Below are 57516 nucleotides of genomic sequence, written 5' to 3'. Positions count from 1 at the left end.
GAACTCGACCTGTGGCTGCCCGACCGACCAGGCAACGTGGCCTGTTCCGCTGGTGCTGTTCGTCCACGGCGGTGCCTGGCGCCGGGGACGGCGCGACGACATGGGCCTGCGCACGCGCCACTGGGCTCCCGGGCCCTTCGCACGCATCGCGGCCGCGGACTTCGCCGTCGCCTGCGCCGCCTACCGGCTCAGCGTGCCGAGCGCCACCAGCGCCAGCGACAGAGCCACGCACACCATCCGTGCACCGGCGCGTGCGCTGTCGTGAGCAGGAACTGGCAGGTCAGCTGAGTGGTGCCGCGAACGGGTAGCGGATCCCACGCGGGGTCGCGGTGCATGAGGTTTGCCGGTCAAGGGGTGCGTAGAGGGACACGGGCCACTCGGACGAGGCAGGCCCGCACACGTGGTGCAGGGAGCACCAGGGATCTCGGATCGAGGCGTGACTGTCATGGTGACGTAACTGGTCGCCGAGCGCGTCTTGGCATGTCACCGGCATTGACTAGCCTCAACAGTCGACCTTGGTGCGCAGGGCGTAGATCGTGGAGGGGGCTGCGTGAGTAGTTCGACGGGGTACGGCGTACGTGCGGGAGAAGTCGGGGACTCCGTAGGCAAGTTGGGTAGAGCGGCCGACGAGCTTGACACGGTCAAATCGATCATGCCGCAGGAGCAGTGCAGCACTCCCATGGCGTTGGGCGGTGAGGAAGCCGCTCCCGCCTTCGACGACTTCACCGAAGCGTGGCAGCGGGAGGCGACGGTCCTGCGGGCCGCGCTGCGGGAGATCTCGCGCAACCTGAACACGACGACGAGCAACTACACGGCGGCGGAGCGCGCCACCGAAGGCGAGCTGCGCCGGGCCGCACCTGCCCAGGCGGGCCTTGCCGACTTCAACTAACAGTAAATTCAAGATGTTTGGGGATCCTGGATGCCCATGGACGCGGGGGATACGGCGTGACCGAAGCGCACAGGGTGAAGTCGGATGACGAACTGGCCCGGCTCGACGTCGCGACGCTGGTGCGATTCGGGCTCAGTGAGGGGAGCCGGATGCGTACGGCCCTCTTTGGCGAGGGCGCCGTGGGCGCGGCCGTGATACTGAGCCACGCGGGGGTGTACCCACGGGCAGTGGCCTTCCTTGCGAAGATCCTGCGAAGCGGCGGCGCCGCTTACGCGGCCGGCCTGGAGGAGCCCGTTCCGGGCGAGTCGGCGGGCAGTACTGTGCGCGAGTGGCTGGAGGCCGGGGCGAGTGTGCGGCGCACGGTCGAGGACGACGAGACGTTGGCGCGCTGGCTGTCGGCGGTCGCGGAGATCATGGTCGTACGCAGGTTCGCGAGCGGTGGAACCGGCGCGCAAGGGGGGCAGGGCTGATGGCGGGCGAGGACACGACCACCCGGCGGGCTGATCTCGTCGACGCGGTACGCGCGATCGAGAACGCGGGCTCGAAGAACGACCTGATCGCGGCGATCGATAAGGCCCTGGGCGTCGCCGCACCCATGGGCGACCCCGACACCATTGAGTCAGCGGCCAAGGCGTACGGCAAGGCCGCGGACCACTGTCGGCACGAGGTCGAGGAGCAGGTCGAACAGGTCGCGAAGAAGGCGCTCCCGCAAGCATGGGACGGTATGGCGAGCGGCTCGGCGCAGCGTGTGGTCGCGGCGGCCGCGCGGACCGCCGAGCAGATCCGCGAGGCGTTCGAGCAAGGGAAGAAGGCCCTTGGCAGCCTGGCTGACGGTGTGCGGGACGCCCAGCGGCAGGACGGGCCGGGCCGCGAAGCGCTGAGCCGGGCGCGGACCATGCTCGGCAGCGAGGACGGCTTCTGGGACGACCTGGTGGAGAAGGACGCCGAAGAGGCGGAGAAGGAGCGGGCCCGCGAGATAGCCCGCACGGGCGCCGAAACCCGGCACGCGGCGGCGGTCCGCGCCGACAACGCGGCGCGCGAGGCGGCCCGCGACCTGAATAAGCTGGCAGCCGAGGCCCGTTCGGGCAAGATCACCGGTAAGGGCCTGAGCGCCGTCGACAAGGTGATGCTGGCCGACACGGCGGTGGTCAAGGAGGACTCCGCCGCCCGCGAGTACAACGAGATCCTCTCCGCCAACGACCTGGAGCGCTCCAGCGACCGGCTCAACAACATGAGCCCGGCCGATCGGGCTGAGTTCCAGCGGATCCTGGACAGGGCAGGCACGCCGGAACGGCAGGCGTACCTCATGAAGGCGCTCGCCGCCGGGCACGACGTGGAGAGCGTCCGCGAATTCAGCGAGAAGATCGAGGGCAAGAACCAGGCGTGGCTGCGTCGGCATTTGGCCCCGGTGGTGACCGACGCGCCGGGTGGGTCCCCTGACTACAGCGAGAAGGACAACAAGTTCCACCGTCAGGAATGGGCCCAGGGCGGCGATGGAAGCGAGGGCACCTGTGTGGCCTCGTCCACCGTCCACGCCCGAGCCATGGTCGATCCGATCTATGCCTTGGAGCTGACCGGTGGGCCCAGCGGCCAGGAGGAGTCGGGCGAGGCGTTCCGAGAGCGGTTGGTGGATGAGCAGCACCGTGTCCATGACGAAGGAGACGGCGGCTACGACGGCTGGTTCGGTACCGGACCGCCCAGTGGGATGGACAACGAGGGTTGGTCCGAAGTGGCCGACAAGGAGCTCAACTCGACCACCGGCGCAAATTATGAGCGCCAGGAGCTGAGCACGGCGAACGACCGCAGGGGCGTACTGCCGGAGATCGAGGAGGCCGTCGCGGAGGGTAGGCCCGTGCCCATCAGGGTGGACGGTGCCGACTCGGCGCATGCCCTCGTGATCGTCGGACAGGAAGGGAACATGTTGCAGGTCCACAACCCATGGGGGCACACGGTCTGGGTCAGCGAGAACGACTTCGTCAACGGCAACATGGGCGTCGCGTCCCACGGGCACCTCCCCGACGCCACGGGCGTCCACCTCCCGAAGTGAGACGCAGCAGATGCCGAAGCTGATGCCGAAGTTGCCCCGTACCAAGAAGGCCCGGTGGGGCGTGAGCGTTGCCGCCGTACTGATCGTCGGCGGCGGGGCCGTCGTGGCCTACGAGGAGTTCGTGAACGACGACAAGGCCTGCTGCGCGCTTCCCCCGCCCCTGTACGACGTTCCCCGCGGGCCCGACGGGGAGATCGACATCGCCTCCCAGTCGGTACGGACTCAGGTGCTCGTCGACCACGACTTCTCCCTCCACGTACGGCCGGGCGGCGACGCCGACGACTGGCGGCTCGTCGACGCCGGGGAGTCGGGGGGTGTGCTGCGCGCCAAGGGGGAGAAGACCGTGAAGGGCACGCACTACTTCACGTTCCGCACGCTGAAGACGGGGAGGGCCCGCGTCGTCCTGAAGGAGGTCGACGGTAACCGCACGATGACGTACCCGGTCGAGGTGAAGGACGGCGATCAGTTGGGTGGCGTTGCGGAGGATCCTGATCCCTACACCGGAGGCCCGGACGAGACCGGGCATGCCCGCAAGACTGACGGAGACTTCGAGGGCACTGTCACCCTGCGCCAGGGCGAGAACATCCATATCGCCAACCGCTACAACAACCAGCCGGGCTACACCTGGGAGCTCGTCAAGGAGCCCGACGCAGCGGTGCTGTGGTGGGACGACAGCTTTGAGTACATCACCGGCGATCCGGCCGCCGTACGCCAGGACTGGTACAGCTTCACGGCCCGAGGCAAAGGCACCACCACGGTCAGGCTGTTCGGCTGCTACCGCTGCGAGGACGGCGTCAGACCCGAGTCTGCCGAGAGCAAGAAATTCTCCGTGACAAAGACGCTCACCGTGCGGGTCCACTGATAGCCGCTAGGCCGGGCGTCCGGTACTCCACGCTCCTCACGGTGTTCACATCCTGGGCTGCACTGCTCTCGCCGTCCGACGAGAGGATGTGTTGCCCGCGTGGCAGGAGCAGGAGCAGGAGCAGGAGCAGGAGCAGGAGCATGGAGCTGAGTTGGGCGGCCGTCGGGTGCACTACTTCGTGTCCGTGTCCGTGTCCGTGTCCGTGCCCGGTGAGCCGAGGGGCGCGGGAGTGCGCTGAGCTCTTGTGGCGTTCGTCTGCCCAAGACGCCGGCGAGTCCGGAGTACAGCTGCTCGCCGGTACGCTCCGGCGCTGCGCCGACGCCTTCGCACCCGACGACTTCGCCACGCGGGCGCTGCTGCACATACAGGAGCCCCAGGCGATGCCACTGCCGCTGTTCGCCACCGTGCAACCCGCATACGGAGAGCGCGAAGAGGCGCTGCGCGCACTGGTCCGAGCGGAGGACCCGGACGCCGTGGAACCCCCGGTCGTTGAAGCGCACCGAGCGGAGTTCGTAGGGCAGGGCCTTCGGGCCTTCCGCTCTGTGCGTCAGGATGACGATCCCGAACTCCTGGCGGGCTTGCGCTATGCCTGGCGCGATGACGAATTCGCCATGGACATCGTGTTGTGGACAGCGACGACCGACATCGGCCAGATCATGCAAGCCACGGACCGTATCGAGCAGCTGACCCAGAAAGTCGCGGTCCGGGTCCGGGGACCCGAGCCAGAGGGACCTGCGGCGCAGTGAGCCACGTCGGGGAGCGGCACACGAGGGCGCTACCCGTGATCCACAACCACGCGCCGCGTAGCGGTTGGCAGTTCCGCGTCTCGTAGCCCGGGACTGCCCCTGCGGTGGCAGTCGTGTCACAGATGTTGGCGGCGGGTCTCTGTCGGGGTGTCAGCACCACCACCTGGGGAGTCCCTGGTGCACCGTCGAGCCTGCGCCGTCTTGAAGTTACTGGTCAGGGTCGTGGTGTGAGAAGGACGTCACAATCCCCTCAACCCGTGCTGCCGTCGTCATGTCGCGGGCCCGATCGTCGTAGTGAGCCGGGGCTGCCATAGGCTCCCGTTCATGCGTGCGCACCTGCATCAGATCGTCGTGGACTGCCGTGAGCCGAAGACCCTGGTCCGTTTCTGGGCACAGCTCCTCGGCGGCGATCCGGTCGACCGTGCCCGCGACTGGTCACACATTGAACTGCCCGGGTTCGTCCGGCTCGCCTTCCAGCCGGTCCCCGAGAGCAAGGCCACGAAGAATCGACTTCACCTCGACATCGCGGTCGACGATATCGAGACCTCTGCCACCGCCGCAGTACGCCTGGGTGCAGTCAAGGTCGGTGAGACAGTCACCGACGACCAGGGGTCCTTCCAAGCCATGCTCGATCCGGAGGGCAACGAGTTCTGCTTCATCAGCTCCTGACTGCGACGGCTCCCTATCGCGTACCGAGTCGCTACTCCGCAGCACTCCGCAGCGTTCCCATGGCCGCACAATGCCCGTGCCTGCTGCCGGTGCATTGAAGGTGGCTGAGCTGCCATTCGTGTGCGGCCAGAATCCTGAGTCGTCCGGATCGCAGCCGCGGCCAGCTCGGGCTCACGGGGAAGGACTGCGCGGAGATCCGGCCCCGCAAGAAGAATGGGCAGTGGCAGATCGACTACATCAACAACGTCGACGCCTCGCGACGCTGCACCATCGGCCACGTGAGCCTGAGCCCCAACCAGTCAGTCGGCGGCAGCATATGGTCCTTCTACAAGCACCAACGCGTCCTCAACGGGGAGAAGTTCTGGCTCAGCGTCCGCTGACCACGACTACGGGGGAGCCGCGCGGCAGCCGCTGGCATGGCCGGTCTTGCTCGACCAGCGGGCACGACCCCAGCCGGACCCACCGGGACCGACACCCCCTGCCAGCCTGCATCCAAGTCCCCGCCCACCTCCGTGGGCTCCGGCCCCCGGTAGAGGGCCGGTGCCTTGCCGACAAGCCCGGTTGGGATGTCTGATTCCGGCACGCCGACACCAGAGACCTCATGCAGCAGGGCCAAGCAAGCAGCCGGGCTGGCTCAGTGTTATCCGCGAAGAGACCCCAGTCCTCGTAGTGCTCACTGCCCCAGTCAAGCTCGTCCACCTCCCGGGCATCGGCGACCTCGAGCACGTCGTCCTCGCTGCAGCCCAGGCGCCGCAGCAGCTCACGCATGGACAGCCCTTCAGCAAGGGTCAGGCAGTGTGTCTCAAATGTGTCGGCAATCCAGGCAGGGACATGACGATCCTGCACGTTCACTCCTCCACATCAGTAACGGCCTCCGCGAACCTAGCCGCGGATCCTCCCCGCAATCACCCCGGACCATCACTGACCAGGACTCGTCCGTTCATCGCCCCGTTCCCTGAGCGATGCGCCGCGGCTCGGCTCGCGGGCAGACCGCCGCGGGGTGACACCCGTGTCGGCTCCGCCACGCGAGCACGTGCCCAAGGTTGCAACTCGCAGGTGCCACCTCACGCGTTCTCCATCGGTCCGGGCTCACAGCCCTGCGCGGCGCAACGAGATGGACTGCGTAAGGTCAACTGACCTTCTTGGGTATTCACCATCTGGCGGCCGTGAGGCGGGCAGGGCGATGCCGGCTTTGACCGCTGTTGTCCGTCCGGGCGGTGCTGCCGGGAGTACCGGGCGCACCATCACCCCGCGCCCCACCACATCAATCGGCCCTGAGGACGCGGAAGCACCCTCGGGGCCGTCCGTGATCAGACCGTCATTGGGCAATTCACCCAGGAGAAAGGGGTGTTGAGAAAGCGCATCGCACACGCGGCATCGTGACGGGGCGGCGTGTGTGACTCTTGGCACGGTCCTGTGACATTGCTGTCGTTGCCGCTGTAAGGCCTCGTTGATAAAAAGGGGGCGGATTGTTAGCGGGGTTTCGAGATCAAGATCGTGGGGGTGCGTTGATGAAGTTCGACATGGGGACGTCGACGCTGTCGGAGTTGGGTCGGCGGACGACGGGGTCGAGTGACGACCTGGGTGCGCTGATCCAGCAGCTGATCGCTGCGGCGGCGCCGCTGGAGGGCAAGTTCAACGGCTCAGGCCGGGCGGTGTTCGACGCGTTCAAGGAGAACGCGGACGACATCACCACGGCGTTGAACGGGTCGCTGAAGGCGATCCTGGGCGGCCAGTCCGGGATGGACACGGCGTTCACGTCGGGTATGCACGAGCAGGTCGACAACGCTCGGCAGAATCTGGGTGCGGCGAATTTCGAGGGCGCTCGCTTCGGCGCGCGCTGACGACAACGGGGGATAGGGATCATGGCGAACACAGACCGCAATTCCTACGACATCAGCGCCTCCACGGAGGTGCAGGGCAACCTTCACGCGATCATCGGCCGCCTTGAGCGGGTCCTGGCGGACCGCGATGCGGCGGTGAAGGCGGCGATGGCCGAGTTCACCGCGGACGGGGTGTCGGAGGAGTATCACGGCAAGGAAGTGCGCTGGGACAAGGCGGCCCACGAGGTCCGCGAGATCATCCGCCTGGTGCGCTCGACGATGGAGCAGAACGACGCCACCGCCCAGTCGACGCTGTCGCGGGCGAAGGCCGCGGTCGACAACATCGGCTGACGGCACGGTCGTTACGGGGTTCTGGGTGTAGTTGGGGGCTTTGGGGGTTCTCGTGTCGCGTTGGGACATTCAGGCCGCCGGTGTGCAGGGCACGCTGTCGGTGACGGGGGATGCGGCCGGGCGGCTGCAAAAGGCCGTGCAGTCCATGGTCGAGGACCTGGCCAGTGCCGGGGCCTCGGCCGGGACGGTGGTGCAGGGCAGCGCCTATACACCGATGACCGGGCCGGTCGCCCCAGGCACGGCGCGGCCGAACATGGCACAGCAGCCCATGGTCGGCCCGGTCGCCCCGGGCCAACAGCGCCCGACCGTGCTGACGGCGCAGCCCGCCCCGACCGGCCCGGTCGCGGCGGCGTTGGCGGCGTACCTGAACGAGCGGAAGAAGAAGCTGGAGTCGATGGCCGCGCGGACGGCGAACGCGATCAACGGGGCAGCCCAGGCGACCAATGCCTACCAGCAGGGCAATCTGCAGATGGCCCAGGACGCCCAGGCCAAGGTCCTCAGGGCCCCGGAGAAGATCGACCTCCCCGGCGGTAACGGTCAGGGCCGGCAGGTGGGTGGCAAGTGAGCGACGACAAGACCCCCCTGGACCCGGAGGAGATCCCCGAGTTCACCGGTGATCTGGGCCAGTTGGAACGCGACGTGTCGGCCGTCTCCGGTGACGGCTCCTTGATCTGGGAGGCCGGCAGCAAGGTCGACAGCTCGTTCCGTGGCCTGTCGGCGTATTACGACGCGCCGGAGGCGGAGCAGCTGTTCGCCACCACGGCCCCGGTCGCGTCGGGCGCGAACGACTTCAACGACGAGCTGGGCACCATCTCCAAGGCCCTGGGCGCGTATGCGAGCGAGATCCGCCCGATCGTGGCGAAGCTCCAGCGGCTCAAGCAGGAGGCCGCCGAGTTCCGCACCAAGATCGCCGGGGATGAGGACTGGCACTACGACGGCGACCTGATCGAGGAGAACAACAACCGCCGCGGCGAGGTGAACGCGGCCTTCGCGGCGTTCCAGGACGCCGAACGCACCTGCGCGAACAAGATTCACGCCCTGTTCGGGGACTTCCGCTACGTCCGTGACAACGGGGACGACAAGCAGGCCAAGAACGAGTACGGCTACAGCGCGGACATGCTGAACAATGCCGGTGGGCTGCCGTGGGGCGACAAGCTGGAGGAGTCGGTCCACTGGTACGAGATCCACCGGCACGTCAAGCAGTTCGTGTGGGACGGCCTGATCGTCGACGGCTTGTGGGGCACCATCAAGGGCCTGGGCGCCCTCGTTGGCCTGAGCGACGAGATCTCCGCCGGAGAGGCGTGGAAGAACCTCGGCAAGGTCGTCACCGGCCTGGCCATCATCGCTACCCCCGGCGCCGCCCTGGCCACCTCGCAGATGGGCCGCGACAACGCCGTGGGCCGGTGGGTGGACGACTCGAAGAAGGCCGTCGTCGAGGCCGGCAAGGCGATGATCTCCTACGACCAGTGGGAGCAGGGCCACGGAGCCCGCGCCGCCGGCGGCGCCGTGTTCAACATCGGCACCGCGGTCCTGTCCGGCGGTGTCGGCGCCGCGGCCAAGGGCGGCGCGATCGCCCGCGGCATCTCCGCGGCCTCCAAGGTCGCCACCGCCATCGACCCGATGGCGTATATCGCCCGCGGCGCCCGTTTCGGCACCATCAAGATCAGCGACGCCCTCACCAACCTCCGCGGCATCGACGCCACCCCGCACGTCAACGTCAACGTCCCCGACGCCGGCACCTACCACCTCGCCGACCAACCCCTCACCCAGGCCGACCTGCCCGCCAACTCCGGCCTGCGCCCCGACAACACCCTCGCCTACACCCACCCCGACGGCCACACCGTCTACCTCAACACCGAGACCAACGTCGTCCACCGCGCCGACGGCACGCCCCTGGAAAGCCCCCAGGACATCAAGGCCGAGGGCACGGCGCAGCAGCGCGGCGCCGAGCACGTCCCGGCGACGCAGCAGGAACCGGCCCTCTCCGGCGTCGGCGGCCGCTCCACCGACGCCACCGCACGCCTCGGTGACGACGCCATTCAACCGCGAGGCAGCCACGAGGCCCCCGACTCCGGCGGCCACACTGCCGGGCCCGGCTGGGGCGATCACGGCCCGGGCGGCAACCTGGACCAGCACGCCACTTCCGGCGGTGAGCACGCCACCACCAGTCACGGAGGCGAAGGCGCGGCGGCGGGAGGCGATACGGGTGGCGTCCCGCCCACCGGCGGCGACGGCCTGCCCGGCTCGGGTGGTCTGCCCGAGGAGCCCCCGAAGGGCAACCTGCCCGACGGCTCCTGGGCGGGTGAGAACGGTCTGCGACTGGACGTCGACGCCAACGCCTCCGCGGATGAGTTCATGCGGAAATCCGCGGAGGCCGAGCCGCGTATCACCGGGGCGATGCAGGAGATCGCCCACAGCGTGGACAACGGCAAGTTGAATGGTCTTGAGTTCCGGCTCAAGGGCGAGGACTCGCTCAAGCGCAAGCTGGCCACCGACATGCTCGAGGACATCAATGTCACGCCCACGGGAGCGCTGGGCGACATCAAGGACTCGATCCGCTACACCGTCGAGGTTCCGGCCCGCGATTACACCCATGGCGTGCAGCAAGCGGTCAACGACCTCCAAGCGCGCGGGTTCGAGAATGTCACGTTCAAGAACACCTGGGATTCGGCGGGCTACAAGGGAATCAACTCGACGTGGCGCGACCCGGTTTCGGGCCAGGTCTTCGAGGTGCAGTTCCATACGCCCGAGAGCTTCACGGCCAAGATGGACGGCCATGCCCTCTACGAGAAGGAGCGCCTCCCGGGGGTCTCCCCCGAAGAGCTGGCCGCCATCAAGGCCCAGCAGAAGGACCTGTTCGGCCAGGTACCCGTGCCCCACGACGCGGGTGCCATCCACCTTGCCGGTCACGGCGCGGACGACGTCGCATCCGCGCTCGGGAAGGACGCTGATTCGGTGTCCGACGGCCTCGGCGCGATGGGCGACGACGTCGGGGACACCGGCGGCGAAGCGGTGCGGGCGGGCGACGACCCAACGGACGGTGTGACGCCCGGCGAACCCGGCTCACGGGCTGCCGGTGCGGGCTGGGTCACGGAGCCGTCGGAACGTGCAGGCAGGATTTACGAAGAGATCCGGGCCACTCCGAACAAGGCCGACCTCCCCGAAATCTCGCGGAACACTGGTGTCGACGAAGCAGTGCTCCGGCAGGTGAAGAGCCACCTGTTCCGCTCGCAGCACGATGTTCCTCTCGGCCCGGGTGAGGTAAAGCGAGGGCTCTTCGAGCCGCGAGATGACATCGCCGACCTTTGGCAGGGGGCACACAAGGGGTCTCTGTCCCCGGACGAGGTGCGGCAGTTCAAGCACCTCCTGGCCCATGAGTACATTGAGAGCCGTCTGATGAAGGCGGGCCTCCCGTACGCCTACGACCATCCTCACCTCTATTCACCCGTGCATGACAACGGCGTTTTCAAGGGCTACCAGCGCGACTTCCCCCAGGACGTGCGGGATGCCGGCGCGCACGAACTGTCACCGAACGACACGGCAGGCGGCTTCAAGCACTGGGAGCGACGGCTTGGCCTGAAGCCACCTGCCCTGGAGCTGGCAAACGATTTGTCCAACCTCGACGACATGGTGAAGGCTGTCGTTCAGGAGCTGCGATCGAAAGGGCTGGATCTCAAGTGACCGACGAGCCGTCGCGCGCGGTACTGGAGCGACTGCGCTCCGTCCACTGGGATGACTGGGATGAGGCGTTCGACCACCCGCATTCACGCGCCTTGCTGATGCGCGAGTACATGCGTCGCGCCGCGCTCTGGGCCCAGGCATACGGCGCCGAGGATGTCTGGCCGTTCTTCGACATCGCGGAGTACGTCGACCCCACGGTTCAGCTGGATGCTGATGTCGCCGCCGAGTTGGAGCAATTCCTCAGCAGCGGCATCGGTCGGAATTCCGTGAAACGGACGTGTCAGGGTGCCGTGCGCTGGGCAGCGCTGCGCTCTACGGCAAAGGTTGACCTCCCCGACCTCCCCGATCCTTATGAGCCGCTGCTGCTGATGTACGAGCGTGGTGGCGGATTCTCCATCGGGGAGTTCATCGACCTCAATGGCGTCTCGCTGCCGTTCTGGAGCCTGGAAGCCAGCGTCACGGCCACTCCGTTCCTCACCCTCGCCCGGACGACGCTCGACGCGCTGGACGGGGAAGGGGCGATCACGTACTACGCGAAGATCAGCGAGGGGTATCCGCGCGGCAACCCGCGGGGCGTCGTCCGTCGCCGCCTCGTCGGCAGGGACGAGGAGGTCTTCGACGAGGCATTCACCCGCAATCTTCGCTGGGAGCCGACGGAGTACCTCAGGCTCTATGAGCTCGGACACAACGAGATCGATCACGTGGAAATCTCCGCAACGGAGGCGGCCGCGTTCATCGAGGCGGCAACGGAGAGACTCAGCGCTGGCCAGTGATCGAATTGTCCGGTATCCGGAACGTTGGCAGGAAGGTGCGGGGCATGCCCTCCGACCCGGAGGCTGCTGACGCTCTGCGCGCCTGGTCTGCCTCACCGGACGACACCACAACCCTGGACGCGTCAGGGCTCAACCTGTCCGGGGCGGACCTCAGCCGTACCGATCTGGCCACCGCGCTACTCATCGAGACAGACCTGCGCCATGCCAAGCTCGTGGGGGCCGACCTCTATCGGGCCAACCTGGCAGCCGCGGCGTGCGATGACGCGGACCTGTCGAGCGCCTGGCTGTCGAAAGCCGACCTGCGCGAGACGTCCTTGCGCCGCGCCGCTCTGACCGGTGCCAATCTGGGGAGCGCCGAGCTGTGGCAGGTCGATGCGCGGGCGGCATCGTTCCGGGGCGCGACACTCCACGGCGCGGGCCTCTTCCACGTCCAGGTCCAGGGCGCCGACCTGACCGACGCGACCGTGAACGAGACATCGTTCGAGGTAGTGCTCGACGGCAAAACGGCCGTGCGCGGTCTGACCGGCACCGTGTTCGGCCCCGCCCACCTCGACGAGGGCGGAGCGCTGCGTGAACTCGCGGGTCTTGAGCTGGAGCTGTGGCTGAACGGCTGCGGCGCCTCGGTGGACGTACTCAACTCGCCGCCCGGGACGGTCACTTACTACGCCCGCATTGACGACGAATTTCCCCGTGAACGGCCTGCCGGCATCCTGCGTCGCCGCCGAGCAGGGCAGTCCTTCCGCGACGAGGCGTTCACACGGAATCTGCGCTGGGAGCCGACGGAGTATCTGCGGCTGTACGAGCTGGGGCACAACGAAGACGACCACGTCGAAATCACGGAGGCTGAGGCCAACCAGTTCATTTCCCGCATCATCGACAAGCTGCGCAACACACTCTCAGCCTGATCCGGGCGCCCCACTATCTGGAAATCGCGGATGCCCGTGATGTTGCGATCGGGTATGTATGGGCCAATGACGAAGATGACGCCGCGGGTTGGCTTGTTCGGGCCAATGGCGGTGACGACGCGTTCAACGAAGGCTTGGTCCGGGCTACCAAGCTCCACGATGCCGAGGCTTGTGGCGTCAGCCCGACGGCCCCTCGCTGAGCTGATGCGGGACTCGGACGTGTCCCGATAGCTTCCGCAGCTTCCGCAGCCCGACGAGCGGATCGCGGCCGGGCTTGCGCGGGACATTCCCGGTGGCGCACCATCGCCACGAGCACTGGTGCACTCGGTGACTCTGCTGTACCGGGCGGCAGCGCCCGAGGTGGGACAGCGGCGTCAGGCGTCCGTGCGTCAGGCGTCCGTGCGTCGGGCGTCCATGTGTCGGGCGTCATGCCTCAGATACAGGACAGGAAAGGATCCGGGAAACGGTGGGGGCTCAGGAGTACGACAGCCAGCTGCTGGAGTCGGTGTCGGTACGGCGTCGGCGGATGCGGGATGCCTTTCTGTTCGGGGCGGAGCGCGGGCGGCGGTCCGTGGACGAGCGGCTGGGGAAGGTCGTGGCCGGGATCGTGATCGCGGCCATTCTCTGTGCCGGATGTGTGGGGTGGTCATTCATTTCCAAGCGCCTCATCGGGCAGGATCCCTACGGCTCCCGCCCGAGTTCCCCGTCCAGTGCCCCGGCGTCTTCCGCGGGATCTTCCGCTGTCACACCCCGGTGATAGGTTCGAGCGCGTGTTGAGTATGGGGGCCGTAAATCGTTCTGGCCGGGCGGGATTGAGCCGGGTCACGCTCGTTGGCGAGCGACGGCGTATTGATCTTGTTCTGCCGTCGGACGAGCCCATCGGGCGGCTGCTTCCGGAAATTCTCCGGCTTCTCGACGACCAGGCGGCCGCCCGGCCGATGCTGCGGCACCTGGTGAGGGCGGACGGCTCCGTGCTCCCGCAGGACGGCACCCTGGAGTCGGCCCAGGTGGCCGACGGCGCCGTGCTGCGCCTCGTGCGCGCCCAGGATGCCCCGTCGGCCCCGGTCGTGCACGACGTCACCGACGAGGTGGCCGAAGACCTCGGGCTGCGCGCCTGGCGCTGGCGGCCCGCCGCACGTCGGGTGACCGCGGGGACCGCCGCCGTGGCCTGGTCTCTGGCCGCCGGAGTGCTCGCCCGGGGCGAGTTCGGCGCCCTCGCCGGGGTCGCCTCGGCGCTGCTCGTCGTCGCCGGGCTCGCGGGCGCCGTCGGCGCGCTCCTCGGACGCCTCGGGCGGCTCGGCGTGGCCGCGACCCTGACCGCCTGCTGCGGCGGACTCGGCCTGCTCGGCGCCTGGACGCTCGCCGACGCCCTCGACTGGTCCGGGCTCGCCCGGTGGGCCGGAGCCGGCGTCGTGGCCGTGGTCGCGCTCGTCCTCGCCGGCTGGTTCACGCCGCTGGGGCGCGGCGGGCTCATCGGCGCCGGGGCCGTGGCCTCGGCCGGGATCGGTTGGAGTGTCGTCGCGGCGCTGCAGAGCGGGGCGGCGGAAGCCGCACAGCAGGCGCGCGTGGGCGCGGTGATCGCCGTCGCCTCCGTCGTCGTGCTCGGCCTGCTGCCGCGCCTGGCGCTCATGTCCTCAGGGCTCACCGGGCTCGACGACCGGCGGCTCGGCGGGAGTGCCGTGGGGCGCCAGGAGGTCGCCTCCGCGCTGACCGCGACGCACCGAGGGCTCGTCCTTGCCACCGTGGTGGCCGCGGCCTCGGCGGCCGTGGCGGCGCTGTTCGCACTGCGGGAGCCGAGCGCGTGGACCATTCCGCTTGCCGTCCTCACGGCGACGGTGCTGTGGCTGCGGGCGCGCGCGTTCCCACTCGTGGCCGAGGTCGTGGTGCTGCTCGTCGCCGGGGCCGTCGTGGCCGTACGGCTCGTGGTCCTGTGGCTGCAGCGGCCCGAGGCGGGATTCGGGGCCTTCGCGGTGCTCGCGGGCCTGGCCGTGGTGGCGCTCGCCGTCCTTGTCGTCCAGCCCGCCGAGCATGTGCGGGTACGGTTGCGGCGCCTCGGGGACGTACTGGAATCGGTGGGTGTGATCGCGCTGTTGCCGGTGGCGATCGGTGTGTTCGGGGTGTACGGGCGCCTGCTCGACACCTTCTGACGCGCGGCGCGGAGACGGTTGTGCCGCGCGGTGTACGGGGTCGGGGTCGAGGTCGGAAAGGGGCGTAGTACCAATGGCTGGAGCGGACTGGCAGCGCGATGTGCTGCGCGAACTGAAGCAGGCCGAGGCTGAGGCCGAGGCCAATAACGCCGAACCCGGGCCCGGGGCCACGGACAGCCCGGCGGACGGGGGCAACGACCGTACGATGACGCTGCAGCTGTCCCGGGCCGAGGCCGAGCGCGCCTGGCGGGAGCAGGCACAAGAGCAGCAGGCCCAGGAGCAGGAGCGGGAGCGGGCCGCGCAGGCGGCGCAGGCCGCGGCGGCTCAGCAAGCCCAGCACATCGGGCACGCAGGCCAGTCAGGGCAGGCCGGGGGCGCCGGGTATGCAGCCCAAGCAGGCCATGCAGGCCATGCAGCTCATACAGGCCAAGCAGGGCAATTCGGGCAACATGTCCCGAATCAGCCCGCTTCCGCCCACGCCCCACAGTCACAGCAGCCCCAACACCCGCACCAACCCCCACAGAACCAGCAGCCCCAGCCCCAGCCCACCGCCCAGCCCCCGCACGCCCAACCCACCATGCACCTCACCCAGCAGCCCCTGCCCCCCGCCGAGCCCACCGGGCTCGCCCCTGCGGCATCAGCGTCCCCGGCGGCACCCGGCCCCCGCACGCCCGCCGTCACCCCGGAGTCCGAGCCGACCCTGGACCCGCGGCTCTCCGGGGCCGTCGGGCGCCCGGTGCGCGGGGACTCCGCGGTGCGGCGCACCGGGCGGTCGCTGCGGAAGCTGACCTCGTCCGCTGCCAAGGAGGTCGAGGAGCTCACCCGACTCGGGCGGGAGGTACAGCAGCCGGTGACCACGGGCCGGGTCATCGCCGTGAGTTCCATCCGCGGTGGTGTCGGTAAGACCACGGTGTCGGCGCTCCTTGCCCGTACGTTCAACCACTACCGGCAGGATCCGGTGCTGGCCCTGGAGATGGACCCCGCGCTCGGCACGCTGCCGGTGCGGCTCGGGGCCGAGACGGTGCGCTGGTCGGTGGCGGACCTGGCGCAGCTCCTGAATCCGTCGATGCTCCTGACCGATGTCACGGGTTACCTGGTGCCGGTGACGGACGGAGGCTGGCTGCTGCCGGCCAGCCAGGGCCGGATCGGCGCCATGGTGGACGTCGAGATGTACCGCACCGTGACGCTGGCGCTGCGCCGGTACTTCGGGGTGTCCGTGGTGGACTGCGAGTGTCTGCCCGGCGAGGTGGCGCGCACCGCGATGGCCACGGCGCACGCGCGCGTGGTCGTGGCGCCCGTCACCGCCGAGGGCGTCAACGGCACCCGCCGTGTCCTGGACTGGCTGGCCGGGCTGCCGCGCGGGGTGCTCGCCACGACCGTGGTCGCGCTGACCGCGAGCTCGCCCGACACTTCGCTGGACGTGAAGAAGGCGACCGCCCATCTGCGCGAGGCGGGAGTGGCGGTCGTGCCCTTCCCCTACGACCGGCACCTGGGCGCGGGCGGCACGATTCAGAACGCGCTGCTCGGCGAGGACACGCGTCGGGCCGCCGCCCGGCTCGCCGCCGAGGCCCTGCAGTTCGCGGTGAGGAAGCAGCCATGACGCCGTACCGGAAGCGGGAATCGGCGCCGCACGGGCAACAGGACCTGGCGCCGTACGCGCAACAGGAATCGATGCCGTACCCGAAACAGGAATTCACGCCGTGCCGAAGGCACTTGACGTCGGCCGCCGTCGGGAGGGTGGCATGAGCCAGCAGATCGTGCACCGCCCGGCGCGTGCCACGCGCCCGCTGCCCGAGCCCGCGCCGCGCACCGTCGAGGCGCCGCCGAACCTCCCGGAGGGGAAGATCGGCAACGCGGCGACGTCGCTGCTGCCGCTGGCCGGTGTCATGGGTTCGGTCGTGATGATGACCGTGATCCGCAGCAGCCGGTTCGCGGCCATCGGCGCGATCGTCCTCGTCTTCGCGCTGCTCGCCGCCGTGGCCCTGTTCGTGTCGCAGCGCGGCAAGGCGCAGCGCACCCGGCGGGCGCAGCGCGAGCGGTATCTGGAGTATCTGGAGCAGCTGCGTGAGGAGTTCGGGACCGCCGAGCGGGAGCGACGGGAGCGGGCCCGCATCCTGGATCCGGCGCCTGAGGCGGCGTACGACCTCGTCCGCGACCCGGCCCGGCTGTGGGAGCGGCGCCGCCTGGACGCCGACTTTCTGCGGGTACGGGTCGGCACCGGGGACGTGCCGGTGCAGGCCCTGACGATCGGGCACGGCGAGGGTGGCGTCCTCACCCCGCCGGACCCGTTCATGCTGAACGAGGCGCGGGCCCTGCTCGCGCGCTACGCGAGCGCCGGGGACTGTCCGCTCACGGTGCCCCTGGACCGGGCCGGGAACGTCAGCATCGTCGGCGACCGCGAGGGCGTGCTGCGGGTCGCCCGGGCCCTGCTGATCCAAGCCGCCGTGCTGCATGCGCCGGCCGACGCCGCTCTCGCGCTCGGTGTGCCGGGCGACCGGCTCGCGGCGGACTGGGAGTGGGCCAAGTGGCTGCCGCACGTGCTCGACCCGGACCAGCACGACGGGCCGGTGCCGGTGCGCCGGATCGCCCCGAGCCTGGACCAGCTGGCCGACCTGCTGCGCACCGATCTGCGCCGCCGGGCCTCGTACGCGGCCGAGGTGCGCCGCGGCCTGGCCGACCGGCACGCGCTGCAGATGTCGGACCGGCTCCTGGTCGTCAGCGACGAGTACGGCGGGAACGCGGCCGAACTGCCCCGCCCCGACGCGGCCGTCGGGCTCGCCGGGATGGGCGTGACCGTGCTGCACCTGCTGCAGGAGCAGGTGCACGAGCCGGACGAGGTGTCCGTGCGGATCACCGTGGCCGACGACGCGGTCACGGTCGAGGACCTGCGCACGCCGCAGCGGCCCCCGGCCACCGGCATCGTGGACGACGTGACCGTGGCGGGTGCCGAGGGCCTCGCGCGGATGCTGGCGCCGCTGCGGCTCTCGGCCGAGTCGGTGGCGGAAGGCACCCCGGTCTCCGGGGCCGTGGACTTCCCCGACCTGCTGCACATCGACGACCCGGCCGCCCTGGACCTGGGCCGGCTGTGGGCGGCGCGCGGGGAGCGGGACTTCTTGCGGGTGCCGATCGGCGTCGACGACCACCACAAGCCGGTCCTGCTCGACCTGAAGGAGTCGTCCGAGCTGGGCATGGGCCCGCACGGGCTGTGCGTCGGGGCGACCGGCTCCGGCAAGAGCGAGCTGCTGCGCACCCTCGTGCTCGCGCTGACCGCGACGCACCCGCCGGAGGATCTGGCCCTGGTCCTGGTGGACTACAAGGGCGGTGCGACGTTCGCGCCGTTCGCCCAACTGCCGCACGTGGCGGGGGTGATCACGAACCTGGAGAACCAGGCGGGCCTGGTGGAGCGGGTGCACACCAGCCTCGCGGGCGAGGTCAAGCGCCGCCAGCAGGTACTCAAAGACGCGGGCAACGTCGCCGACATCGGGCACTACGCGGCGCTGCGCGCCGAGCGGCCCGAGCTGGGTCTGGAGCCGCTGCCGCACCTGTTCGTCGTGATCGACGAGTTCGGTGAACTCCTCACCGCGAAGCCGGACTTCATCGACCTGTTCCTGTCGATCGGCCGGATCGGCCGGTCCATCGGCGTGCACCTGCTGCTCTCCAGCCAGCGCATCGAGGCGGGCAAGCTGAAGGGCCTGGAGACGTATCTGTCCTACCGCCTTGGCCTGCGCACCTTCTCGGCCGACGAGTCGCGTACGGTCCTGGAGACCACGGACGCCTTCAACCTGCCGCCGCTGCCGGGCTTCGGCTACCTCAAGGTCGACACGTCGACGTACGACCGCTTCAAGGCCGGCTACGTCTCCGGGCGTTACACCGGCCCTGCCCTGCGCGAGACCGCCGAGGACGAGCCGCTGGCCTGGCCGTATCCGGCGTTCAATACGCTGGGCGACGCTCAGGCCCCGGCCGCGGGCGAGGACGAGGCGGTGCCGGGCAAGCGGGACACCGGGCCGACCGTCATGTCCGTCATGGTCGACCAGCTGGTCGAGGCCGCGGCCCCGGTGCGCCGCATCTGGCTGCCGCCGCTGCCGGACGCTGTAGCCCTGGACACGGTCGCGGGCCCCCTTGAGGCGTCCGCGCGCGGCCTGCACCTGGCCCGCCGCCCCGAGGGCACGCTGCGCGCCCCGATCGGCGTCCTGGACGACCCGGCCCGCCAGTGGCAGGGCGTGTGGCACCTCGACCTGACGGTCTCCGGCGGGCACACAGCGGTCATCGGCGGCCCGCAGACCGGCAAGACCACGCTCCTGCGCACCCTGGCCCTGTCCCTCGCCCTGACCCACACCCCGCGTGAAGTCGCCCTCTACGGCCTGGACCTGGCGGGCGGCGGCCTGAGCGCCCTGGCGAAGCTGCCGCACGTCGGCGGCATCGCCGGGCGCGCCGACCACGAGCGGGCCGTGCGCACGGTGGCCGAGGTGCGCATGATGCTGAACGAGCGCGAGGAGCTGTTCCGTGCGCACGGCATCGACTCCATCGAGCAGCTGCGCCACCTGCGCGCCCAGGGCCGACTGCCGGAGCTGGCCTCCACCGACATCGTGCTCCTGATCGACGGCTTCGGCGCGCTGCGGGACGAGTTCACCGATCTTGAGGACGACATCACCGACCTCCTCAAGCGCGGCGGCGGCTACGGCATTCACGTGGTCGCCGGGATGCTGCGCTGGAACGATGTACGGATCGCCACCCAGTCGATGTTCGGCACCCGCCTGGAGCTGCGCCTGAACGACCCGGCCGACTCCAGCATCGAACGCAAGCTGTCGCAGACCCTCGGCGCGGACGAACCGGGCCGGGTACTGACCGACGGCAAGCTGTTCGCCCAGGTCGCGCTCCCCCGTATCGACAGCACACCGTCGACGGCGGATCTGGCCGCGGCGCTTGAGCAGGCCGCCGCGTCCGTGCGGGCGTCCTGGCACGGCGACCTCGCGGCGCCGGTGCGCGTCCTGCCCACCCAGCTGCCCGCGGCCAAGCTGCCGTCGCCCGCGGCCGAGCCGCGCCGCGTGCCGATAGGCGTCGACCAGGACGGCCTGGCCCCGGTCACCCTCGACCTGTTCGGCTCGGACCAGCACCTGCTGATCCTCGGCGACGACGAGTGCGGCAAGACCAACCTGCTGAAGCTGGTCGTCGACCAGCTCACCGCCCGCTACACCGACGAGGAGCTCGTCTTCGGCGTGTTCGACCCGCGGCGCGGTCTGCGCGGCCTGGTCCCCGAGCCGTACCGCGGCGGCTACGCGTACAACATCAAACTCGCCAACGCCCTGGCCACCGGCATCGCCACCGAGCTCGACAAACGCATGCCTGATGAGAGCGTCAACCACGACACCCTCACCAGCCTCACGACCTTTTCCGGCCCGCGCATCGTCATCCTCATCGACGACTACGACATCCTCACCACCGCAGGCCAGCAGCCCCTGGAACCCTTCCTGCCCTACATCTCCTCGGCCCAGGACATCGGCCTGCACTTCGTCCTCGCCCGCCGCGTCGCCGGAGCCTCCCGCGCCCTGTACGAGCCGTTGCTCACCACGCTGCGCGAGTCCGGCTCCACGGCTCTGGTGATGACCGGGGACCGCAGCGAGGGCCCGCTTCTGCCCGGGCTGTACGCCGCCCAACAGCCGCCCGGACGCGGCATGCTGGCCCGCCGCGGACGCCGCCACCAACTCGTACAGACCGCCCTCGCGGCGCCGTCCTCGCACGCCGCGGCAGCCCAGGAAGCGCCCCCCGCATGACCAAGGACGTCATCGCCCTCACCCAGAAGATGCCCGACCCCAAGGCCCTCCTGATGAGCCTGTACGCGGGCGGTCCCGACTTGCAGGCCGAGGCCCTGCACGCCGGTGCGGTCATCCAGCTGGGCACCCCGGCGGGGCGGCCGCTCCTGACGGTGGAGTCCCCGCTGCTTGTGCACGTGCCCGGAGAGGCGGCCCGCCTCCTCGGCGAAGGCGCGGACCTGCCCGAGGCCCCGCTGTGGTGGACGGAGGCCCGCGCCACCACCAACGTCCCCGAGGCTGAACGCCTCGCCGCCTCCTTCGCCGGCCGCCTCAACGCCCTGCTCGGCGGAGCCACTTGGCCCCCGAACACTGCCTCCGTGAAAGCCGTCGAGCTCACCCCGGAGACCGCCGCGCTCACCGCGTCGGACACCCCTCAGCCGGCCGTGGACGTCCTGACGGACAAGGCCGCAGTGGTCCTCATGGACCGCCCCGTCGTGCCGATGACGACGTGGCTGGCGGATGTGCTGCGCACCGCCGCCGCCGAGGACCGCGCCCTGCAGATCGTCACGCCGCCGCACGCCCGCCTGACCCTGCCCACCCGGGTCGCGCTCGGCGGGCACCCCAACCGCTGGGTCGTCCAGGACGAGGAGTGCGGCTACTACGACGGCCTCTCCGGCGCCGTACTGCGCTGGCAGCACGGCCAGTTCGCCCCGGCCCGCACACCGGACGGCAAGGCCCACGCCGCAGAGTCCTTCACCCGCCGGCAGAGCCTCCCCGCCGACCGCCAACTCCTCCTCTCCCTCCGTACGCGCCACACCCCGGACACCGACCTCACCCTGGGCGGGGCCCTGGAGACCTGCTGGCAGCACCTCACGGGCGCGCCTCCGGCCGGCTGGGGCACCGCCGAGCCCGTCAACCTGCCCTGGAACCCGCGTCAGTTGACGGAGCTCGTCCGCGACCGCGCCCCGGAGCCCAGCTGGCTCACCGCCGTCGGCCACCCCGACCGCCCCGCCCTGGCCACCCTCCGCATCACCCGTACCACCGCCGGAGTCGAGGAGGAGATCACCGCCGCGTTCGGCTACGGGCCCGACGAGACCCCGCCCGTGGACGCCCTTGAGTCCCTGGCCGCGGCCCTCGCCGCCGAGCACGGCCTGACCAGCCTCCTCACCCACCTGCGCCGCGCCGACCGCGACCTGACGGTCCCGCCCCGCCTCGAGGCCCCGCCCATCCCGGTCAGCTTCACGCTCGGCGCCGACGACATCGAGCAGATCGGCACCGACCACGCCTCCCGCCCACCCCTGACCCTCACCCCAGTCTCCCTGGGCCCGGCCCAACGCCCTGCCATGCACTACCCGTTGGGCGACGGGAGCAGCGGTGCTACGTGGAACGATCTGCAGACGCTCCTGAGTCACTTGAGGCCGGCGTAGGTCGCGCTTTACGAGCCTGGGCGCGCTCCACGAGCCACGGTGAAACCCCGTGCCGTGACCGCCCCCGTGGGAGCAGGATTGCCCCCCTATGCCTCGGCGGACGACCGCCGTACGGCTACCGCATCGTGGACCTCGGCCCTCACCCCAACCCCGCCAAGGCGGCGGACGGCAGGCGGCTTCACTGCCTCGACGTCGACCTCGTGGCGGCTCCCATCGTCCAGCGCATCTTCGCCGAGTACCTGGCCGGACGCGGTCTTTACGCCATCGCCGAAGGGCTCACCGCCGACGGCATCCCCTGCCCCTCCGCACACGACCCCGACCGCAATCGGCACCGCGATGGCATCGCCTGGTCGAAGGGCGCGGTCCAGGCGATCATCAACAACCTCCGCTACACCGGGCACCAAGTGTGGAACAGACAGCGCAAGGAGGACGTGCTCCTCGACGTCGAGGACGTGGCCCTCGGCTACGAGACCCGGATGCGCTGGAACAACGTCGACACCTGGGTCTGGTCCAAGGACATCGTCCACCCGCCGCTCATCAGCCTCGCCGACTTCCGACGCGCTCAGCAGTGCAGAGCCGAACGCAACCGCCGCCCCTGGCCGCACGAACGCGTCAGCCGCCATCACCAGTACGCCCTGCGCGGCCTCGTCAACTGCGGCCTGTGCCGACGCCGCATGGGAACCCAGTGGTCCCACGACAGCGCCTACGCCCGGTGCCGCTTCGCGCACGAGTACGCCGTAGCGAACAAGGTTCAGCACCCGAAGAACGTGCTCATCTGGGAGAGCGCGGTCGTGCCGCGTCTCGACCAGTGGATCGGTCTGCAGTTCGCGCCGGGACGCATAGCCGAAATGATCAAGAAACTGCACGAAGCCCAAGCCCAGAGCTCGCCGGACACCGACACCAGCGAAGCCGCCGCGGTCGTCCGGGACTGCGATGCCAAGCTCGCCCGCTACCGAGCTCTGATCGACTCCGAAGCGGCCAGTTCCGCCACTGTGGCGCAGTGGATCGCCGAAACCGAAGCCCTCCGGGCCACGGCTGTAGCCGGGATGCAGACCCGGAAACCGGCGACCCTCTCCCGCGAGCGCGTCGCCGAGCTTGTCCAAGCGGCCGGTGACATCGCCGACCTCCTGCGCACGGCCGACACCGCCCAGAAGAACCGGCTCTACCGGGCTCTGGGGCTGCGCATGACGTACCACCCCGCACAACACAAAATGCTGGTCGAGATCGCTCCCGACCAGCATTCCGTTGGTGAATGGCTGGTGTCCGAGGGGGGACTTGAACCCCCACGCCCGATAAAGGGCACTAGCACCTCAAGCTAGCGCGTCTGCCATTCCGCCACCCGGACTAGGTGTCTGTCGGCCCGCGGGGCGTTGCCCGCGGCGACATGGACAACAATACCAAGGATTCGGAGTGCCTTTCACCTGCGTATCTGTTGGGTCTGGGGGGTGGCGGGCGGTGGATGTGGTGCGTGGTCGGGGCGTCACTCTCCGTCTCTGGTGGAGTGGGACTCTCTCGTCTCTGGTGAGGTGGTCAGCGGCTCCGTGTGCGGGTCACCAGGTCTGCCGCCGCCTGGGGCCAGGTGGGGTACTGGAACGTGAAGCCCGCGTCGAGGAGGCGGCCGGGGGTGACGCGGCGGCTCTTGAGGAGCAGCTCCGTGTCCGAGCGCATCGCGAAGGCGCCGAGCTCTGTCATCCAGCGCGTCGCCGGTAGGCCGAGCGGCATGCGCCAGGCGGTCCGTAGGGTGCGCATGAACTCTCGGTGCGGTAGGGGAGTGGGGGCGGCCAGGTTCACCGGGCCGCTGAGGGGCCGGGGCCCGTGATCTTCCTGCTCGGTTGCGTCGTTACGGTCGTCCCTCTCGATCGGGTATTCCGCACGCTCGCCCCTCTCGATCAGGAACTCCACCGCGCGTACGAAATCGTCCTCGTGGATCCAGGACACGTACTGCCGTCCGCCCGCTACCGGGCCGCCGAGGCCGAGGCGGGTCAGGCGGGACAGGGCGTCGAAGACGCCGCCGCGGTCCGGGCTCATCACCATGGCCGTGCGTAGCGCGACCTTGCGGGTCTTCGGGGTCGGGGCCTCTTGCTGTGCTCGCTCCCAGTTCTCGGCGATGCGCACGCTGTACGCCCAGTAGTCGGGGACATCGGGCTCGGTGCCGCCGATGATGCCGTTGGCCTCGTCGTTCGCGGCGTCGAAGCGGTGGGCGTAGATCGTGGCCGTGCTCATTTGCAGCCAGACCTGGGGTGGGCTCGTGGACGCGGCGATGGCCTGGCCCACGACTCGGGTCGAGTCGATGCGGGAGTCCATCATCTGCTGCAGGTTCGCGGGGGTGTAGCGGCAGCTGACGCTGCGGCCGGCGAGGTTGATCACCGCGTCGCTGCCGTCGATCGCCTCCGCCCAGCGGTCGAGGGTGCGGCCGTCCCAGGGGAGTTGGCGGGGGCCGCGGGGGGTTCGGGTGAGGGTGACGACCTCGTGGCCCTGTGCGGTGAGTGCCCGGTCGAGGAGGGTGCCGACCTGGCCGGTGCCTCCTGGGATCACGATCTTCATGGGTTCCCCTGTTTCCTCGGCCGTTCCCACGGCGGTTCCCTTGGCCGTTCCCTCGGCTGTTCTCTTGGCCGTGCTCGGCTGTCCCACGGCCGTGCTCGGTAGGCCCGCGGCCGTTGCTCGGTTGTCCCCGTGACCTTAGTCGATTACTTGAACGTGTTCAAAAGGGCGTTCGTGCGTGGCCTTGGGGCGGGAACGGGGGCTCGTTATGCTCCGCTTCTATGTGGCCGTCTCAGTCTTCCTCGTCTTCTTCGTCCTCGGGGGCGTCGTCCGGTGTCGGTGGGCCGGGGCCGGATGCCGTTGTCATCCGGACCGGGGCCCGTGCTCGGCGCGGGATCGTTGCCGGGGGTTTTCTGGTCGTGATGGGGCTGCTCGCGGGGGTCGCCGTCGTCGCCGGGATCGTGGCGGATGGCGGGGTCGCCGTGGGGCAGGTCGCCGGTGGGCTCGTCTGGATGGTGATCTTCGGTGGGCTCGGCGCGCTCGGGATCTACGGTGGCGTGAAGTCGCGTAAGGCGCGGGTGAGCGTCGACAGCACCGGCCTGTGGTTCTTCAACGGCAAGGCGCAGAACGTCATCCCCTGGCAGGGGCTTGCCGGTGTCGGGCTGTACTGGAGCCCCATGGGGCGGGGGACGGCGTACTCGCTCGAGCTCTGCCCGAACGGGCCGATCGACCGCGACGACCCGGTGCTCTGGCCCCTGGTCCGCGACGAGGACCCGCCGCACCCCACCCTGCCCCGGCTGCGCTACCGGCTCCCGCTCACCTTCGGTGCCCACGAGCCTGTGGTCCGGGCCGTACGGGACCGCGTTCCGCACCTCTGGCTCGGCGAGTCGGAGCGCCGCCCCGGGCACGTCGGCAGGTCCGATGCCAAGGGGCACCGGGAGCGCACCAGGACCAGGGGCGGCGTTCGCTGAACCGTACGGCTGCGGATACGACCTAGGACGAAACCCGCAGTCGGCCGCTACGGAGTTACCGCGCTGCGGAGTCACCTCGCCACGGAGTTACCGCGCTACCGCCGCTACCGCGGTCCCGCCCGCTACCGCACCTACCGCCCTACACCACCCCCGCGATGTGCAGCAGGTCCGCGATCTCGAAGCGGTCCGGGCGGTCCCCCAGCGTCGGCTGCCAGCGCGGGAAGACGGAGCGGTAGGAGTTCGGGTCGGCGTCGATCAGGCCGGTGAGGACCTCCGCGACGATGCGGGTGCCGACCGGGCCCAGGTGGCGGCCGCGGCCCAGGACCTCGGCCTCCTTGAGGACGTAGTACCAGAGGTGGGCCGGGCCCGCCGTGCCCAACTCGTCGTCCGTCATGGGGATTTCACCGGCCGCGCGGGCCACGTCCTGCCCGGACGGCAGCCCCAGGGTCTCGCCGCGCAGCAGATTTCGTACCGCCAACGAGGCCACCGGGCGGGCGAGCGCGCCCTCGCGGGCGCCCGGGACCGCGCTCACCGGCAGATCCAGGAGCTGGGTGTTGAGGGTGGCGTCGATGCGCTTCGCGGCCTGCGGTTCGACGCCTCGGGCGACGTCGAAGAAGAGCCGCCAGTCGACCGCGTGCTCCGGGAGCACCGGACCGCCGCGCAGATCGGTGCGGGGCGTCGGGTCGGCGTTCGGGTCGTCCGGGAAGATCTTGCCGGTGAAGTTCTCGTTGACGAAATAGCTGGAGCGTACGGTCGGGTGGCCGAAGCGGTACGCCGCCGCCGCGAACTCCACCGGGATGAACGGGCGGTCGCCGGGGCGGAAGTGGCGCGGCCCGTTCTCCTCGATGTCCTGAAGGACCCGCGGATCGCCGACCATCGGCAGGAAGTCGTGCAGCACGATCCACTGGTAGTGCCAGGTGACCAGGCGGCGGGCGGAGGCGAAGAGCAACTCGTAGTAGTTCTCCGCGTCCAGGAGCTGGTCCAGGGGGACGCCGGGCTGCTGGGTCGGCGGCTCGTCCTCGGGGCGGGGCGGCAACGGGCGGCCCAGGGCGTCCGGGATCTTGCCTGCGGCGAGCAGTTCGGTGACCCGGTTGTGGAACTTGATGAGCGCTACGTGCAGTTGATTGATAATCAGGTTCTCGTCGTTGCGCGGGTCGCCGATGAGCGCCTTGCCCGCCGGGCTCCGGGCGAAGTCCACACCGGTCGGGTCGAGCGCGAGGCGGCCCTCGCGCGAGCCGTCGTACAGGTGCTCGCTGACCACCGGCCCCGCCCCGTACAGGTTGTCCATGTCGAGACGCGGCGTACGGAAGTCGGTGAGGCTCGACGGGGCGTTCCGCTCGTCGAGGCGCGAGATGACGTCGAGCGTCAGATCGTGATCGATGAACTGCCCGAAGTACGTGAAGCCCGCCGGGAAGTCGGGCGCGAGCTGCGCGCCGGTCGTCTGACCGCCGTCCATCAGACCGCCCGGCGCGCCGAGCGCGAGCGCCGCGTCCAGGCCGGTGGCCCGGCGCGGCGGCAGGTTCGGGAACATCCGGCCGAAGGCGCCGCTGGTCGGGTTCGCCCCGCCGGACAGGTCGCGTGACGGCATGCCATGCGATACGGACATGCTGAGAATCCCCCTCTGGTGAAACCCCCGTGAGCGGTCGCCGGGCTTCGCTGGCTCGGTGGCCAGTCCGGTGACGGCTCCTGATCTCCTCAACATAGGCATACGTGTCGTTACGCGCTTAGTTGATGCGTTCGTGGCGTTTGAAGCTTCACTCAAGAGTCGCTTACGGAAGGGGGGAGTCCGACCTGTTTCGGGTCACCAGCCGGTGAAGAGCAAGTGGTTGAGGGTCAGGGCCAGGGCTGCCTGGGTCGTGAGCCAGAAGCGGCGGCCCGGTGTGGGGAGCAGCGCGGCGGCGGGAAGCAGGAAGGTGGCGAAGGGCAGCCAGATGCGTTCCGTCTCGGCCTTGCTCATGCCGGAGAGGTCGGCGACGGCGAGGGCAAGCAGGGCCGCCAGGGTGAGCAGGACCAGGCGTTGCTGCGGCTCCGGCCCCCTTTTTGCGTCCCGCTCCGGACCCCCCTTTGCGTCCCTGCCTGTGGGTGTGAGGCTCGCTCGTACCGCCTTCGGCGATCGCGCCAGGACCCGGCGGAGCCCCGCGACCGTCGCCAGGCCCACGACGAGGACCGTGCAGGCCGGATTGGCCCAGATGAAATAGCCGTACGGCCTGATGCCGCCCGCGCCTTGGTGGTACCGCTCCACCAGCAGGTGGTACGCCTCCCACCAGTCGAAGCCGAGCAGCAGGAAGACGAGCGGGACGACCGCCGCTCCGGCCAGGAACCAGGGCAGCGGACGCCAGGTGCGGGTGATCAGGAGGACCGCGGCCACGACGATCGCGAACAGCGTCAGGCCATACGAGAGGTAGACGGTCAGGCCGAACAGCAGGCCCGAGCCGAGTGCGGCGAGCACGGCACGCCGCGGGAGCGGTGTGCGGGGGGCGGCGCGGGTCGCGGCCAGGGCAAGGAGTGCGGTCATCCACGCGGTGACGGCGGCGAAATAGCCGTCCGCCGAGGCGCCGATCCAGATCGCGGCGGGGGCCAGGACCAGGAATGGGGCCGCCTTGCGGGCCAGTTCCTCGCCTCTCTCGCCTCTCCCGCCTCCCTTGCCTCCCTCGCCTCTCTCGTCTCCGTCTCGTTCGCCGGGCTTCCCTTCCTCGGCGCGACGTCCGTCGGCCAGGGCGCGCACCGTGAGGAGTACCGCGACCACGGCCGTGCTGCCGACCGTGATGCAGAACGCCCCCGCCCATGCCCCGCCGCCGAGCCCGATCCGGTCGAGCAGGACGAAGGTGAGCGTGGCGCCCGGCGGGTGGCCCGCGATGTGGGCGGGCCAGTGGTCGGGTGAGTCGATCAGGATGTGTCCGGTGAACCCCCGCAGCGTGCTCGGGATGTCCGCGAAGCGGTCGATGACCTGGAGGTATTCGTACTTCGTCGTGAGGCGCTCGGCGATGCCACGGTGCCAGCCGTCGATCAGGGCGAGGGACCAGATCCACGCCATGGACCCGGCCCAGGAGGCGAGGAGCAGGGTTCGCCAGCGGAGTCGGCGGGCGAGCGTCGGACCGTACGCGATCACGGCGGCGGCGACCGCGACGGCGGCCGGGGTGCCGGGGCCGAGATGCGGTTGCCACTTGGCGTACAGGGGCGGCCAGTTGAGGTGCAGGGTGCCGTGGGTGTCCTCGATCCACCGGCCGACCACGATGGCCGCGGCGACGAGGAGGACGGCGAAACCGGCGGCGATCAGGTCGCGGCGTCCACCGGTGCGGCCGGTGTTGCCAGGTTTGCTGGTGTGCTCGTCTGCCAGGTTTTCGGTGCTCACGGCCGCACCGTAAGCGAGGTCGTGGCGGGGCGGGTGCTTCGACCGGAAGGTGTCACCGGACTGTCAGATCTTCGCCGCCTCGCATCCCCGCCCGTCCGGCCGTCAGCGTTTCGTCATCATTCGGGTGCTCTGACGCGGGCCCGCTCCGGCCTAACGTTCCCACCATGAGTCCCCTGCCACGGATGTCACGGATCCGGATCACAACCCCGGCCAGCCCCGGCTTCTGGCGCAGTCCGCTGCGCGGGCCCTGGCTCACCTCGGTGCTCGGCGTCGTACTGCTCGCCGGGATCACACTGCTGTTCGTGACGGGGCTGCTGTCGTACGCCGCGTACAACCCGAATCTGTCCCCGGTCAACGACACGACACCCGACAAGGGGCTGCTCGGGTTCTACCTCTTCGACTGGCCGACCGATCCGCACTGGCTCTACCGGCTCACCCAGGGCCTGCACGTCACCGTGGGCATCGCCCTCATCCCGGTGCTGCTCGCGAAGCTGTGGTCGGTGGTGCCGCGGCTGTTCGCGCTGCCCCCGGCGCGGTCCGTGGGGCACGCGCTGGAGCGGATCTCGCTGCTGCTCCTGGTCGGCGGGGTGCTGTTCGAGTTCGTCACCGGGGTGCTCAACATCCAGCTGGAGTACCTGTTCCCGGGCTCCTTCTACCCGCTGCACTTCTACGGGGCCTGGGTGTTCTTCGCCGCCTTCGTCGTGCACGTGGCGCTGCGGCTGCCCGCCGCTCTGCGGATGCTGCGCGGCGGTGGTCTGCGGGCGCGGCTACGGTCGGCGGAGCCCGAACCGTACGAGCCGGGCGGCCTCGCGCCGTCCGCGCCCGCCCCGCCGAGCGTGTCGCGGCGCGGGGCGCTCGGCCTGGTCGGGGCCGGTTCCCTGGTGCTCTTCGGTACGACGGCGGGGCAGAACTTCGACGGGCCGCTACGGCACACGGCGCTGCTCGCCCCGCACGGCGGCGGTGAGCCGGGCACCGGCCCGAACGGCTTCCAGATCAACAAGACAGCCGCGGCCGTCGGCATCGTGAAGGCCGACACCGAGGCGGAGGCGTGGCGCCTGGTGGTCAGCGGCCCTTCGGGCCAGGTCCGGCTCACCCGCGCCGAGTTGCTGGCCATGACCCAGCACAGCGCGGCCCTGCCGATCGCCTGTGTGGAGGGCTGGTCGACCTCGGACCAGTGGTGGCGCGGGGTGCGGCTGCGCGACCTGGCCGTACGCGTCGGCTGCGAGGCGGGCCGGGAACCGGCCGTCCTGGTGGAGTCGCTCCAGCGGCGCGGGGCGTTCCGGCGGGCCGCGCTGCGGGCGAACCAGGTCCGCGACCCGCGCTCGCTCCTCGCGCTCCAGGTCAACGGCGAGGAGCTGTCCCTCGACCACGGCTATCCGGCCCGTGTCATCGTCCCGGCCGCACCCGGCGTGCACAACACCAAATGGGTGTCCCGGCTGACCTTTGGAGAACTGCTGTGAGCGGACGGGGAGTTGTCGGGGCCGGGCGGGGAGCCGCTGTGACCAGGCGCGGGGTGTGGTTTCGGCGGTGGTACGGGGAGGGGCCGCTGCAACTGCTGCTTCTGCTCGCCTCGTTCGCGCTCGCCGGGTACGCCGGGGTGCGGTTGCTCGGGGACGACTGGGTGGGGGTGACGGCGTGGTTCGTCGGGGCGGCGCTGGTGCATGACCTGCTGCTCGTACCGGTGTACGGGGTGGTGGACCGGGTGGTGTGCGGGCTCGCCTCGGGGCGGCTGCGCGCATCTCGGGGCGGGCCGCGAGGGCCTCAGACGCCTGGTCGGGTGCCCGTCGCGTACGTGCGGGTACCCGCCGCCCTGTCCGGGCTGCTCCTGCTGGTCTGGTTCCCGCTGATCGCGGGGCAGGTGCCGCGCTACGCCTCCGCGACCGGGCTGCCCGCCGATGTGTTCCTGACGCGCTGGCTGCTGCTCTCGGCCGCGCTGTTCGCGGGCTCCGCGGTGTGTTTCGTCGTGCGTACGGTACGGGGGCGGCGCAGCGCCACGAAGTGACGGCCCTCGGCGGTCCACTGCTCGACCCGGCGCCAGCCCAGCGGGCGGGCGTGTCGAAGGAGCGCCGCGGTGCCGAGCCGGGCCCACGGGAACGGCTCGCCCGCCGCACCGCCGCCGCGGCCGTCGTCGAGCCGGACCCGCACTCGCTCGTCCACGTCGACCGGGGCGGCCTCGGCGACCAACAGACCGTCGGGCGCGAGGAGTTGACCCACCCGGGTGAGGAGCGCGCCGGGGTCGCCGCCTATCCCCGTATTGCCGTCGATGAGCAGGGCCGTGCCCCAACGCCCCTCGCCCGGCAGATGATCGAAGACGGACCGGAGCAGCGCGCTGCCGCCGAGCCGCAGCGTGTGCGCCACGGCGGCCTCGCTGACGTCGATGCCGAGGGCGCGGTGCCCGCGCGCGGCGAGCTCGGCGACCAGGCGGCCGGGGCCACAGCCGATGTCAAGGACGCTGCCCTCGCAGCGGGCGAGCGCCGAACGGTCGGCCCGGTCCGGCCCCGCACACCACCGCTCCACATCGAGCGGCAGCAGCCACCCGTCACTGCGCCGCAGGAACAGCGGGCCGCGGCCGGTGCGCAGCGCCTGGGCGTACGGGTCGGCGGTGGCCCAGGGGGCGTGGTCCGCGACGGGTACGGGGGTGGAGTCGGACCCCAGGTCGGACAGGGACTCCAGGTCGGATGCGGGCCCGGGGGAGTGGGCGCGGTTCGGGACCGTGGTGCTCATCGGCGCCCGGTCCTGGTCGCGCGGGGCGCCTCGGCCCCGGACGCGTCATGAGCGCCGCGCCCGCGGCGACGGTGGGGAGGGCCAGCAACCCGCGACAGGGCAGCCGCGAAGCGGCTGTTGGGCGCCGCCGCCGCTACCAGGGACGCGTCCTCGGCCGTGTCGACGTCGCGCAGCGTCGGCAGGTCGCGTACGCGGAGCCCGGCCTCGGTGAGCCGGGTCCGCTGGGCGGCGCCCGTGGTGGGTGTGGACATCGGTACCCCGCGGAGCAACTCCGGATCGGGGTCCGCGAGGCCGAGGGCCCAGAAGCCGCCGTCGACGGCCGGTCCGAACCATGCGTCGCAGTTCCGCCAGGCGGATGACCCGAGTGCCGGGGCGAGCAGCCCGGGGGTGAGCTGTGGGGTGTCCATGCCGACCAGGAGCGCCGGGCCCGAGCAGCCCGCGAACGCCGCGGCGAGGCGCTCGTCCAGGCCGCCCGCGCCCTGCGGTACGACCTCGAAGCCGGGCGGCAGCCAGGGGCCCGGCCTCCCGTCGAGTACCAGGACCCGGCGGTGGGCGGGGGCCGCGAGCACCGTATCGAGGGTGTCGGCGAGTGCGGCCTCGGCCAGTTCGGCGGCCTGTTGGTGCGAGTAGGGCGGCGTGAGCCGGGTCTTCACGCGGCCCGGCACCGGCTCCTTGGCGATGACGAGGAGGGTGGTCGAGACGGTCACCGGGCGCCTCCCGACGGCCGCGCCGACCCGTGCGACGGCCGCGCCGACTCGTTCGACGGCCGAGCCGTCCCGCCCGAGGGCGGCACCACCCGCGGCGGCTCCGCAAGCACCGCCCGCATGTCACGAACCGCGTGCCACGTGCCCCGCCACGTCCCCGTGACCTTCGACTTCCCGGTCCGCGGCAGGTACGGCACGTCCCGCTCCTCGATGCGCCAGCCCGCGTCCGCCGCCCGTACCACCATCTGAAGCGGGTACCCACTGCGCCGGTCGGTCAGGTCGAGCCCGAGCAGCGCCGTACGCCGGGCCGCTCGCATCGGGCCGAGGTCGTGCAGTCGTACGCCGGTGCGGCGCCGCAGCATCCTGGCCAGGGCCAGGTTGCCCGCGCGGGCGTGCGCCGGCCAGGCGCCCCGGCCCGTCGGCCGCCGTCGGCCGACCACCAGGTCCGCCTCGCCCGCGCGGACACGGCGTACGAACGGTGCGAGCAGACCGGGGTCGAGCGAGGCGTCGCAGTCGCAGAAGCACACGATGTCCGCGGTGGCGGCGGTGAGCCCGGCGTGGCAGGCGGACCCGAAGCCGCGCCGTGGCTCGTGCACCACCGTGGCGCCGAGCGAGCGGGCGAGCTCCGCGGAGCCGTCCGTCGAGCCGTTGTCCACGACGATCGCCCGCCAGCCCTCCGGAATCCGGTCGAGCACCCAGGGCAGCGCGTCGGCCTCGTCGAGGCAGGGCAGCACGACATCGGCGATGGCCGCGGCATCGGCGGTGTCCGTATCCGGTGCCGTGCGAGGCATGGAGGAGTCGGTGTGGTTCACGCCACTCACCCTACGAACGGGAAGCGGACATAACAGACTTCCGATTCTTACGAAACGCGGACGTCGCCCGCGGGCCACCGGCCGGGCCACCACCACCCCGCGCGCATAGTGCGACGCTAGCTGCATGGAGACATCACCGCACGCCCCCGAGGACCCGGCCGCCACCCGCCGGGTCCTGGTCGTGGACGACGACCCCACCGTCGCCGAGGTCGTCACGGGCTATCTGCTCCGCGCCGGATACGAGGTGGACCGCGCGGAGGACGGCCCGGTCGCCCTGGACCGGGCCGCCGCCCGCTGGCCCGACCTGGTCGTGCTCGACCTGATGCTGCCCGGCATCGACGGCCTGGAGGTGTGCCGCAGGCTGCGGGCCCGCGGCCCGGTGCCGGTGATCATGCTGACCGCGCGGGGCGACGAGGACGACCGCATCCTCGGCCTCGAGATCGGTGCGGATGACTACGTCACCAAGCCGTTCAGCCCGCGCGAACTGGTCCTGCGTGTCGACTCCGTGCTGCGCCGCACCCGCGCCGCCGGAGCCGCCGCGACCGCCGCCACGGCCGGACGGCCCGGCTCGGGGGTGCTGCGGGCGGCGGGCCTGACGGCCGACCCGGCGTCCCGGCGTGCCACCAAGAACGGCACCGAACTCGCCCTGACCGTCCGCGAGTTCGACCTGCTCACGTTCTTTCTGCGGCACCCCGGGCGGGTGTTCGGGCGCGAGGAGCTGATGCGGGAGGTGTGGGGCTGGGAGTTCGGCGACCTGTCCACCGTCACGGTCCACGTACGCCGCCTGCGCGGCAAGGTCGAGGACGACCCGGCCCGCCCGACCCTGATCCAGACGGTCTGGGGGGTGGGCTACCGGCTCGACGTACCGGAGTCGGACGTAGTGGAGTCGGATGTGGGGGAGTCGGGCGTGAGGGAGTCGGATCTAGGGCAGTCGGGCGTGAGGGAGCCGGGCGTGCGCGAGTCGCACATACGGCCATCCGGGGCACCGGAATCCGACGCAGCGGCTTTCGGCCTACCGGAATCCGACGACGTACCGATGCCGGACGAACGGCCGCAGCCATGAAAGACATCCTGGTCATCGCCCTGCTCGCGTTCCTGGGCGCGGCCGCCGCGGGGCTGCTCGGCGCCCTGGTGCTGCGTCGGCTGCGCGGGCGTTCGCTCGTGGTGTCCCTGACGGTGGTCGTGGCCGTCGCCGTCGTCGCGATGCTGGCCGGGACGCTCGCGGTGGCCTGGGAGATGTTCCTGTCGCCGCACGACCTGACCGTGGTGACCATCGTCGTCGCCATGGCCGCGGTGGTCTCGCTCGCCACGGCGCTGCTCCTCGGCCGCTGGGTGGTCGCCCGCAGCCGGGACCTGACCGCGGCGGCGCGCACCTTCGGTGAGGCCGGAAGCTTCGCGCCGCCGAGCGAGCCGGTCACCGCCGAACTGGCCGAGCTCACCCGGGAGTTGGCGGCCACCAGCGCCAAACTCGCGGCGTCCCGGGAACGGGAGCGGGCCCTGGAGACCTCCCGGCGCGAACTGGTCGCCTGGATCTCGCACGACCTGCGCACCCCGCTCGCTGGCCTGCGCGCCATGGCCGAGGCCCTGGAGGACGGCGTCGCCGCGGAGCCCGAGCGCTATCTGCGGCAGATCCGTACCGAGGTCGAGCGGCTCAACTCGATGGTCGGCGACCTCTTCGAGCTCTCCCGGATCCATGCGGGCGCGCTTGAGCTGTCGCGTTCCCGGATCTCCGTGTACGACCTGGTGGGCGACGCGCTCGCGGGCGTGGATCCGCTCGCGCGCGAGCACGGCGTACGTCTGGTGGGCGGGGCCGTGGAGCCGGTGCCGGTGGAGGTCGACGGCAAGGAGATGAGCCGGGTGCTCGGCAACCTGCTCATCAACGCGATCCGCCGCACCCCGCCCGACGGCACGGTGGCCGTGGACGCCCGGCACGCCGGGAACAGCGTGGTCCTGTCGGTCACCGACGGCTGCGGCGGCATCCCGGAGGAGGACCTGCCGCGCGTCTTCGACACCGGCTGGCGCGGCACCCATGCCCGTACGCCCCCGGCCGGCGCGGGCCTCGGCCTCGCCATCGTCCGCGGCATCGTCGAGGCCCACCAGGGCCGGGCCCACGTACACAATGTGGCGGGCGGCTGCTGCTTCGAGGTGACGCTGCCGATGGCGCGGGCCGCTGCGCGAGGCTAGGGCGAGTCTTACGGATCACGTATCCGTGCGGTCGGCTCGGGTGCCGTCATCTGGGGGCTGCGCCCCCAGACCCCCTTGTCGCGCAGGGGGGTACCTCCCTGCGCGAGCGAAGTCGAGAGCTTGGGGGAGCGCTCGTCCTCAAACGCCGGACGGGCTGATGGAGCGCAGGGGTGCCGCCGCGAACTCCGCCATCCCCGCCGCGAAGCCCACCTCGGGGCGCCAGCCGAGCTCGGCCCGGAGCCGGGACGAGTCCGCCGTGATGTGGCGGACGTCGCCGAGCCGGTACTCGCCGGTGACGACCGGCTTCGGGCCACCGTGCGCCGTGGCGAGCGCTTCGGCCATCTCGCCGATGGTGTGCGGCTCACCGCTCCCGGTGTTGTACGCGGCGAACGCACTCGTACCCGCCCCCGCACCCCGCTCCCGTACCGCCTCGAGCGCGCACACATTCGCCGCCGCCACGTCCCGTACGTGGACGAAGTCCCGGCGCTGACCGCCGTCCTCGAAGACCCGTGGGGCCTCGCCCCGCTCCAGGGCCGAGCGGAAGAACGACGCCACACCGGCGTAGGGAGTGTCACGGGGCATCCCGGGCCCGTACACGTTGTGGTACCGCAGCGACACCGCCCGGCCGCCGGTCGCCCGGGCCCACGCGGCGGCGAGGTGCTCCTGCGCGAGCTTGGTCGTGGCATACACGTTGCGCGGGTCGGCGGGCGCGTCCTCGCCGACCAGGCCGGGCCACAGCAAGGCACCGCAGCGCGGGCAGCGGGGCTCGAACCGGCCCGCCGCCAGATCGGCCTCGGCCCGTGGCCCGGGGCGCACCACCCCGTGCCGCGGGCACTCGTACCGTCCCTCCCCGTACACCACCATCGACCCGGCGAGCACCAGGTCGCGCACCCCGGCCCGGGCCATCCCGGCGAGGAGTACGGCCGTGCCGAGGTCATTGCAGCCCACGTACTCGGGGGCGTCCGCGAAGTCCTTGCCGAGCCCGACCATCGCGGCCTGATGGCACACCGCGTCGACGCCGCGCAGCGCGGTCCGTACCGCCTCCGGGTCCCGCACATCGGCGACGAGCGTCTCCGGGGCGTTATCGGACCGGTCCGGCCGCGGCGGTACGGGGTGCGCGGAGGGCAGCAGCGCGTCGAGGACCACCGCCTCGTGCCCGCGCGCGGCGAGCGCCCGCACGATCTGCGAACCGATGAACCCGGCGCCTCCGGTGACAAGTACACGCATGGGCGTCACGCTAAGCCAGCGAGGGCGCGGCGGCGGAGACTTCGGCCGGGACGTCACGGCTCCGTAAGATCCGCCGCCTTGCGATGTTGCTACCTCGCGACGTTGCTACCTCGCGACGTTGCTACCTCGCGACTTTGGGATCTTGCGAGCGCTCGCCGTTCCGGCGGGACGGGCCCGTGCAGCACATCACCGTGCGGGCCGCGCTGCGCAGCCAGGCGGCGGTCCGCGAGTGGGGGCGGTCCTGCGGTGCGTCGCCGGAGGGCAGGTCGGTCCGGTCGGGGGACGTGGCGGGGTCCGGCCGGGCGGGGGGCGGCGCGGGCAGGTCTTCGAACAGCGGATCCAGGTCGTCCCTGGTGCGGGCGTGCATCGCGCTGTCCACGCGCTCCTCGAACTCGGAGGCGTCGAGGCGGCCCTCGGCGTAGGCGTTCTTGAGCAGGTCCACGGCTTGATCGCGTTCGGCGTGGCCGATGCGTTCCGGAGTCATCTCGGGCCTCCTGACCTCAGCCTTACCCTCCACGATAGGCCCGTCGGGGGTGTGGCCCGGCAGCGCTGCGCGGTCCCGGCAGCGCTGCGGCGGTCAGGGACGCAGGTGGCCCGGGCCGAGGTGGTACCCCGTGACGATGTCCGAGCTGATGCTGATGAAGGTGTCCAGGTCGTCCTCGCCGGGCCAGGGTTCGAGGCGGGCCCGGTAGCGGGTGAGCAGCTCGGGGTCCTCGACGACCGTGGCGACGCCGGTGAGGATCACGCTCCAGCCGGTACGCGTCTCGGGGTCCAGCTCGTCCGCCTCGTACGCCACCACGCCGTTGATCTCCGCCTGGCCCCGCAGCGCCGCGCCGCCGTGCGTGCGGATCACCACGCGGTCCCGGTCGAGCACATGGTGCACGGGGCGCACCGCGGGCAGCGCCCGGTGCGTGAAGACCACCCGCCCGAACGGCACCGCGGCGAGGTGCCGCAAAGCATCGTCGGGGCTCATCTCCGTGGTCATGTTCATTCGGGCAGCGCACCACAGGGTGGGATCCGGGGACAGGGTCGAAAGTCCCGGCCCCGGGACTTCTTACGCTGTCTTAACGGCTGATGTGCTTCACCTCGCATCCGTCTCACGGCCGACGTGCTCCACCTCGCACCCTCCTAACGGCCGATGTGCTCGACCGTGGACCCACCGCCGTAACCCCGATCCGATACCGTCAGCCCCGGTCAGCCCGTCCCACGCCGAGGAGCGCAGGAAAGATGAGCACCCCACCCCCCGCCGGACCGCCCCACCTGGAACGGCGGCTCGGGGTGTTCGACGCGGTGGTGATCGGCCTCGGCTCGATGATCGGCGCCGGGATCTTCGCCGCGCTCGCCCCGGCGGCAAGCGCGGCCGGGTCCGGGCTGCTGCTCGGGCTCGGGCTCGCGGCGCTCGTGGCGTACTGCAACGCCACGTCCTCGGCGCGGCTCGCCGCCCGCTACCCGGCCTCCGGCGGCACCTATGTGTACGGCCGCGAGCGGCTCGGCGAGTTCTGGGGGTATCTCGCCGGGTGGAGCTTCGTGGTCGGCAAGACCGCTTCCTGCGCGGCGATGGCGCTCACCGTCGGCGCGTATGTCTGGCCGGACCAGGCGCACGCCATCGCCGTGGCCGCCGTGGTCGCGCTCACCGGCGTCAACTACGCGGGGGTGCGGAAGTCCGCGTGGTTGACCCGCGTCCTCGTGGCCGTGGTGCTCGCCGTGCTCGCCGCGGTCGTGGTCACCGCGCTCGGCTCCGGCACCGCGGACACCGCGCGCCTCGACGTCGGCGCCGACGCCACGCCCGGCGGGGTGCTCCAGGCGGCCGGACTGCTCTTCTTCGCCTTCGCCGGGTACGCCCGGATCGCCACGCTCGGCGAGGAGGTACGGGACCCGGAGCGCACCATTCCGCGGGCCGTGCCGCTCGCCCTCGGCATCGCGCTCGCCGTGTACGTGCTCGTCGCCATCGCCGTCCTCACCGTGCTCGGACCGGGCCGACTGGCCGACACCACCGCCCCGTTGGCGGACGCGGCCCGGGCCGCGGGCGCGGCCTGGCTGGCGCCGGTGGTGCAGGTGGGCGCCGCCGTCGCCGCCCTCGGCTCGCTGCTCGCGCTGATCCTCGGCGTTTCCCGTACGACCCTCGCGATGGCCCGGGACCGGCACCTGCCGCACGCCCTGGCCGCCGTACACCCCCGCTTCAAGGTGCCGCACCGGGCCGAACTCGTCGTCGGCGCGGTGGTCGCGGTGCTCGCGGCGACGGCGGACGTGCGCGGCGCGATCGGCTTCTCGTCCTTCGGCGTGCTCGTCTACTACGCCATCGCCAACGCCTCCGCCTGGACGCTCACCCCGGACGAGGGCCGCCCGCCGCGCGTGATCCCCGTCGTCGGCCTGGTCGGCTGCCTGGCCCTGGCCTTCGCCCTGCCGAGCACCGCGGCGGTCGCGGGGGCGGGGGTGCTCGTCGTGGGCGCGGCGGCGTACGGGGTGCGGTGGGCGGTGACCGCCCGGCAGGGGTGAGGCGGCGGCCCGCCCGTCCGCGTACTGACGCTTGATCAGAGATTGATCAGGGCTTGATCAGCCCGCCCGTCAGAGCGGCGTCAGGAATGCCGCACGCCTCTTGCCCGCCGCCGTGGCCCGCGCGTTGGATGGACGGCGTGGACCGCGCCCGGCTCCTGCCCGACCGCTCGCCTCCACCGGTGGCTCCGCGCCGCCGTCCGAAGATGCCCGCCTCCCAACTGAGGCATCTTCCGCACTCCGGTGGGGGCGACCGCGCCTTGGCGGCCCCACCGGAGGGGCGCACCCGGCTCAGGACCTCAGGAACTCAGGAGCTCAGGAACCGCTCCACCTCGGTGGCCAGTGCCACCGGTGTCTCGTGCATCGGATAGTGTCCGGCGCCGGGCACCGTGACGATCCGCGCGTTCGGGTACGAGACCTGCCAGGTCGCGCGCATCACGTCGGCCGTGAGCGCGAGGTCGTACGACCCGACCAGGACGAGCACCGGCACCGGGTTCCCCTTCACCGCGTCCGACAGGTCGAGCGGCTGCCAGTCGGCGAGATACCCCGCGAAGGCCTCCTCGCGGGAGACGTCCAGGGAGTGGCGGACCATCCGGTCGAGCCAGTAGCCGCTCGCCCGGTTCCCGGTCACCAGGTCGAGGATGGTGCGCCGCGCCGCCGGGTCCTGCGCGGCACCGTAGAAGAGCTCACGGGTCGGCTCGTCCATCTCGTACGTCCCGGCGGGCACCGGCGCGAGGCCGACCAGGCGCTCGACCCGCTCGGGGGCGCGCACGAGGACCTGCTGTGCGGCCTTGCCGCCCATGGAGTGGCCGATCAACGAGAAGCGCTCCCAGCCGAGTTGATCGGCCAGGGCCAGGGTGTCGTCGGCGATCTCGGCGAGGTCGTACCGTCCGGGCACGTCCCTGCGCTCGCCGTAGCCGCGGTAGTCGAGGAAGGCGTACGTGAACGTGCCGGGGTCCAGATAGTCGAGGACGGAACCCCAGTTGGCGGAGGTGCCGAACCAGTCGTGCAGGACGATCACATGGTGCGGGCCGTTTCCGAGGGTGCGGTGGGCGAGCGGCATACGGGGGGTCTCCTCGTGGGTGTGGTGGCCGTGGGTGTGGTGGCCGTGGTGTCGGCGTGGGTGGCGGCGCGGTGGCGCGGTGAACGCACCGCATTCTGCGGGTGGTTCACCGCCGCGCGGAACCGCGCATACCGGCCATCGTCGGAGCGCGGGGGGCGTACGTGCGCGAGGGGGCGTACGTACGTATGCGACGGCAGCCGCCTAGCCGCCTAGCCGCCTAGTCGCCTATCCGCGCAGCGCGACGAGTGCCAGGCACCCGGCCGCCACCGCGCACGACATGAGGACCGAGGCGATGGCGGCCGCGAGGAGCCGGGTGCGGAGCCGCCGGTAGCGGGTCTCGTACTCGGCGCGCAGTTCCGTGCAGCGGGCGGCGATCTGGCGGGTGGTCGTCTCGGCGATGGCCGCGCGGGCCTGGGTGTAGCGGTCCTCGACGTCGCGGCGCTCGCCGGTGGTGAGCCAGGGGAGCCGGTCGCAGAACGCGGCGGCCTCCCGTCTCGCCCCGGCGAGCTCGGCCTGCCAGTACAGGTAGCCGTCGAGTCGGCGCATCCCCGACTCGGTAGCGGCGTCGGCACCGGCACCCGCAAAGGCACCGGCACCGGCAGCGGTATCGGCATCGGCGTCGGCGTCGGTGGGAGCTCGGCGTGCCGGTCGGCGCATGGCGGTCAGTTCACCTCCGGATGGCGCTGTGTTCGGGGAGTTCCCGATCGAGCCGGACGATCTCCGGGTGGTGCAGGTCGAAGGCCGGGGACTCGGAGCGGATCCGCGGCAGGGCCACGAAGTTGTGCCGCGGCGGCGGGCACGAGGTGGCCCACTCCAGGGAGCGGCCGAAGCCCCACGGGTCGTCGACGCCGACCTGCTTGCCGTACTTGGCGGTCTTCCAGACGTTGTAGAGGAACGGCAGGAGCGACAGGCCGAGCAGGAAGGCCGAGATGGTCGAGATCGTGTTGAGGGCCGTGAAGCCGTCCGCGTCCAGGTAGTCCGCGTACCGGCGCGGCATGCCCTCGGCGCCCAGCCAGTGCTGCACCAGGAACGTGCCGTGGAAGCCGATGAACAGCGTCCAGAAGGTGATTTTGCCGAGTCTCTCGTCGAGCATCTTGCCGGTGAACTTCGGCCACCAGAAGTGGAATCCGGCGAACATCGCGAAGACGACGGTCCCGAACACCACGTAGTGGAAGTGCGCCACGACGAAGTACGAGTCCGAGACGTGGAAGTCGAGCGGTGGCGAGGAGAGCACGATGCCGGTGAGCCCGCCGAAGAGGAAGGTGACGAGGAAGCCGGTGGCCCAGAGCATCGGGGTCTCGAAACTCAGCGAACCGTTCCACATCGTGCCGATCCAGTTGAAGAACTTCACGCCCGTCGGCACCGCGATCAGCATCGTCATGAACGCGAAGAACGGCAGAAGCACCCCGCCCGTGACGAACATGTGGTGCGCCCACACCGTCGCCGACAGACCGGCGATCGCGATGGTCGCGCCGATCAGGCCCAGGTAACCGAACATCGGCTTACGCGCGAACACCGGAATGACCTCGGAGATGATGCCGAAGAACGGCAGCGCGATGATGTACACCTCCGGGTGCCCGAACCACCAGAACAGGTGCTGCCAAAGGAGCGCGCCCCCGTTCGCCGGGTCGAAGATGTGCGCCCCGAACTTCCGGTCCGCCTCCAGGCCGAGCAGGGCCGCCGCGAGGACCGGGAAGGCGAGCAGAATGAGGAACACGGTCAGGAGCACGGTCCAGCAGAAGATCGGCATCCGGAACATCGTCATGCCGGGCGCCCGCATACAGATGATGGTGGTCGCGAAGTTGACCGCGCCGAGGATGGTGCCGAAGCCGGAGAAGGCCAGGCCCATGATGACCATGTCGGCGCCGATGCTCGGCGAACGCACCCCGTCCGAGAGCGGCGTGTACATGAACCAGCCGAAGTCCGGGCCGCCGTCCGGGGTGAGCAGACTGCCGAGCGCGATCAGCGAGCCGAAGAGATACAGCCAGTACGCGAGCATGTTCAGGCGCGGGAACGCCACGTCGGGGGCGCCGATCTGCAGCGGCATGATCCAGTTCGCGAACCCGGCGAACAGCGGCGTCGCGAACATCAGGAGCATGATCAGGCCATGCAGCGTGAACGCCTGGTTGAACTGCTCGTTGGAGACCAACTGGGTGCCGGGACGCGCCAGTTCGGCGCGCATCACCAGGGCCATCAGACCGCCGACGATGAAGAACCCGAACGCCGTGATCGTGTAGAGCGTGCCGATGGTCTTGTGGTCGGTGGTCGTCAGCCACTTCACCACGACATTGCCGGGCTCTCGGCGGTGTACGGGCAGTTCGTCCTCGTACGTTTCCTCGGCCGCGGCCGCATCTTGGGGTGGGGGAGACGGGACGCCCACGCGGACTCCAGGTCGTGTCGATTCGGTCAGAGAGGTGCTCGCGAGTCTCCCGCGGTACCACCCGTACGGCGGGCAAGCGCGCCCGTCGGGGCACCCGATCGGGGGCGGGGCCGACGGCCGGTCGAGTGGCCGCCGCCGGGTGCGTGGGCGGCGGCCCGGGAAGCCGTGCAGATCCCTGTTGTCCGTTCAAGTCCGGTGCCATCATGGCCAGTTATGACGCATCTACGGGTGGTCGCACGGGGCGAGGCAGCGCCGGGGGACATCGATTCGCTACACGTATGGCTCGACAAGGAGCCCCGACTCAGCCCTGGTTCCGGGCGGCCCGAGGAACGGCCGAAGATCACACAGCATCCCGTCGAGGACCCGGACCGCACACCTCAGGGCCCCGGCCTGGACATCCTGGTGCAGATCCTGGAGTCCGGCGCCCACGCCGCCGCCATCGCCGCGGTGATCAAGGACTCCATAGCCGAGTGGCGCGAGGCGCGGCGCTCCTCCGGTGACTCCGAGCCGCCCGACTTCACCGTCGAGGACCGGGGTGGCGACCCGGAGTAGCGCGATGGAGCGGACGTCCGACCCAGGCCCCGGTCCGGGGGAGCCGGTCAACCGCGCGCTGCTGATCGGGGTGTGGGACTACACGCATCCGCGGCCGGTGCACGACAGGAAGGACGTGCTCGGGGACATCGGCGCGGTACGCCACAATCTGGCCCGGCTCGGCGCGGCCCTGGCGGACGGCGGCGTCTTCGACGTCGAGGTCTGCGAGAACCCCGGCCTCGACGAGTGCGACGCGGCGATCCAGCGGGCCCGCGACGCCGCCGACGGGGTGCTCCTGGTCTACTTCGCCGGGCACGGCATCCTCGCCCACGGCCACCAGGACCGGCTCCTGCTCGGGCTCAGGGACGCCCGGATCGAGGGCGGCCAGGCGCTCAGCTATCCGGGCTGGGCGGTCTGGTCCGACCTGCTTCCGATGCTCAGCCAGAGCAAGGCCGAGCGCGTGGTGGCGATCCTCGACTGCTGCTACTCCGGCCATGCGTCCGCCGCCTGGGACCGGCTGCCCGAGGAGCCGCGGCGGAAGACCTCGCTGCTCTGGTCGGTCCAGCGGCAGCAGCGGACCGACGCGGGGGACGCGGATACGCCGACGCCGTACACCGAGCAGCTGGTCCGGCTCCTCCGCGAGGGCACACCCGTTCTCCGCGCGGGCGCCCCCGAAGGCGCCACGCTGCGCGGCCTGGCCCGGGACCTCGGGGCGTACATGGAACGCCACCACACCACGCTCAACCCGCGGGTGCCCTGGATGCCCGGCCACAACATCGTGTCCGCCCACGAGGACCTGCTCCTCGCCCGCGGCGGGCCCGGCCCCCGCCGCCCCCTCTTCGTCCCCCCGGCGCCGCTGCCGGACGAACCGGAGCCCTCCGGCGGTACGGAGGAGCAGAACGCACGTACGGGCGCGAAGACGGAGGTCGAACGTCCGCTCTGGCGGCGCCTTTTGCTGCCCGGCGCCGTACTGCTCGGCCTCGGCGGCGGCCTGGCCGCCGCCCTGTGGCTGTTCCTGGGCGGCGCGCCCGCCGCCTGCGGCACCGCGCGGGAGCTGCGGCTGCTCACCGACCCCGAGCTGGAGTCCACCGTGCGCGCCGCCGCGGACCGGTACCTCAACTCCCCGGAGAACAGGACCGAGGACGGCTGCCGGCGCAGCGGCATCACCGTGTTCAGCGCGGGCGCCGACGACGCGGTGGTGGCGTTCCGGGACCACTACGAGGAGTGGAAGCAGCCCCCGGTGCAGGGCGGCGGCGACCGCAGGAACCCGGTGGGCGACGTGGGGCCGCAGCCCGACATCTGGATCCCCGCCTCGGCCACCAGCGCCGAGCGGGCCAAGAAGCCCGACGGCCAGCCCGCGTTCGTACGGTTCGACGCCCCGGTGCCACTGGCCTCGTCCCGGATCGTGCTCGCCATGCCCGACACGTCAGCGGACAAGGACGGCGGGGGCGAGGGCAATAACGACAAAAACGACAAATACGAGGGCAATAACGACAGCAACGGCGCCGTCCCCGAGGCCACCGGCCGCATCGATGAGCTCATCCGCGAGCTGCGCGCCCGCGACCCGCAGGCCGAAGTGCGCCGCGCCGACCCGGAGTTCACCGGCTCCGCGCTGCTCGCCACCGTGGGCCTGTACGCCGGAGCGGCCGACCCGGCCGCCGCCGAGCGCCGTGTCGCGCAGCCCGGGGTGCGCTCGCTGACCGGGGAGCGGCTCCTGTGCGACCTGGCCGAGGACGGGGCCCAGGACCGGCACACCGCCGTGCTCGTGCCCGAGTTCGTGCTCCGTACCACCAGCGACTGCCGCTGGGGCGCGGGCACCCGCCGCACCGTCGCCTACCCCGAGGGCACCCCGGTGCTCGACCCCGCGTTCGTACGGGTCCGCTGGGACGCCGCCGAACGGGACAAGCAGGAGCGGGACGATGCCGTCGCCGGGTTCCTGGCGTGGCTGCGCAGCGCGGACGGCGGGCAGAAGGTGTTCGCGGAGCACGGATTCCGGGGACCCACCGCGGGACAGGGCCCCGCCGCGGGACAGGGCCGCGCCGACACCGCCGCGGTCGACGCCGCGCTCAAGGAGTACCGCAGGGCCAACGGGGCGGGCCGGGTCCTCTTCCTGCTCGACAGCTCCGGCTCCATGGCCGACCTGTGGGAGGGCACCGGCGGCGCCCCGAACGTCCTCGCCCAGTCCTTCGACGGCCTCGGCCGCGACGACGAGTACGCCGTGTGGGCCATGGCATCGCCGGACGGCGCCGACCGCGCGTACGACCCGCTGTTCTCCTTCACGCGGTACGGGGACGGGGCGCGGGACAAGGACGTACGCAAGGCCGACGTGGCGCAGGAGTGGCAGGCCGACCCGGGACCGGCGCTGCGGGCCGCCCTGGAGGAGACCGCGCGGCGCGGCACCGACGACACCCGCCCTTCGCTCGTCGTCCTCCTCACCGACGACGAGGACAACGCCCGGATGAGCAAGGGCGAACAGGACGACCTGGTGGCGTACGCGGGCAGGACCGAGGTCCCCGTGGTGGTGGCCTCCTTCGACAGCGGCGGCTGCACCGAGGGCGGCTTCGACGACCGCATCGCCCTGGCGAGCGGCGGGCGGTGCCTGTCCCCGGGCAACAGCGACGACCTCACCGCGGCGCTGCGCAACGAGGTCGCCCGGGTCGGATCGGGGGAGCAGGCGTGAGGTACCGCGAAGGCAGCGACAGCGGCAAGCGTAGGACGGTTCGGGTGCGGCGGGCCGCGCTCGTGGGTGCCGTGCTCGGCGCCCTGCTCGCCGCGGCCGCCTGCACCGGCGGCGGCCCGGACGGGGGCGGGCCCGACGGTCCGCCCTCGGCGCTCACCGACGGCGTGGACGACTCGTTGCCGCTGCTCGTGGCCACCGGCCGGGACGTGACGCCGCGCGGCGGTGTGCGGCAGCGGCTGGTCGACGCGTGGAACCGGCAGCCGGGGCACCGCAAGGCCCGCCTGGTGCCGCTGCCCGGCTCGGCCGACGAGCAGCGCAGTCAGATCATGGGCGCGCTCCAGTCCGGCAGCGCGCACTACGACGCCGTGAACCTGGACGTCACCTGGGTCCCGGAGTTCGCCGAGGCGGGCCTGATCCGCCCGTTCAGTGCGGCGGACGCGAAGAAGTACGTCGACAACGGCGATGTGATCGGGCCGGTCGCCGAGACCGCGCGCTGGGACGGCCAGGTGTACGCGGTGCCCTTCAACAGCGATGTGGGCCTGCTCTACTACCGCAGCGATTTCTTGCGCGCGGCCAATCAGGACCTGGGCCCCGTCGGCCGTGCCGAGAACGGCGGCGCGAGCACCGGGGATCCGGAACGGCGGCTCGGCCGGGCCGAGCAGCGGCGGCTCGCGGAGCGGGTCGAGCGGGCGGCCGACGCTGACACCGCCCCCGACCTCGAACAGCACTGGACCACCCAGTTGGACGACTACGAGGGCCTGACCGTCAACGCGATCGAGGCGTTCGCCTCCGCCCGCGACGACTTCGCGGTCACCGACGAGCAGGGCCGCTACATCGCCGACCGGCAGCAACTCGAGGACGGTGTCGAGGAGTTCACCGCCCGCACCGCACACGTCCTGGGGTCCGCGCACGACTCCCACGAGGCCGAGTCCCTGGAGGACTTCGTCAAGGGCCGTACGACGTTTCTGCGGCACTGGCCGTACGCGTACGGGGCGCTGCACCAGTCCCTCAAGCCGGACCAGGTCGGCGTCACGCGGCTGCCCGGCAGGGCGGTGCTCGGCGGGCAGAACCTCGCCGTGGTGAGCCGTACGACCGACGAGCGGGCCGCCGAGGCCAGAGAGCTGATCGAGTTCCTGACCGGTCCGGAGAGCGAACGCTGTCTCCTGGAGGCCGGGTTCGCCGCCACTCGCGAGTCCGCCTACCGCGAGGGCACGGCGTGCCGGTCCGGTGACGGCGGCCCGCAAGCGTCCGCGACCGGTGGCCCGTCGGCGCCGCCGGGCGAGAGCATCGACCGGATGCCGCGCGACGCGTCCGGCCGTCCCCGGTACGCGATGACGCTGCTCGCCGCCCTGGAGGACGCCGTACTGCGGCCGCGTACGCCCTTCTACGGGGCCTTCACGCAGGTCGTCACCACGGAGCTGCGCAAGCTCCACACCGACAAGTCGCCGCCGTCGAGCGCCGAGGTCGCCGCGGCCCTGGACGAGGAACTGGCCCGGGTCCTGCCCGGCCCCGAGTGAGCCACCGCCTGCTCAGCCGCCCACAGCGCCCGTTCCGCCGGATGTACGCATCTGAACAATTACTCGGTGCACGCTTATTGACGCAGATTCAAACCCGTCAGTAACTTCAGGCTTCAAGTTCGCGTCGCCCCCACCTCGCCCCCATCGCAGGATGCGAAGGAGCCGCACATGACCGCCCGTTTCCCCGTGCGTGGAACATTGGCCACCCTGGCCGCAGGAACCCTGACCCTGGGGCTCGCGCTACCGGCCGGCGCGGCCGAATCCGCATCCGAGCCGCTGAACTATGTCGCCCTGGGCGACAGTTACAGCGCGGGCTCCGGGATCCTGCCGCTCGACCCGAAGGCGCCGCTGCTCTGTGCGCGTACGACGCTCAACTACCCGAACGTCGTCGCCGACCGGACCGGCGCCGAGCTCACCGATGTGACCTGCGGCGGCGCCCAGACCAAGCACTTCGCCAACTCCCAGTACCCGGGGGTCGCGCCACAGCTCGACGCGCTCGACGCGGAGACGGACCTGGTGACCCTGACCATCGGGGGCAACGACAACAACACCTTCATCGGCGCGATCGTCGCCTGCGGCTCGGCCGGGCTGCTCTCCGGCGGCAAGGGCAGTCCGTGCAAGGACGCCAATGGCGACAAATACGTCAACGACATCGACAACAAGACCTATCCGGCGGTACGGGACGCCCTCGCCGCGATCAAGGAGAAGGCTCCCAACGCGCGCGTCGCGGTGCTCGGCTACCCGTGGATCATGCCGCCCGAGGCGCAGCGTGGCTGCTTCATCAAGATGCCGGTCGCCGAGGGCGACGTGCCGTATCTGCGCGACATCCAGACCCACCTCAACACCGCCGTACGGAAGGCGGCGGAGGAGAACGGCGCCACCTACGTCGACATGGAAGCGGCGTCCGAGGGCCACGACGCCTGCAAGCCCATGGGCACGCGCTGGATCGAACCGGTCCTGTTCGGGACGGACTTCGTCCCCGTGCACCCGAACGCGCTCGGCGAGTCGAAGATGGCCGAGCGCGTCCTGGAGGACCTCGACCTGGGCTGAGCCTTACAGGTGTGAGACGTCAGGTGTCAGGCGGCCTCGGCAGGTTTGACCGCCCGCACGATGGTGGCGTGCATCCCGTCCGCCACCTCGTGCGTCGGTACGAGCTCCACCTGCGTGAACCCGGCGGCCGTCAGGCCCGCGCGGTACTCGGCGAAGGACAGCGCGCCCGCGACGCACCCCACGTAGTCGCCGCGCTCGGCCCGCTGCTGAGGCGTGAGCCGGTCCTCGGCCACCACGTCCGAGACGCCGACCCGGCCGCCGGGCGCCAGGACCCGGAACATCTCGGCGAACACCGCGGGCTTGTCGGTCGACAGATTGATCACGCAGTTCGAGATCACCACGTCGACCGCGGTGTCGGGCAGCGGCACGGCCTCGATGGTGCCCTTGAGGAACTCGACGTTCTCGGCCCCGGCCTTGCGCGCGTTCGCCCGCGCGAGGTCCAGCATCTCGTCCGTCATGTCCAGGCCGTACGCCCGCCCGCCGGGCCCGACCCGCCGGGCGGAGAGCAGCACGTCGATGCCGCCGCCCGAGCCGAGGTCCAACACCCGCTCGCCCGCGCGCAGTTCGGCCACGGCCAACGGGTTGCCGCAGCCGAGCGAGGTCGCGACGGCCTCGGCGGGAAGGTCCGCGCGGTCCTCGGCGCCGTAGAGCCCGGACCCGAAGTTCTCGTCGACCTCCACGGCCTCCGGCGTGCAACAGCCGGTGCCGCCCGACGTGACCTTCTGGGCGGCCGCGGCGTACCCGGCGCGTACCTGCTCGCGCAGGTCGTCCGGGGTGGTGTTCGGTGCCATGGGACACCTCCTGTATTGATGCTTATCGATGCCTGCGAAACCAAGAGTGCTCCTTGTTTCGGCATACGTCAATACAGGCTCGTCGCGCGCACTGAAAGATCCCCACGGCCGCGCGGGCCGTGGGGATCCGTCGGTCGGATGGTCGGATGGTGCCGCGCTTACGGAAGCGTCGCGCCGTACGCCGAGAGCGCGTCCGGTACCGGCTGGAAGAAGGTCTGGCCGCCGGAGGAGCAGTTGCCGCTGCCGCCGGAGGTCAGGCCGAGCGCGTCGCCGCCCGCGAACATGGCGCCGCCGCTGTCGCCCGGCTCGGCGCAGACATCGGTCTGGATCAGGCCGTTCACGGTGCCCTGCGGGTAGCTCACCGAGACGTCGAGCGCCTGGACCGAGCCGTCGTGCAGCTGGGTGGTGCTGCCGCTGCGCTGTACCTGCTCGCCGACGACCGCCTCACGGGCGCCGGTGATCTCCTGAGTGCTGCCGTTGTAGAGGTTGACCTCGCTCGGGTGCGGGACGTCGGCGACGTACTTCACGAGGGCCATGTCGGCGCCGGGGAAGGTGTAGTCGACGGTCTCGCCGACGGTCTGGCCGCCCTGTGTGTCGGACCAGCTGGACCCGGCCAGGGCCGGGCAGTGGCCCGCGGTGAGGAAGTGCGGTGCGCCGTTCACGGTGACGTTGAAGCCGAGCGAGCAGCGGCCGCCGGAGGTGTAGATGGCGTCCCCGCCGGAGAGCAGCGGCTTGAACGCACCGGCCGTGTGCCGTAGCACGGCCTTGCCGTCCTGGGCGGCGATGTCGCGCTTGAGCTCCTTGAGGGCGGCGCCCTTGACCGTGTTGTCGGCGGTGACGACGACCTGGTTGGTCACCGGGTCCACGGCGCGGGCGGTGCCCGGCACGGCGGTCTCGGTGAGGGCGTCCTTGGCCGCCGTCAGCTCGCTCGTGCTGTGCTCGACGACCTTGGCCTCGGCCCCGGCCCGCCGGACCTCGGCGGCGGCGCTCCGGTCGGTGACGTTGACGACGAGCTTGTCGCTCTTGGCGTCGTAGTACGCGCCCGCCGCGTCGCCGCGCAGCTCCTCGGTCAGGGTGCCCGCGAGGTCGGCGGCCTCGGCGGAGGTCAGGGACTTCGGGGTGTGGGTGGGCTCCGCCGCGTTGGCGTTCACCATCGACAGGGAGCCGGTGACCAGGGCGGCGATGGCCGCCGCGGCCAGGGCGGTGCGCCGCTTGCCTGCGGTGTGGGGTCTCACTCAGTACCTCCATGGGGGGTGGGAGCCGCCCTGGGTGGGCGGTTCCTGGGAGTTACGTTCATGAGCACTGCCGACATGGGCGGCGGTGTGGTCGCGATGTGATTGTTGTGCCGTAGGTGCGCGCGGTCGCCGCGTCCATGTCAAGCAACGCGGCCGAGTCTACTACTGAGGTTCTGTGTTCTCCGTCTCCTTGAACCGACTTTCTTCCTCCGTGAGTTGGTACAGCTCGGGCACCGGCACCTTGATCGGCTCCTGGGTCGTCCGGGCGATCACCACGACCGCGGGTTCGTCCGGGTCCGGGTTCTCCTCGCGGTGCGGGACGAACGGCGGGACCAGGAAGAAGTCGCCGGGACGGCCCGCGAGTCGTACTTCCTGCGTGCCGTCGTGGAAGACGAACACGGGGTGACCGCTGACGACATAGATCCCCGCCTCCGAGTCGCCGTGATGGTGGTTGTCCGTCGAGCTCAACGGCGGGTTCTCCACCTTGCCCATCCACAGCCTCTTCGAGCCGACCGTGCCGCCGCTGAGGGCGGCGAAGCCGTCGAGTTGGTCCGAACGGACATGGTGGACGCGGTTGTTGATGGTCATCGCGTGCCCTCCTGCTTGATCGATGGCCTTGGGTGGGCAACAGATTGCGACCACTGCCCCTCCGGCGGCAACTGACATTGCCGGAATGGCAAGCCGGTTTCGAGCAGGTCCGGAACCGGGGAACCAACCCCCATGACACCAGCCGCCCGCTTCACCGACCGCGTAGCCGTCATCACCGGCGCCGCCTCCGGCATCGGCGCCGCCACCGCCGAGCGCCTGGCCGCCGAGGGCGCCGCCGTCGTACTCACCGACGTCGCCGCCGACCGCGGCGCGGAGTGCGCCGAGGCGCTGCGACGCCGCGGCCACCGCGCCGAGTTCGTCCCGGCCGACGCCGCCGACCCCGGCGACTGGGAGCGCGTCGCGGCCGCCGCCCGCGCCCTCGGCCCGGTCTCCGTCCTCGTCAGCAACGCCTATACGGTCGACCGCCGCCCCGCCCACGAACTCACCCTGGACTCCTGGAACCGCCAGCTCGCCGTGAACCTCACGGCCGGCTTCCTCGGCTTCAAGGCCCTGCACGCCGACCTCGCGGAACACCACGGCGCCGTCGTCCTCACCTCCTCGGTGCAGGCCCGCACGGGCATCCCCGGGCATCCCGCCTACGCCGCGACCAAGGGCGCGCTCCTCTCGCTCTGCTCCCAACTCGCCGTCGAGTACGGCCCGGACGTACGGGTCAACGCGGTACTCCCCGGCCCGATCCGCACCCCCGCCTGGGACGGCCTGCCGGACGAGGACCGGGCCCGCACCGAGGCGGCCACCGTGGCGGGACGCCTCGGCAACCCGGAGGAGGTGGCGGCGGCCATCGCGTTCCTGGCGGCCGCGGAGGCGGCGTACATCACGGGCACGAGCCTGGTGGTCGACGGCGGCTGGAGCGTGACCAAGGACTCGGCCTGACAGGGCAGTTGTGCGATACGGGTGACCTGGGCCCTGTCGTCAAACTCCCGCCCCCACCGCCTCCACCAGCTCCGCGAGCGCCGCCCCGAGCCGCGCCACCCCCGCCTCGTCCGCCGGACCGCCCGGCTCCGCCATGTACCCGTCGCGCCGGATCTCGACCATCAGGGCATGGACCCGGGGCTCCCGACCGTAGAACCGCAGCGGCACATACGTACCGGCGAAGGGGCTGTCGATCCCCGTGCCACCGCACCCCGCGAACGCCGCCTCGGCGCGGGCCAGGAGCTCCGGCGGGGTGTGGAAGCGGTCCGTACCGAGGCAGACCGGTGGCCGGGGACCGTCGCCGTGCAGCTCGTAGGGGAGCCGCTCGGTCGGATACGAGTGCACGTCGACGATCACCACGCGCCCCGCCGCGTCGAGCCGCTCCGCGACCGCCGCCGTCATCGCATCGGCGTACGGATGGAAGTACCGGTCGAGCAGCGGCTCCGGGTCGAAGCCGGGCGGCCGGAGCGGCTCCCGGTGGGTGGTGCGGGTGTAGACCGCGCCCATGCCGACCGCGGTCATCTCCTCGTGCTCGTCCGGAAACCGCTCCGGGTCGATCACAAGCCGTGAGAGGCGGTTGACGAACTGCCACGGCGTGACGGTGGCGACCGCCGCCGCGCGGGCCGCGATCAGGTCGGTGTGCCCATCGGTGATGTGGTCGAGCTCCCGCCCGAGCGCCGCGTCGTCGAGCACGATCCCGCCGCGTACCGCGTCCGGGACGGTTCGTGCGGAGTGCGGCACGTGCAGCAGGACGGGCGAGTCGGCGGCCCCGGGCAGCAGCGCGAAGCCGGGTGAGGGCGGACCGTGGTGGCGGGAGGAGTGCGTGGCGGGTATCAACGGTCCGCGTACACCACCCACACCTGGCCGGTCGCGAACGGCATCGGCTCGCCGTTGTTCTGCGTGAACGTCGTGCCGGAATCCGCCGTCGGCCGCTGCCACTTCGTCTCGTACGCCTTGCCGTCGCGCAGCACCGTCGCCGGGCCGCTGCCGACGGTCTTGATGTACGGCGTCGCGGTGCCGTTGACGTCCTTGTACTTGGACGGCGGCATGTCCACGTGCTGGATCACGACGGTGCGGGCGCTCAGCTGCTCCCCGTTCGCCTGCCGTGCCGGTTCGTCGTCGAACGACACCCGCCAGCGGTCGACGGACGGCGACCACGTGAACGTATGGCTGGCCGCGCGGTAGCGCACCGTGCGCTGCTCGGTCGGCTCGCCGCCGCTGGGAGCGGCACCGAAGCGGAAGCCGATGTCGGAGGCGCGGTCGGCGTTCGGCGCGGACTTGAGGACCGCGTCCGGGCGGACGTACAGGTTGTGCGGCGCGCGGCGGTCCTCGTCGCGGAAGTAGGCGCTCGGCAGCCGGCCGTGCGAGCGCAGCTCGATCGGGGACTCCTCCAGGAGAGACCGCAGGTCGCTGCGCACCCCGGAGTAGGCGAGCGCGGGACGGCCGAACTGGCGCAGCAGCTCCACATCGGACTCGCGGGCGCTGCGCACCGGCCCGACGGACGACGGCCGTTCGCCCGCGTACACGCCCATGAGACGGCTCAGGCCGTACTCGACCTTCTCGACATAGACGATGTCGGCCTTCTCCAGGCCGGTGTGCGGCCGGGCCGCGGGCGCGTTGTCGAACTTCACCGCGAGCACCTGCCCCGGCTTGCCCGGAAGGCCGGTGAAAGGCGACCGCTCGGACCGCTCCGCGGGCGGGGCGGCGTCACAGGACGCCGTGCCCACCTGTGTCCCGGCGACGGCGAATGTCGCCGCAGCGGCGAGGGCGAGCATCCGGGCTCTGCGAGAGCCCCTGGCGGCTATCGGTTTCGCTGTCATCGCAGCGCCTCCGTCCCCATGATGCCCCTATCTTCCTCCTTTTTCCCCTTTCCGGGAGGGGCTACCCCTGGTCCGCCCCGATGTTCGGGGGCTCGGGGACCGGGTTCCCGAAGTAGTCGTACGCCGTGCCGTCATCGTCCGCCGAGCCCGCGCCCCGGGCCGGGGAGCCCGGGCGCAGACGTACGTCGTCGGGGGCGGTCGGGGTGGGGGAGCGGAGGAGAGGGTCGGCGTTCACGGCCGCCGGGTCGCGGGGCTGCGCGGTATGCCAGTACAGATTGTTCGTGAACGTACTGACCGCGTCCTTGATCGGCGAACCGGCCCCGCTGGCCGCGCCCACGAAGATGTTGTCCTGGAAGGTGCTGCCGGACTGGCCGTTGTTGGAGACCAGGGGTGTGTCCGCGCGGTCGGTGACGATGGTGTTGCGGTAGATCCGGGTGTCGGTCGACGGATTGCAGACGACCGAGATGACGCCGTAAGGGTCCATCGTGTTGCGGTCGTTGATGCTGATGTTGTCGTGGAAGCGGTTGCCGTTGGTCGTCATCCCGGCGCCGTTGCAGACCAGGAGGAAGCCGCCCTCGTTGTCGTGGCTGTAGTTGTAGCGGTAGACGTTGCCGTTGTTGCCGCCGTCGAAGTCGAAAGCCATGGAGTCGCGGGTGCCGTGGCCGCCCGTCACCTCGTTGCGCTGGTACAGGACGTCGTCCGAATTCCAGGCCCAGATACCGGCGTTGTAGCCCGCCGAACGCATATTGAAGCCGTCGACGTAGTTCTCCTCCACGAGCGCGCCCTTGGCGGTCTGGACGACGATGCCGTCGCCGCCGACGTCACGGACCTGGTTGCCGCGCACCTCGAGCCCGGTGATCGCCTCCCAGCTGGTGCCGGGGCCCTCCGGGTGCTCGGGGCGGCGGCCCCAGGTCGAGGCCGTGCCGATGCCGGTACGGTCCACGTGCCGCACGGTCGAGTCCTCGATCCGGATGCCGTCGTACCGGGTGGGCACGGCCGCGCCACGGACGGTGAAGAGAATGCCGCCGGAGCCGTCCGCGTCCTTGATGTCGGCCCCGTTGACGTCGTGCACGTCCACGCCCTCGACCACGAAGTGCTCGGCCACGCCGTAGTCGGTGAGCTGCGCGAGCACCCCGGCACGGGGCTCGGTCGTGGTCGGGGCGCCGGTGTTGGAGACGTCGAGATGGCGCAGCTCCCAGTGTTCCGTGTTCGTCAGCAGCACGGTGGCGCGGGCCCCGGCGCCCTCCAGGTGTGGCTTGGCGCCCTGGCCGTACGCGTCGATCCGCACCGGCGCCCCGGGCGCGCCCGCACCCCGGGGCGCGAGCACCCCGGTGCACCGCGTGCCGCGCCGCAACAGGAGCCGGTCGCCCGGGGCGTAGGTGTGTGCGCTCGCCCGCTTCAGGGACCTCCAGGCGGTGCCCGGCGCGGTGCCGGATGCGGTGTCGTCACCGCGTGCGCAGTCCACGTGGTACGCGGTACCGGCCCTGCCACCGGGCCCCGGCGTGACTGCTGTGGCCGGGAGCGGGGCGGCGGCCGCGGCTGCGGCGAGGGCCGTGAGCAGGACGGTGGTGCGGCGCAGCGGCATGGGGTGCTCCGATCGACGAAGGCGCCGGACCCCGGAAAGCTAGCGGGGCCCGGCGGAAGACGCCCATGGACAAACCGGCGGCACTGTTGGACGGACGGACGGACGGACGGGTGGACGGGCGGGACCAGTCCCGCCCGCGGCCCGGGCTCAGCCCAGGTCGAAGGCGTTCGGCAGGCCGAGCCGGTAGCGGGTGCGGTCGTGCCGCTTCAGGGCCTCCAGCTCGGGGGCGCGGAAGAGCGGCGTCACCGTGCACCGCTCCGCGTCCGAACCGGCCCGGTCGAGCAGGGCGTTGACCGCCTGCCGGGCCGCCGCGTTGGCGCCCTCCATGGTGGCGAGGTCGATGTCGACGGCCACGTAGTCCCCCGCGAGGAAGAGGTTCGGTACGCGGGTCGCGGCCGACGGCCGATGGTGCAGCGTGCCCACGGGGTGGATCAGGAGCTCGTCCTCGTTGGTGGGCTGCGGTGTGCCGAGCCCGGAGACGCCCGGGTCCAGGAACCACGAGTGCAGCGCCCCGTCCCGCAGCACCGTCTTGCCGGTGTCGTTCAGGGCGGCCTTGAGCTGCGCCCACACCTCACGGGCCACCTCCTCACGGGTGCACTGCTTGGCCGTCTTCCCGTAGAGGATGCCTTCCTTGTCCCACTCGGAGATGTCCACCGACAGACAGTCCCTGGCCACGCCGTCGCCGTAGTCGGCGGGGAAGTCACGGTCCGGCCAGTGCTGCGCCTGGGCGATCGCGGTGAGCGACCAGGGCGAGTCGATGAGATTGAGATGCCCGTGCAGGATGGGCGTGGGCTCGGTGAGATAGAACTGGATTCCCGTCATCCAGTCGGTGCGCAGGGCATCGCAGCGCGCCAACTGCGGGTCAGCAGCGCGGAGTTCGGAGCTCCAGGTGCGGCGGGCGTGCTCGACGGGGAGCGCCGAGACGTAGTGGTCGGCGGTGATCCTACGGCGTACGCCGTCCGGGTCTTCGAGGACCGCGGCGGTGATGACCCCGCCCGCGCCCCCGTCCCCGCCCGCGCCCCCGTCCCCGTATGCCAGCTCGCGCAGCGTCCAGCCGAGCTTGAACTCGACGCCGAGGGAGCGGAGATGGGCCTCCCACGGGTCGATCCACGCCTCGTTCGTAGGGGCGTTGAGGATACGGTCCGGCGGGCCGTCCGCGCCGCGGCCCAGCGCGTTGAAGACGAACGCCTCGCCGAGCGTGCCCACCGTACGCGTGGACGCCTCCTCGGCCTTGGTGGCGACGATGTTACGGGTGACGCCGACCGCGAGGATGCGCTGATAGTCCTCCGACATCTGCTCCGCGCGCACGAACTCCCACCAGGGCGTGCGCTCCCACTCCTCGTCGCGGCGCTCGTCGCAGCTGGTCAGAAAGATGGCACAGCGGTTCACGAAGTACGCGGTCTCGTGCGGCGGCAGTCCGGCCGCGGTCTCCAGTACGGCGGTCAGGGCGCGCCGGATCTCGTCGAGCGTGAGCTGGGCGGGCTGGTGCCCCGGCCAGGGGAGAGGCAGGCGGATGTCCTCCTTGCCGGTGCGCGCGAAGGACATCTCGCGGGGGGCGACGAGGTTGTCCCAGACGCCGTTGTCGTTTCCGGGGAACGGGATGCGGCGCATCGTGTCGGGAAGGTTGTGGTAGATGCCGGGGATGAAGCGGAAGCCGTGCTCGCCGGGGAGTGGTTTGCGGCCACCTTTCGCGCTGTCCGGGACGTCCATGGAGCGGGCCTTGCCGCCGAGGGCCCGGCGCTCGTAGACGGTTACGGCGAAGCCGCGTTCGGCCAGTTCGTGGGCGGCGGTGAGGCCGGCTACGCCGCCGCCGAGGATGGCTACGGACGGGGGCTTGCTCCCGTCGGCCCCGGCTGCCCCGTCGGCGTTGGCCGTTCCGGCCAGGCCGAGTGCGGCCGTGCCGCCTGCGGCGATGGCTCCCGCGCCTGCCACGAATGCCCGTCGTGTGCTGCCTGTTGCGCTCACGCCGTGTCCCCCTCATGCCGAACTACCGTCGGTAACCGTGATGTTCGGCGGGGAGCATACGGGTGCGCCGGGTGAGGCGGAAGCTACGCGGGTGTCGTCGGCCACAGTTGGCGAGTTTTCTTTCCCCAGCCCCGCCCCTTCCCGTAATCCTGCGGAGCTTCGGGGTCGCTGCCCCCGGACCCCCCGCTCCTCAAACGCCGGAGGGGCTTGAATTCAGGGCTCCCGGGTGGGCGGGTGAACCTCGGCGTGCGGCCGTGCGGCAACTATCAGCCCGTCCGGCGTTTGAGGACGAGCGCTCCCCCAAGCTCTCAACTGCGTTCGAGCAGGGAGGTACCCCCCTGCGCGATATCTGCGGCGGGGTCC

At 71.3% G+C, this 57516-nt stretch carries 48 protein-coding genes, 1 tRNA gene and 1 pseudogene; 30 read left to right on the top strand and 20 right to left on the bottom strand.

Annotation, left to right across the window (positions count from 1 at the left end; all coding sequences use genetic code 11):
- Window positions 1-52 precede the first annotated feature (52 nt).
- From ACWD10_RS31795 to ACWD10_RS31700, 20 genes and pseudogenes are all read left to right on the top strand, one after another.
- Entirely contained in the window at window positions 53-265 is a 213-nt protein-coding gene (locus tag ACWD10_RS31795) for a hypothetical protein (RefSeq protein ID WP_451097124.1), read from the top strand.
- 285 nt (window positions 266-550) lie between these two features.
- Entirely contained in the window at window positions 551-889 is a 339-nt protein-coding gene (locus tag ACWD10_RS31790) for a type VII secretion target (protein ID WP_451097123.1), read from the top strand.
- A gap of 56 nt (window positions 890-945) precedes the next feature.
- Window positions 946-1359 (top strand): hypothetical protein, encoded by a 414-nt coding sequence (locus ACWD10_RS31785; protein WP_451097122.1) that lies wholly within the window; start codon window positions 946-948, stop codon window positions 1357-1359.
- Window positions 1359-2936 carry a WXG100 family type VII secretion target gene (locus tag ACWD10_RS31780; protein ID WP_451097121.1) on the top strand — a complete coding sequence of 526 codons (1578 nt, stop codon included), beginning with the start codon at window positions 1359-1361 and terminating at the stop codon, window positions 2934-2936. Before ACWD10_RS31785 ends, ACWD10_RS31780 begins: the two co-directional genes overlap by 1 nt.
- A gap of 10 nt (window positions 2937-2946) precedes the next feature.
- A complete protein-coding gene (locus ACWD10_RS31775) occupies window positions 2947-3798 on the top strand; it encodes a hypothetical protein (RefSeq protein WP_451097120.1) in 852 nt (283 codons plus the stop codon).
- A gap of 91 nt (window positions 3799-3889) precedes the next feature.
- The gene (locus ACWD10_RS31770) at window positions 3890-4036 is read left to right on the top strand and encodes a hypothetical protein (protein ID WP_451097119.1); all 147 of its coding nucleotides are present in this window, start codon (window positions 3890-3892) and stop codon (window positions 4034-4036) included.
- A 4-nt stretch (window positions 4037-4040) separates the two neighbouring features.
- The gene (locus ACWD10_RS31765) at window positions 4041-4544 is read left to right on the top strand and encodes a hypothetical protein (protein WP_451097118.1); all 504 of its coding nucleotides are present in this window, start codon (window positions 4041-4043) and stop codon (window positions 4542-4544) included.
- 324 nt (window positions 4545-4868) lie between these two features.
- Window positions 4869-5213, top strand: a complete 345-nt coding sequence (locus ACWD10_RS31760) for a VOC family protein (RefSeq protein WP_451097117.1) — start codon at window positions 4869-4871, stop codon at window positions 5211-5213.
- A gap of 1511 nt (window positions 5214-6724) precedes the next feature.
- Window positions 6725-7057 carry a hypothetical protein gene (locus ACWD10_RS31755; protein ID WP_451097116.1) on the top strand — a complete coding sequence of 111 codons (333 nt, stop codon included), beginning with the start codon at window positions 6725-6727 and terminating at the stop codon, window positions 7055-7057.
- 21 nt (window positions 7058-7078) lie between these two features.
- Window positions 7079-7387, top strand: a complete 309-nt coding sequence (locus tag ACWD10_RS31750; protein ID WP_451097115.1) for a pore-forming ESAT-6 family protein — start codon at window positions 7079-7081, stop codon at window positions 7385-7387.
- A 52-nt stretch (window positions 7388-7439) separates the two neighbouring features.
- Window positions 7440-7952: a DUF6507 family protein gene (locus ACWD10_RS31745; protein WP_451097114.1), complete on the top strand. Its 513-nt coding sequence runs from the start codon at window positions 7440-7442 to the stop codon at window positions 7950-7952.
- Window positions 7949-11068, top strand: a complete 3120-nt coding sequence (locus ACWD10_RS31740) for a hypothetical protein (protein ID WP_451097113.1) — start codon at window positions 7949-7951, stop codon at window positions 11066-11068. Before ACWD10_RS31745 ends, ACWD10_RS31740 begins: the two co-directional genes overlap by 4 nt.
- Complete coding sequence (locus ACWD10_RS31735; protein WP_451097112.1) at window positions 11065-11841, top strand: hypothetical protein; 777 nt, start codon at window positions 11065-11067, stop codon at window positions 11839-11841. Before ACWD10_RS31740 ends, ACWD10_RS31735 begins: the two co-directional genes overlap by 4 nt.
- Before the next feature lie 44 nt (window positions 11842-11885).
- Window positions 11886-12746: a pentapeptide repeat-containing protein gene (locus tag ACWD10_RS31730; protein ID WP_451097111.1), complete on the top strand. Its 861-nt coding sequence runs from the start codon at window positions 11886-11888 to the stop codon at window positions 12744-12746.
- 526 nt (window positions 12747-13272) lie between these two features.
- Window positions 13273-13503, top strand: a complete 231-nt coding sequence (locus ACWD10_RS31725; RefSeq protein ID WP_451097146.1) for a hypothetical protein — start codon at window positions 13273-13275, stop codon at window positions 13501-13503.
- 22 nt (window positions 13504-13525) lie between these two features.
- Window positions 13526-14893: a type VII secretion integral membrane protein EccD gene (gene eccD, locus ACWD10_RS31720; RefSeq protein WP_451097145.1), complete on the top strand. Its 1368-nt coding sequence runs from the start codon at window positions 13526-13528 to the stop codon at window positions 14891-14893.
- A gap of 73 nt (window positions 14894-14966) precedes the next feature.
- Window positions 14967-16493, top strand: a complete 1527-nt coding sequence (locus ACWD10_RS31715) for a nucleotide-binding protein (protein ID WP_451097110.1) — start codon at window positions 14967-14969, stop codon at window positions 16491-16493.
- A 142-nt stretch (window positions 16494-16635) separates the two neighbouring features.
- Complete coding sequence (gene eccCa, locus ACWD10_RS31710) at window positions 16636-20664, top strand: type VII secretion protein EccCa (protein WP_451097109.1); 4029 nt, start codon at window positions 16636-16638, stop codon at window positions 20662-20664.
- On the top strand, window positions 20661-22070 hold the full coding sequence (locus tag ACWD10_RS31705; protein WP_451097108.1) for a DUF6177 family protein: 1410 nt from the start codon (window positions 20661-20663) through the stop codon (window positions 22068-22070). The genes eccCa and ACWD10_RS31705 overlap by 4 nt, the downstream gene beginning before the upstream one ends.
- A pseudogene (locus ACWD10_RS31700) lies at window positions 22025-22594 on the top strand (recombinase family protein); the annotation flags it as partial. The gene ACWD10_RS31705 and the pseudogene ACWD10_RS31700, both read left to right, overlap by 46 nt.
- Before the next feature lie 733 nt (window positions 22595-23327).
- Here ACWD10_RS31700 and ACWD10_RS31695 read toward each other — a convergent pair.
- Together ACWD10_RS31695 and ACWD10_RS31690 are read right to left on the bottom strand one after the other, a co-directional pair.
- Window positions 23328-23415 (bottom strand) — tRNA-Leu (locus tag ACWD10_RS31695).
- Window positions 23416-23600: 185 nt separating this feature from the next.
- Window positions 23601-24614: an epimerase gene (locus tag ACWD10_RS31690; protein WP_451097107.1), complete on the bottom strand. Its 1014-nt coding sequence runs from the start codon at window positions 24612-24614 to the stop codon at window positions 23601-23603.
- Between the two features lie 359 nt (window positions 24615-24973).
- On the opposite strand from ACWD10_RS31690, the gene ACWD10_RS31685 reads away from it, so the two are divergent.
- The gene (locus ACWD10_RS31685) at window positions 24974-25522 is read left to right on the top strand and encodes a hypothetical protein (RefSeq protein ID WP_451097106.1); all 549 of its coding nucleotides are present in this window, start codon (window positions 24974-24976) and stop codon (window positions 25520-25522) included.
- A 139-nt stretch (window positions 25523-25661) separates the two neighbouring features.
- Here the strand turns inward: ACWD10_RS31685 and ACWD10_RS31680 are convergent, their stop codons facing one another.
- Both ACWD10_RS31680 and ACWD10_RS31675 read right to left on the bottom strand, forming a co-directional pair.
- Entirely contained in the window at window positions 25662-27128 is a 1467-nt protein-coding gene (locus tag ACWD10_RS31680; RefSeq protein ID WP_451097105.1) for a peroxidase family protein, read from the bottom strand.
- A gap of 195 nt (window positions 27129-27323) precedes the next feature.
- Complete coding sequence (locus ACWD10_RS31675; protein WP_451097104.1) at window positions 27324-28874, bottom strand: hypothetical protein; 1551 nt, start codon at window positions 28872-28874, stop codon at window positions 27324-27326.
- Between the two features lie 164 nt (window positions 28875-29038).
- On the opposite strand from ACWD10_RS31675, the gene ACWD10_RS31670 reads away from it, so the two are divergent.
- Complete coding sequence (locus tag ACWD10_RS31670; protein WP_451097103.1) at window positions 29039-30334, top strand: molybdopterin-dependent oxidoreductase; 1296 nt, start codon at window positions 29039-29041, stop codon at window positions 30332-30334.
- A gap of 406 nt (window positions 30335-30740) precedes the next feature.
- Here the strand turns inward: ACWD10_RS31670 and ACWD10_RS31665 are convergent, their stop codons facing one another.
- Genes ACWD10_RS31665 through ACWD10_RS31655 form a run of 3 tightly spaced genes read right to left on the bottom strand, consistent with a single transcriptional unit; the run spans window position 30741 to window position 33093 of the window.
- Entirely contained in the window at window positions 30741-31598 is an 858-nt protein-coding gene (locus tag ACWD10_RS31665) for a class I SAM-dependent methyltransferase (RefSeq protein WP_451097102.1), read from the bottom strand.
- Window positions 31595-32305 carry a TIGR04282 family arsenosugar biosynthesis glycosyltransferase gene (locus tag ACWD10_RS31660; protein WP_451097101.1) on the bottom strand — a complete coding sequence of 237 codons (711 nt, stop codon included), beginning with the start codon at window positions 32303-32305 and terminating at the stop codon, window positions 31595-31597. Before ACWD10_RS31660 ends, ACWD10_RS31665 begins: the two co-directional genes overlap by 4 nt.
- Entirely contained in the window at window positions 32302-33093 is a 792-nt protein-coding gene (locus ACWD10_RS31655) for a glycosyltransferase family 2 protein (RefSeq protein ID WP_451097144.1), read from the bottom strand. Before ACWD10_RS31655 ends, ACWD10_RS31660 begins: the two co-directional genes overlap by 4 nt.
- Window positions 33094-33238: 145 nt before the next feature.
- Between ACWD10_RS31655 and ACWD10_RS31650 the strand changes: the two genes are divergently transcribed.
- On the top strand, window positions 33239-34177 hold the full coding sequence (locus tag ACWD10_RS31650) for a response regulator transcription factor (protein ID WP_451097100.1): 939 nt from the start codon (window positions 33239-33241) through the stop codon (window positions 34175-34177).
- On the top strand, window positions 34174-35298 hold the full coding sequence (locus tag ACWD10_RS31645) for a sensor histidine kinase (protein ID WP_451097099.1): 1125 nt from the start codon (window positions 34174-34176) through the stop codon (window positions 35296-35298). The genes ACWD10_RS31650 and ACWD10_RS31645 overlap by 4 nt, the downstream gene beginning before the upstream one ends.
- 138 nt (window positions 35299-35436) lie before the next feature.
- Here ACWD10_RS31645 and ACWD10_RS31640 read toward each other — a convergent pair whose 3' ends face one another.
- The 3 genes from ACWD10_RS31640 to ACWD10_RS31630 all read right to left on the bottom strand — a co-directional run bounded on the left by ACWD10_RS31640 (window position 35437) and on the right by ACWD10_RS31630 (window position 37516).
- Complete coding sequence (locus ACWD10_RS31640; RefSeq protein WP_451097098.1) at window positions 35437-36525, bottom strand: NAD-dependent epimerase/dehydratase family protein; 1089 nt, start codon at window positions 36523-36525, stop codon at window positions 35437-35439.
- 121 nt (window positions 36526-36646) lie between these two features.
- On the bottom strand, window positions 36647-37009 hold the full coding sequence (locus ACWD10_RS31635; RefSeq protein ID WP_451097097.1) for a DUF1707 SHOCT-like domain-containing protein: 363 nt from the start codon (window positions 37007-37009) through the stop codon (window positions 36647-36649).
- A 93-nt stretch (window positions 37010-37102) separates the two neighbouring features.
- Window positions 37103-37516: a pyridoxamine 5'-phosphate oxidase family protein gene (locus ACWD10_RS31630; protein ID WP_451097096.1), complete on the bottom strand. Its 414-nt coding sequence runs from the start codon at window positions 37514-37516 to the stop codon at window positions 37103-37105.
- Window positions 37517-37752: 236 nt separating this feature from the next.
- Between ACWD10_RS31630 and ACWD10_RS31625 the strand changes: the two genes are divergently transcribed.
- A complete protein-coding gene (locus ACWD10_RS31625; RefSeq protein ID WP_451097095.1) occupies window positions 37753-39021 on the top strand; it encodes an APC family permease in 1269 nt (422 codons plus the stop codon).
- A gap of 304 nt (window positions 39022-39325) precedes the next feature.
- Here the strand turns inward: ACWD10_RS31625 and ACWD10_RS31620 are convergent, their stop codons facing one another.
- The 3 genes from ACWD10_RS31620 to ctaD all read right to left on the bottom strand — a co-directional run bounded on the left by ACWD10_RS31620 (window position 39326) and on the right by ctaD (window position 42461).
- Window positions 39326-40081, bottom strand: a complete 756-nt coding sequence (locus ACWD10_RS31620) for an alpha/beta fold hydrolase (protein ID WP_451097094.1) — start codon at window positions 40079-40081, stop codon at window positions 39326-39328.
- Window positions 40082-40306: 225 nt separating this feature from the next.
- Entirely contained in the window at window positions 40307-40738 is a 432-nt protein-coding gene (locus tag ACWD10_RS31615; protein WP_451097093.1) for a hypothetical protein, read from the bottom strand.
- A gap of 10 nt (window positions 40739-40748) precedes the next feature.
- On the bottom strand, window positions 40749-42461 hold the full coding sequence (gene ctaD / locus ACWD10_RS31610) for an aa3-type cytochrome oxidase subunit I (RefSeq protein ID WP_451097092.1): 1713 nt from the start codon (window positions 42459-42461) through the stop codon (window positions 40749-40751).
- Window positions 42462-42674: 213 nt separating this feature from the next.
- Here ctaD and ACWD10_RS31605 point away from each other — a divergent pair, with 213 nt between their 5' ends.
- The 4 genes from ACWD10_RS31605 to ACWD10_RS31590 all read left to right on the top strand — a co-directional run bounded on the left by ACWD10_RS31605 (window position 42675) and on the right by ACWD10_RS31590 (window position 48239).
- On the top strand, window positions 42675-43013 hold the full coding sequence (locus tag ACWD10_RS31605; protein ID WP_451097091.1) for an effector-associated constant component EACC1: 339 nt from the start codon (window positions 42675-42677) through the stop codon (window positions 43011-43013).
- A gap of 4 nt (window positions 43014-43017) precedes the next feature.
- Window positions 43018-45672, top strand: a complete 2655-nt coding sequence (locus tag ACWD10_RS31600) for a caspase family protein (RefSeq protein WP_451097090.1) — start codon at window positions 43018-43020, stop codon at window positions 45670-45672.
- Window positions 45669-47189: an extracellular solute-binding protein gene (locus ACWD10_RS31595; protein ID WP_451097089.1), complete on the top strand. Its 1521-nt coding sequence runs from the start codon at window positions 45669-45671 to the stop codon at window positions 47187-47189. Before ACWD10_RS31600 ends, ACWD10_RS31595 begins: the two co-directional genes overlap by 4 nt.
- A 168-nt stretch (window positions 47190-47357) precedes the next feature.
- Window positions 47358-48239, top strand: coding sequence for an SGNH/GDSL hydrolase family protein (locus ACWD10_RS31590; protein ID WP_451097088.1), 882 nt, complete (start codon window positions 47358-47360; stop codon window positions 48237-48239).
- A 26-nt stretch (window positions 48240-48265) separates the two neighbouring features.
- On the opposite strand, the gene arsM is transcribed toward ACWD10_RS31590, so the two are convergent.
- The 3 genes from arsM to ACWD10_RS31575 all read right to left on the bottom strand — a co-directional run bounded on the left by arsM (window position 48266) and on the right by ACWD10_RS31575 (window position 50853).
- Window positions 48266-49030 (bottom strand): arsenite methyltransferase, encoded by a 765-nt coding sequence (arsM, locus tag ACWD10_RS31585; protein WP_451097087.1) that lies wholly within the window; start codon window positions 49028-49030, stop codon window positions 48266-48268.
- 158 nt (window positions 49031-49188) lie between these two features.
- Window positions 49189-50265 carry a S1 family peptidase gene (locus tag ACWD10_RS31580; RefSeq protein WP_451097086.1) on the bottom strand — a complete coding sequence of 359 codons (1077 nt, stop codon included), beginning with the start codon at window positions 50263-50265 and terminating at the stop codon, window positions 49189-49191.
- A 162-nt stretch (window positions 50266-50427) separates the two neighbouring features.
- Entirely contained in the window at window positions 50428-50853 is a 426-nt protein-coding gene (locus ACWD10_RS31575) for a cupin domain-containing protein (RefSeq protein ID WP_451097085.1), read from the bottom strand.
- Between the two features lie 132 nt (window positions 50854-50985).
- On the opposite strand from ACWD10_RS31575, the gene ACWD10_RS31570 reads away from it, so the two are divergent.
- A complete protein-coding gene (locus ACWD10_RS31570) occupies window positions 50986-51744 on the top strand; it encodes an SDR family NAD(P)-dependent oxidoreductase (RefSeq protein ID WP_451097084.1) in 759 nt (252 codons plus the stop codon).
- 39 nt (window positions 51745-51783) lie between these two features.
- Here the strand turns inward: ACWD10_RS31570 and ACWD10_RS31565 are convergent, their stop codons facing one another.
- From ACWD10_RS31565 to ACWD10_RS31550, 4 genes are all read right to left on the bottom strand, one after another.
- Complete coding sequence (locus ACWD10_RS31565; protein ID WP_451097083.1) at window positions 51784-52620, bottom strand: N-formylglutamate amidohydrolase; 837 nt, start codon at window positions 52618-52620, stop codon at window positions 51784-51786.
- Window positions 52617-53603 (bottom strand): DUF3048 domain-containing protein, encoded by a 987-nt coding sequence (locus tag ACWD10_RS31560; protein WP_451097082.1) that lies wholly within the window; start codon window positions 53601-53603, stop codon window positions 52617-52619. The genes ACWD10_RS31565 and ACWD10_RS31560 overlap by 4 nt, the downstream gene beginning before the upstream one ends.
- Window positions 53604-53664: 61 nt before the next feature.
- Entirely contained in the window at window positions 53665-55188 is a 1524-nt protein-coding gene (locus tag ACWD10_RS31555; protein ID WP_451097081.1) for a right-handed parallel beta-helix repeat-containing protein, read from the bottom strand.
- A gap of 147 nt (window positions 55189-55335) precedes the next feature.
- Window positions 55336-57153 (bottom strand): hydroxysqualene dehydroxylase, encoded by a 1818-nt coding sequence (locus ACWD10_RS31550; protein ID WP_451097080.1) that lies wholly within the window; start codon window positions 57151-57153, stop codon window positions 55336-55338.
- Window positions 57154-57516 lie beyond the last annotated feature (363 nt).

It is taken from the genome of Streptomyces sp. NPDC002851 (genome assembly GCF_053591935.1).
The sequence above is the reverse complement of the archived record's forward strand: the minus strand, read 5'-3'. Positions and strand labels throughout refer to the sequence as shown.

Bases quoted from the DNA above. Each gene is read 5' to 3' on its own strand.
- ACWD10_RS31780 (WP_451097121.1), top strand. From the start codon at position 1,359: ATGGCGGGCGAGGACACGACCACCCGGCGGGCTGATCTCGTCGACGCG.
- ACWD10_RS31775 (WP_451097120.1), top strand. From the start codon at position 2,947: ATGCCGAAGCTGATGCCGAAGTTGCCCCGTACCAAGAAGGCCCGGTGG.
- ACWD10_RS31760 (WP_451097117.1), top strand. From the start codon at position 4,869: ATGCGTGCGCACCTGCATCAGATCGTCGTGGACTGCCGTGAGCCGAAG.
- ACWD10_RS31755 (WP_451097116.1), top strand. From the start codon at position 6,725: ATGAAGTTCGACATGGGGACGTCGACGCTGTCGGAGTTGGGTCGGCGG.
- ACWD10_RS31750 (WP_451097115.1), top strand. From the start codon at position 7,079: ATGGCGAACACAGACCGCAATTCCTACGACATCAGCGCCTCCACGGAG.
- ACWD10_RS31730 (WP_451097111.1), top strand. From the start codon at position 11,886: ATGCCCTCCGACCCGGAGGCTGCTGACGCTCTGCGCGCCTGGTCTGCC.
- ACWD10_RS31725 (WP_451097146.1), top strand. From the start codon at position 13,273: ATGCGGGATGCCTTTCTGTTCGGGGCGGAGCGCGGGCGGCGGTCCGTG.
- eccD (WP_451097145.1), top strand. From the start codon at position 13,526: ATGGGGGCCGTAAATCGTTCTGGCCGGGCGGGATTGAGCCGGGTCACG.
- ACWD10_RS31715 (WP_451097110.1), top strand. From the start codon at position 14,967: ATGGCTGGAGCGGACTGGCAGCGCGATGTGCTGCGCGAACTGAAGCAG.
- eccCa (WP_451097109.1), top strand. From the start codon at position 16,636: ATGAGCCAGCAGATCGTGCACCGCCCGGCGCGTGCCACGCGCCCGCTG.
- ACWD10_RS31705 (WP_451097108.1), top strand. From the start codon at position 20,661: ATGACCAAGGACGTCATCGCCCTCACCCAGAAGATGCCCGACCCCAAG.
- ACWD10_RS31690 (WP_451097107.1), bottom strand. From the start codon at position 24,614: ATGAAGATCGTGATCCCAGGAGGCACCGGCCAGGTCGGCACCCTCCTC.
- ACWD10_RS31685 (WP_451097106.1), top strand. From the start codon at position 24,974: ATGGGGCTGCTCGCGGGGGTCGCCGTCGTCGCCGGGATCGTGGCGGAT.
- ACWD10_RS31680 (WP_451097105.1), bottom strand. From the start codon at position 27,128: ATGTCCGTATCGCATGGCATGCCGTCACGCGACCTGTCCGGCGGGGCG.
- ACWD10_RS31670 (WP_451097103.1), top strand. From the start codon at position 29,039: ATGAGTCCCCTGCCACGGATGTCACGGATCCGGATCACAACCCCGGCC.
- ACWD10_RS31665 (WP_451097102.1), bottom strand. From the start codon at position 31,598: ATGAGCACCACGGTCCCGAACCGCGCCCACTCCCCCGGGCCCGCATCC.
- ACWD10_RS31655 (WP_451097144.1), bottom strand. From the start codon at position 33,093: ATGCCTCGCACGGCACCGGATACGGACACCGCCGATGCCGCGGCCATC.
- ACWD10_RS31650 (WP_451097100.1), top strand. From the start codon at position 33,239: ATGGAGACATCACCGCACGCCCCCGAGGACCCGGCCGCCACCCGCCGG.
- ACWD10_RS31645 (WP_451097099.1), top strand. From the start codon at position 34,174: ATGAAAGACATCCTGGTCATCGCCCTGCTCGCGTTCCTGGGCGCGGCC.
- ACWD10_RS31640 (WP_451097098.1), bottom strand. From the start codon at position 36,525: ATGCGTGTACTTGTCACCGGAGGCGCCGGGTTCATCGGTTCGCAGATC.
- ACWD10_RS31635 (WP_451097097.1), bottom strand. From the start codon at position 37,009: ATGACTCCGGAACGCATCGGCCACGCCGAACGCGATCAAGCCGTGGAC.
- ACWD10_RS31630 (WP_451097096.1), bottom strand. From the start codon at position 37,516: ATGAACATGACCACGGAGATGAGCCCCGACGATGCTTTGCGGCACCTC.
- ACWD10_RS31625 (WP_451097095.1), top strand. From the start codon at position 37,753: ATGAGCACCCCACCCCCCGCCGGACCGCCCCACCTGGAACGGCGGCTC.
- ACWD10_RS31620 (WP_451097094.1), bottom strand. From the start codon at position 40,081: ATGCCGCTCGCCCACCGCACCCTCGGAAACGGCCCGCACCATGTGATC.
- ACWD10_RS31615 (WP_451097093.1), bottom strand. From the start codon at position 40,738: ATGCGCCGACCGGCACGCCGAGCTCCCACCGACGCCGACGCCGATGCC.
- ACWD10_RS31605 (WP_451097091.1), top strand. From the start codon at position 42,675: ATGACGCATCTACGGGTGGTCGCACGGGGCGAGGCAGCGCCGGGGGAC.
- ACWD10_RS31600 (WP_451097090.1), top strand. From the start codon at position 43,018: ATGGAGCGGACGTCCGACCCAGGCCCCGGTCCGGGGGAGCCGGTCAAC.
- ACWD10_RS31590 (WP_451097088.1), top strand. From the start codon at position 47,358: ATGACCGCCCGTTTCCCCGTGCGTGGAACATTGGCCACCCTGGCCGCA.
- arsM (WP_451097087.1), bottom strand. From the start codon at position 49,030: ATGGCACCGAACACCACCCCGGACGACCTGCGCGAGCAGGTACGCGCC.
- ACWD10_RS31575 (WP_451097085.1), bottom strand. From the start codon at position 50,853: ATGACCATCAACAACCGCGTCCACCATGTCCGTTCGGACCAACTCGAC.
- ACWD10_RS31570 (WP_451097084.1), top strand. From the start codon at position 50,986: ATGACACCAGCCGCCCGCTTCACCGACCGCGTAGCCGTCATCACCGGC.
- ACWD10_RS31560 (WP_451097082.1), bottom strand. From the start codon at position 53,603: ATGACAGCGAAACCGATAGCCGCCAGGGGCTCTCGCAGAGCCCGGATG.
- ACWD10_RS31555 (WP_451097081.1), bottom strand. From the start codon at position 55,188: ATGCCGCTGCGCCGCACCACCGTCCTGCTCACGGCCCTCGCCGCAGCC.